The organism is Neptuniibacter sp. CAU 1671 (assembly GCF_029222905.1).
GTDB lineage: Bacteria > Pseudomonadota > Gammaproteobacteria > Pseudomonadales > Balneatricaceae > Neptuniibacter.
On sequence record NZ_JARHUE010000002.1, the window covers coordinates 114,156 to 171,826 of the forward strand.

The following is a 57,671-nucleotide window of genomic DNA, read 5'->3' on the forward strand; positions in this document are numbered from 1 at the left end:
TATCTGGGTGCCTGGCGTGCCCTGCAACAGAATGGGCAGGTGAATTATCTGTTTCTGGCCAGCCTTCCTGTGTTTTTGTTTTGCATCATTTTCCTGTTGGTGAATCTGCTCCGGCTGACTGGGTGTTTCAGGTACTTTGCGGCGCTACTGGTGTTGGTTTCAGGTGGGTTGTTTTATGCCACGTTTAACTATGGTGTGGTGTTTAACTACGACATGATCGTCAATATTGCCGAAACCGATGTCAGAGAGGGTGCCTCCTACCTGAATGGGCAGCTATTGGTCTATCTGGCGCTGTTTGCTGTGTTGCCCGCCCTGCTGGTGCTCCGACTTGGCGCCGGGCGTGGCTCTTATTTGCGTGAGCTTAAACAGCTGTCGCTGAATGCAGTTGCGCTGGTAGCAGTATTACTTGTTGTGGCGATGAGTTTTTATTCTAACTATGCCTCTCTGGGACGTAATCATCGCCACTTGCAGAAGATGATTGTGCCGACTCAGTTTGTCTGGAGCAGTGGCAAACTGATTAAGCAGCGTTTTTTCAGTCAGCCTCACCCGTTTACCGAGTTGGTGGATACAGCGACACATACGGATCACCCGACAGAGCCTTATCTGGTGGTGATGGTGTTGGGAGAAACCGCCCGAGCCCAGAACTTCTCGCTGAATGGTTACGATCGTCCGACCAATGCGTTTACCAGCGCCTATCCGGTGGTGTCTTACCGGCATATGTCTTCGTGCGGTACCGCCACCGCGTACTCAGTGCCCTGTATGTTTTCGTTTCTGAATGAAGCTAATTACCGGCCTGAGCGTGCCAGTCAGCAGGAAAACGTACTGGATGTGATCCAGAAGGCGGGGTTTGATGTTTTCTGGCTGGATAATGACAGTGGTTGCAAAGGGGTGTGCAAGCGGGTGCTCAATACCGAAATAGAAACCACCGCCCGCGAAGGTTTTTGTGATGGTGAGTATTGTTATGACGAGGCGTTGATCTCAGGGTTGGATCAGTTGCTGGCGCAGCCATTGAAGCGTGACACGCTGGTCATTTTACACACCATAGGCAGTCATGGACCCACTTATTACCGGCGTTATCCAAAAAGCTTCGCGCACTTTATGCCGGACTGTCAGCGCAGTGATATTCAAAACTGCTCGCAGGATGCGCTGGTGAATACCTATGACAATACCCTGTTATACACCGATGCTGTGATTGCCGAAGTGATTGAGCGTCTGAGTGACCGCCCCAATACTTCTTCTGTGTTTTATGTGTCGGATCATGGCGAATCACTTGGTGAATCCGGACTCTATCTGCATGGCACACCCAAGCTTTTTGCGCCGGATGAGCAAACGCAGGTTGCCAACCTGCTGTGGTTATCCGATGCCTTTAAGGCAGAGAGCCATATCGATCTGGGGTGTCTGGAAAAACAGGCAGAAGAGGGGCAGTTCAGTCATGATTACATCGTACATACCCTGCTGGACCTGACAGCGGTGCGGGCATCGGTTTATGACCCCAGTCTGAGCCTCCTGCAGAGCTGTGTAAGACCGCAGTTGCAGGTCAGCCAGAACGTGCCTAAGTCAAAAAATGTCTAAGGGATAGTTTACAATACCGTTTAACTGACTTAGTTTCCCTACAACGTCAATGGTTGTAAGGCGCATCAGTTTGTTCATCAGTGTGGGTCGCAGGTCTACTGCAAAAAAACTTTCTATCATCGCCTGCGCCTTCGGACTGTACGTGATTCTGGCTGCTGTTTGGGTGGGCAGTTATCTGCAGCAACAACAGGATGCGCATGAAGCGCAACTGCAACAATTGACCGATCGTGCCCTGATCAACACCCAGGCCGGACTTGAAACCCGGTTGCTTGAACTCTCCCGCAGCATTGATCTATTTGCCCGCACTAATCTGACGATCATCAACGAACTGCTGCAGAATCCGGATGTTGAAAGTCCCAGCTATGGCCAGCTGTTGCAGCTCTTAAGATCGGTTTACCCTGATGTGGTTTCTTTTACCCTGGCAACCGCTGCAGGTGATCCGATACTTGAAGTGTTTCCGGGCCTGATTGGTCCACCCTGCAAAGCAGATATCAAACTGTTCGCCAAAAATCCGGACGGTAATATCAAGCGGCTGCATCCCAATATGAAACTCAGCCATTTTGATGTGATGACCCATCTGGATACCGGTGCGGCATCCATTGTTTTCTTTGCCAGTTTTCTCACGCCTATCATCACCAGTTCATTGAAAAAATTCAGTGGCGATGATGTTGATATGATGCTGCTCCATCGTGAAGTTGCAGAGTTGATTGAATTCACAGAAGCGGGTGCCCGGGGGGACTACCGGCGTAACTGGCGTTTGCAGGCAGAAGAAAAGTCCAGCATCAAGAGTCAGGTTGATATTGAAGGTTCTCGCTGGACCTTGGTGGCGATGCCTAATCCGGTACTGACGACCGAAGCCGAGCATCTGGCCGCAAAAACCGAGCGGCGCATCATGCTGGTGGTAGTCATTACCGGCATACTCTGGTTGGTGCTGACTACTCTGTTGGTTAACTTTATCTGGTACCAATTCAACAGAATACACACCCGTGATCAGAACCTCGATAACCGGTTGCATCATGACAGCCTGACGGGGCTGCCAAACCGACTGTTACTGATGGCGCGAATGAAACTGGTGCTGGAACATGTGCAGCGCTCTGGCGGCAGGGCTGCCATTCTGTTTATTGATCTGGATGGCTTCAGACGGGTTAATGTTGAAATGGGGCCTGCCATTGGTGACAGGGTATTAGAGCGGGCTGCGGCGTCTCTGACTCAGCTTGGCAGTACTGATACCGTATCCAGACTGGCAGGGGACAAATTCGTAGTGGTGCTGACTGATCTGAAAACCCAGGCATCCACTGAGCAGATTGCGCAACAGTTGCTGGATGCTATCAGCGATATTCAGACAAGCCTGGCACTGCCGGTGCCAATCACGGCCAGTATTGGTGTGGCATTTTACCCTGAAGACGGACTGGACACGGCGCTTCTGCTGGAGGCTGCTGAAGAAGCGATGCGCCGGGCCAAGGTAAAAGGCGGTAACTGCTACGGATTTTACCAGCCGCAAGCTGTTTGACAGGGGCTTCAGGCCTCCGGCAGTGTCTGCGCCATTGAGATAGCGTCGGCCAGGGTGGCGGTAAAGAGGAGGCGCTCTGGCTCCGGTTTTAATCCGGCCCGTGCTACCGTCCGTAGCGGTTGGAACTGAAGGTCTGCGATTATCAGTAATTTCCCCTTTAAACCGCACTCCTGCAAAAAGGCTTTCATAGCGGACAGGCCGCCAGCATCAAGCAAAGTGACCCCATCCATATAGAGCACGATCTGCTGTTTCTGCTCGGTCAAAACTCTCAATTCACTGAAGATACGATCCGCGGCGGCAAAAAACAGGGGTCCGCTGATTTTGTAGACTCCCCAGCTTGTGGCGAGCGGTTGCGGCACATGTTTGCGATTGTCGTTGATCTCGCTGACACGGGTCATGCTGGCCATATCCCGCATAAACAGCAACGCAGCCAACACCACGCCAACAGAGATAGCGACCACCATGTCGATAAACACCGTCAGCGAGAAACAGACCAGCAACACTGCGATATCGCCATAAGGAGCCTTCCGCAGAATCTCCATGACCTTGTGGGCTTCGCTCATGTTCCAGGCCACCATCAGCAGCAAGGCAGCCATTGATGCCATGGGGATGTAGGACAACCACTGCGCCAGATAAATCAGACTCAACAGTACAAGCAGGGCATGAATCATGGCGGCCAGTGGGCTTTGCGCACCCGCCCGCAGGTTGGCGGCTGAACGTGCCAGCGCGGCCGTTGCAGTAATGCCACCAAACCAGGGGGCCACCAGATTGCCGATGCCCTGACCCAGCAGTTCACCATTGGAATGGTGGCGTTTGCCGCTCATGCCATCCAGTACGACAGCACAGAGCAGTGATTCGATTGCCCCGAGCATGGCGATGGAAAAAGCCACCGGAATCAATTGCATAATCATGCTGATATTCCACTCCAGCGGCGTACCATTGGGTCCCGGCAACAGCCAGGGCCATTCAAATCCCGGCAGAATAGGTGGAATGCCACTGCCACTGGTGCCGTCATCAAGCAGATAGTGAAAGCGCGAGCCAATGGTGGCTACCGGCTGATCCCAGAGCGCCAGTAGCAGCGAAACCCCGATACCAACGCAGACGGCTGGCAGATGGCCAGGCACTGCAGCCTTGAGTCGTGGCCACCCAATCAGCACCAGCATCGTCATCCCGCCAACGGTCAGTTCGGCCGGGGAAAATTCCGGTAGCGAATGCACCAGTAACATGGCTTTACCCAGATAGTGTTCAGGCATTTCACTGATGGGCAGGCCAAAGAAATCCTTGATCTGTAGTGTTGCGATCACCACCGCAATCCCTGAGGTGAAACCCAGTGTGACCGGTTCAGGAATATATTCGATCAGTCGTCCCAGCCGGGCGAGCGACATGATGACTAGTATCACGCCAGCCATCAGGGTGGCGACTAACAGACCACTCAGACCGTAACTCTGTGCAACCGGGTAGAGAATCACAATAAAGGCCGCAGTCGGGCCAGAGACGCTGTAACGTGAGCCGCCACAGAACGGGATCAGAAAACCAGCAATAATGGCGGTGTAAAGACCATACTGGGGTGCCACACCGCTGGCAATTGCCAGTGCCATCGACAGCGGGATGGCGATGATACCAACAGTCAGACCGGCCAGCAGATCCGAGCGCAACTGACTCAATCGATAGCCCTCGGCCAGCACCTCTCTCAGGGCGCTGAACAGGCGAAGCTGGGTGGTGCGTCTGTATGGCATAGCAAGTCCCTGTGATTGGTCATGTAACGGCTGCCTGCTGTGGCGGTTGCGATTTTCAGAGGGCTGGGGGGTTCAGCGCGAACAGGCAAGCAGTGGCTGGGAGTGAACTATTCTGATGTGCAGTAAAAGCTAAATCAATGTTAATATGATTAACATATACTTTGATATAAGAGCCTCACTATGGAACAACGAACTGCCCGCCTGACATTACTGATTGATCCGAAAAAAAAAGCCACGTTCGAGCAGTTGTGTAAACAGGATGATGTCACGCCCTCGCAGATGGTGCGTAAACTGATTCGTGACTATATTGAACTGAAACTCGGGGATAACTGGCGCGACGAGGTTTTTACCGATCCGGGTCAGGAGTGAGTTTGGTGATCTAGCTCATACGGGGTTATCCAATTTGAGCTGTTTAAATCAAGCTTCCGCTTTTTCCTGAAAGCGAGATGCTGCGAGGGGTGAGGCAGCCGTATATTCTTACGAACGTTTTAATTCTGCATTAATTCACATACCTTTTATAAGGTAAAATGCCCCTTTACCCGCTTCCCTAGGGAATTATGCGCACACTAGTTTGCCGTAATATGAGCCTGACTGACCGCTTATCAAGAATCCTGCTGGGTCTTGTTTTGGTAGGCATCAGTCCGGCCGGATTTGATATCTTCTCCAGCCCGATTGCGGGCTGGTTCTGTTTTGTCTTCGGTATTACCAATATTATTTCTGCCTTTGTCGGCTGGTGTTTTATGTATTCACTGGTGGGCATGCGGAGCAGTTCAGCGGAAGTGACCGAGGATGAGTCGGATGCGCAACCACTGGAAAATTTGGACACCCTGCGGCGCAAAGTCTTCTTTGGTTTTGGCCTGGTGACAGTCGGTGTCAGCCTGCTTTTTATTCTTGAGGGCTACAGCTCTGCGGGCCACACCAGTTATCAGGTTGAACTGCGGCAACAGTATGAAAACCTGGCTTTGGTCGGTCGGGAGCTTGACGAGCACGCCAATGAACAAGGTTATTCTGCAGCAGATGAAACGCTGCCCAGCCAGACTATGCTGGCTCATATTCTGAAACATTTTGATGCCTCAATGTTGCTGGTTGTCGGGAATGAAACTGACAGTGTCGCACTTTCAAAAGCCATGTCGGCTGAAGCAGCGTTTTACCTGCAATCCCTTGTGATACAGAAAAAACAGCATCTGGACGTATCGCTTCTGCCCGAGTTAAAGGACGTTGATGGTGTTGTCAGAGAAGACAGTGAAAAGTATCTGGTGCAGTTTGCCGGTAATGACTACATGTGGGCTATCAGCCAGCTGGAGAGTCTTGGGTTTTGGTACGCTCTGGTGGAGCAAAGTCACAGTAAAAGCATCGCCTTCCGAGAGGTAGCGCTGCGATTGGGTTCATCCGCTCTGGTGGTGATCTGGCTTGGGCTATGGGGGGCTTATGCGGTGGCGCTGTTTGTCTGGACCCGGATGGAGCGCTCAAACCGACAATTGATGCATGCTGCAGAAACGGATGCGCTGACGGGGTTGATGAATGAGCGTGCGCTTAAGCAGGCATGTGAAGAACTGTCGGCCTCAGCTTCCAGTTATTATGTTGCAGCCGTCAGGTTCCGTAATCTGCATCATATTATCGCGGACCATGGTTCGGAGATGACCAACCGGCTACTGGCAATGCTGGGGCAGCGCCTTAGAGATGATGCTCCGGCGACCTGTGTTCTGGGCCGGCTGAATGATGGCTCAATTGTGCTCATCACCCCCGAGGGCTCGGATGAGTGTCTGGCCCGGTTCCGCCAGTGTGTGAATGAAGTGCAGACAATCGATCAGTTTCAGTTTGCTCTGGAACCCACTGAGGTAGGTATTCTTTATCCTGATGAGGCTGAAGATTTTGATCTGCTCTTGAAAGACATTTCTACGCTCATGCTGCGTGCCAACAATGAGAAGGTCAGATTGTTGCGATATGACAGTGAGCTGATCGAGAGCAATAAAGTCCGGCTGCGTTATGCAACCCAGCTGAAACAGGCGATCGAGACAAAAGCGTTTGAATTGTTTTTGCAGCCTAAAGTGGATCTGAGTACAGGCCAATGCATGGGTGCCGAGGCGTTAATTCGCTGGCAACACCCGGTTGATGGGTTACTGTTTCCGGCTCAGTTTCTGGATGTGATCGAGAACAGCAATATTCGCAGTGAGTTTGCCAAATATGTGGCAACGCAGGCGGTGTTGATGTTGAAACGACTCGAAGAGCAGGGGTATCAGATCAAAATTGCCTTCAATCTGACCGCCTATGATCTCAGTGACGAGATTGTGATGCGTCATCTTAAACAGATAATGTCGGATCATGATATCGAACCCAAAAGGCTGGAGGTTGAACTTACCGAACAACAGACTTCCGTTAACTTCGAGAAGATCAAAGGGGCACTGGCAGAGCTGTCAGCCTGCGGTTATGCGATTTCGCTTGATGACTTTGGTACCGGCATGAACTCTCTGGCGTATTGTCAGCAGTTACCCATCGATACCATAAAGATCGACCGGTGTTTTGTGAATGAAGTCACTGCCGAGCCGGAAAGCCAGCGTATCGTGAAGACAATCCTCGACCTGGCGGATAACTTTGGTTACAGCGTCGTGGCTGAAGGGATCGAAACAGAGACCTCTGCAGATGTCCTGACGCGTCTGAAATGCAATATTGGGCAGGGGTATTACTACGGTAAACCGGTCCCCTTTGCAGAATTTTTGGCCTATATCAACCAAACTAATCCCATTAATTTAAGCAGTACAACCCTCTAAAGACTTATCTCGTCACTATGTTTTGAGCATCGTTTGAAGTGCTTAAATCAAAGAATCTTTTTTTAACACTCTCTTCTTGAGGGTTTCCTATGGCTTTTAATTTCTTATGGGTAGCTAAATCTGCCAGAAACGCTTAAGTCAGAATGGACTCTGGTCGGTTAGTTAGTTTGAGAAATTGCGAAAGCAGACCAAAAAACTACCAGGTCCGCTAGAAACCCTGAAAAAAGGCTTAACCGAGGATGGTACCAGCGGCCGGACTCGAACCGGCACACCTGTTAGGGCGGGGGATTTTGAATCCCCTGTGTCTACCAATTTCACCACGCTGGCACAGTGTGAGCTGCGTATTATAGAAAGCTTGTTGGCCGCGTCAATCAATCAATGAGCAGATCGCCTAAAAAATATTAAATGCTTAAAATTTGATCTATCTCTTTCTGGTCTGCGTAGTGAGCAGTGGACATAGTTGTAATAAGTGTCCCCAGTTAACAGGACGAGGATCAGATCATGCAATTCAAAGGATTAAAGAATAAAAAGCGATCAGCCTGGGGTATTTTTGCAGTACTGATGGGTGCAGCAACACTGGCCCATGCAGGTCATACCAATACCGTTTTGACCACTGATTTATGGGGTGGCGAACAGGTCAGCAGTGACGCAACCGATGAAAGAATTTTGGGTGACCCTAACGGCAAGGGTGAAGCCTATGTGTTTGGCATTGATGGCGACCCTGAAACCCTCTGCTATGTGCTGACGGTGGATAAGATTCAGTTAGTACCCGTGGGTGAAGGCATGGCCGCACATATTCATATGGGTGCCAGAGGTGAAAACGGCCCGGTGGTTGCCAAGCTGGCAGGGCCGGAAGATGGCAATGCGGCGGATTGTCTTAGCGAGTATGAAGCCGGTGATAAGTTTAATGGCTCTGCTCCCGGGATTGTGCAGATGATTCTGGAAAACCCGGAGATGTTCTACATCAACGTGCACAACCCAGAGTATCCGGGCGGTGCGATTCGGGGGCAGTTACGTTATCAGGATCCACACGATCATTAATTAACCTTTCTGGCCGGGCTCAATCGGGTGCCATGGACACCTGAGTCCGGCTTTTTTGTGGTGTTTTCACTTCATTTCATCGCACCAGAGAAACTGAAATAAACCCCTGCTTGCGGTACAATGCGCGCCCTGATTCCAAGTGAGAGCGTTTTACCCCCATGCAGGTGTCCGATTTTGATTTTGACTTGCCGGAAGAGCTGATTGCCAGTTTTCCGCTGGCGCAGCGCAGTGCCAGTCGTCTGTTATGTCTGGAGGGGCCGACTGGCGAGATCTCTCATGGTCAGTTTACGGACATTCTGGAAAAGGTAGAGCCGGGTGATCTGATGATCTTTAACGATACCCGCGTGATTCCTGCCCGCTTGTTTGGCCAGAAAGAGAGCGGCGGCAAAATCGAGCTTTTGATTGAACGTGTGCTGGGCGAGCACCGTGCTCTGGCACATATCCGTTCCAGTCGTTCACCCAAACCGGGTGCGACTCTGTTACTTGAAGGTGGTCTGCGCGCTGAGGTTGTGGCGCGGCATGATGCCTTATTTGAGCTGACCTTTGCTGGCAACGACAATCTGATCACTCTGCTGGAAGCACACGGCCATATGCCGCTGCCGCCCTACATGAAACGTGAAGATCAGGATTCAGATCGTGAGCGTTATCAGACCGTCTACAACAGCAAGCCAGGTGCCGTAGCTGCCCCCACCGCTGGTCTGCATTTTGATGAACCTCTGCTGCAGGCGCTGGATAAAAAAGGTGTAAAACGGGCCTTTGTGACGCTGCATGTTGGCGCGGGCACCTTCCAGCCGGTCAAGGTGGATCAGATTGATGAGCACCGCATGCACGCAGAGTATATTGAAGTCAGCCCTGAAGTCTGCGCAGAGGTGCGGGCAACCCAGGCCGCGGGCAAACGCGTGATTGCAGTCGGTACCACCAGTGTGCGTTGTCTGGAAACCGCCAGTCAGTCAGGTCAGATCGAACCCTATTTTGGTGATACCGACATCTTTATCTACCCCGGTTATCAGTTCCGTACTGTGGAAGCGTTGATTACAAATTTCCACCTGCCCCAGTCGACTTTGCTCATGCTGGTCAGTGCGTTTGCCGGCATGCTGCCCGTTAAAGAGGCGTATGCGGCTGCAGTGGCCGAACGTTACCGTTTTTTCAGTTATGGCGATGCCATGTTTATTACCCGCAATGACGCTGTACCGGCAAGTTATCGCAAAGAGAGTGCCCAATGAGCAGAACCTGTTTTATGCAGTTTGAGAAAAAGGCTGAAGACGGCAAAGCTCGCCGCGGACGGCTGACCTTTCCCCGTGGCAGTGTTGAAACCCCGGCTTTTATGCCGGTGGGTACTTACGGCACGGTGAAAGGCATGCTGCCCAGGGATATTGAGGCCACCGGCGCCCAGATTATTCTGGGTAATACCTTTCATCTGATGTTGCGTCCGGGAACCGAGATTGTCCGCCAGCACGGTGATCTGCATGATTTTATGCAATGGAAAGGCCCTATTCTGACCGATTCCGGCGGTTTTCAGGTATTCAGCCTGGGCAAGATGCGCAAAATTACGGAAGAGGGTGTCTCGTTCCAGTCGCCGGTGGATGGCAGCAAAGTCTTCCTCAGTCCTGAACGGTCGATGGAGGTTCAGCGTGAGCTGGGGTCCGATATCGTCATGATTTTTGACGAGTGTACCCCATACCCGGCGACAGAGCAGGAAGCGGCTGATTCGATGCGTCTTTCCCTGCGTTGGGCTGAACGTTCCAAGCAGGCCCATGGTGATAATCCTTCAGCGCTGTTTGGCATTGTGCAGGGCGGGATGTACCCCACTTTGCGTGATGAATCACTCAAAGGTCTCACGGCCATTGAATTTGATGGTTATGCCATTGGTGGCCTGTCTGTGGGTGAACCGAAGGATGAGATGATCAAGGTTCTGGATCATCTGGCCTGGAAAATGCCCGAGGATAAGCCACGTTACCTGATGGGTGTGGGCAAGCCGGAAGATATTGTTGAAGCGGTCCGCCGTGGCGTGGATATGTTCGATTGTGTCATGCCGACCCGCAACGCCCGCAACGGTTTTCTGTTTACCCGTAACGGCGTGGTGAAAATCCGTAATTCAGTGCATAAAACCGATCCTGCACCGCTCGACAGTGAATGCAGTTGTTACACCTGTCAGAACTTCAGTCGCAGCTATCTGCATCACCTTGATAAGTGTAAGGAAATTCTCGGTGCGCAGCTCAACACCATCCATAACCTGCATTATTATCAGGAGCTTATGGCTGGTTTGCGTCAGGCAATTGAACAGGGTAAATTGAGCGCCTTTGTGGATGAGTTTTATCAGCGCCGGGGGCTTGAAACCCCGTCACTTGACGCCATATAACATGCAGCTTTTTTAATATCTTTCAGGAGTAGCCAATGAGCTTCTTTATCTCTCCAGCCTTCGCTGAAGGTGCAGCAACCGCCCCGGACACGGGCATGTTCAACCTGCTTTTCCTTGTTGGTTTTGGTCTGATCTTTTACTTCTTCATGTGGCGTCCACAGGCTAAACGTGCCAAAGAGCATAAAAACCTGCTGGCCGGTCTGAACAAAGGTGACGAAGTGATCACTGCCGGCGGTGTGCTGGGTAAAGTGGTTAACCTGAATGATGACTACGTTGTGCTGGAAGTTTGTGAAGGTACTCAGCTGACCTTCCAGAAAACCCATGTTTCTGCAGCGGTGCCTAAAGGTACGCTGAAAAGCATCTAAGTTCCTCTGTAACGCCACTGTGTAAACCGTGGCGTTTTTTGTTTCTGACAGGGATTGGCGTCATGCTCAATAAATACCCCTTGTGGAAAAACCTGCTGATCGTTGCGGTACTGTTGATCGGTGCGCTCTATGCTGCGCCGAATATCTACCCTGAAGATTATGCCATCCAGATCACCGGCAGCCGTGAAGTGCATGCAGTTGATGCATCTTTGATGGAGCAGGTGACCAATGCATTGTCCGAACAGGGCATCAGTGTTAAAGCAACCGAAATTGAAAACGGCAGCGGTCTGATTCGCTTTGCTGACAGTGATACCCAACTGACGGCAAAGGACACCGTGCATAAGGTGGTGGGTGACAACTATGTGGTGGCGCTCAACCTGGCGCCGACGACCCCTGAGTGGCTGACCTCTCTGGGGGCTGGCCCAATGAAACTCGGTCTGGACCTGCGTGGTGGTGTGCACTTTCTGCTGGAAGTCGATCTGCCAAAAGCGGTGGGCCAGAAGCTTGAAAACTATGCTTCCGAGATCAAAGGCAAGTTGCGGGAAGAAAAACTTCGCTACCGCACACTGGATATCGAAAACAGTGTCATGGTGGTTAAGTTCAGCGATGCCGCTGTGCGTGATCAGGCACTGGAAGTACTGAAAAAAGAGTATCCCAACTTTCTGATAAACAGCGAAGAACAGGGCGGGGACTACTTCGTCACCGTTGCGCTGTCTGAGCAGGCGATTCGGGATATTGAAACCTATGCCATCAAGCAGAACCTGACCACGCTGCGTAACCGTGTCAACGAACTGGGTGTGGCTGAACCACTGGTACAGCGTCAGGGACGCAACCGAATTGTGGTGCAGTTGCCGGGCATTCAGGATACGGCAGCGGCCAAGCGGATCATTGGTAAGACGGCAACCCTTGAGTTCAGACTGGAAGCCAAACCGGGCACCAGTGCTGCACGTAACGAAATCCATAGTTTCCGTGATGATCCGGAACGTAAGGCCACGCTGGAAAACGATATCATCATCAAGGGCGACAATGTTGCCAATGCGCAGGCCTCGTTTGATGAAAACGGCCAGCCGCAGGTGAATATCACCCTGGATTCCAAGGGTGGTGAGCTGATGGCCCGTACCACCAAAGGCGCTGTGCAGCGTCGCATGGCGGTACTGTTTGTTGAAGATAAAGAGCGCACAGTCTACAAGACTGTGGATGGTGAGCAGGTAGCGGAAAAAATCCGTTATCAGGAAAAAGGCATTATCTCTCTGGCAACCATTCAGTCTGTGCTGGGTAGTTCGTTCCGTATTACCGGCCTGGATGGGGCAGGTGAGTCATCTGAGCTGGCGTTGCTGTTACGTGCCGGTGCCCTGGCAGCACCGATCTATTTCGTAGAGGAACGGACAGTTGGTCCAAGTCTGGGTGCGCAGAACATCGAAACGGGCCTGCTCTCGGTGCAGATCGGTTTTGCGCTGGTACTGGTCTTTATGCTGGTCTATTACCGGGTCTTCGGTCTGCTGGCCAATATTGCACTGACCCTTAACCTGGTCTTGCTGGTGGCAGTCATGTCGCTGTTGTCTGCCACGCTGACGTTGCCAGGTATCGCCGGTATCGTCCTGACAGTGGGGATGGCGGTGGATGCCAACGTGCTGATCTTCTCGCGTATTCGGGAAGAACTGAAAAACGGTCTGCCGCCACAGTCGGCAATCAATGCCGGTTTTGGTCGTGCATTTACCACCATTTTTGACGCTAACATTACCACCCTGATTGCTGCGGTGATTCTGTTTGCCATGGGCACCGGACCGGTGAAAGGTTTTGCAGTCACCCTGTCTGTAGGTATTTTGACGTCTATGTTCACCGCCATCATGGTGACCCGCGCACTGGTAAATCTGGTGTACGGTGGTCGTCAGATCAAGAAGCTGTCAATCTGAGGAGCTGATGATGTCTACATCTAAGATTTACAACTTCATGGGTCTGCGTAAGCTGGCAACGGCCTTTTCTGCGCTGTTGCTGGTGATCTCTATCGCTTCGCTGGCAATCAACGGCCTTAAGTTTGGCCTGGATTTCACCGGCGGAAGTCTGGTGGAGCTTGGTTATGAAAAAGCCCCTGACCTTAACCTGATCAGGGATCAGCTCAAAGGTGCCGGTTACGATGATGCCGTGGTGCAGACCTTTGGCACGCCAACCGATATTTTGATCCGTCTGGGTCAGGACCACGATCCTAAGCTGGGTGACAAAGTACTGTCTGCCCTGCAGGAAGGTCAGGATCAAACGATCGAGCTGCGTCGAAATGAGTTTGTGGGTGCTCAGGTAGGTGAAGAGCTGCGTGAACAGGGCGGCCTCGGTATGCTGCTCGCGCTGTTTATGATCATGGTGTACGTAGCGTTCCGTTTCCAGATCAAGTTCTCGGTGGGTGCAGTGGCTGCGCTGATCCACGACGTATTGATTGTACTGGGCTTTTTCTCGGTGTTTCAGCAGGACTTCGATCTGACAGTACTGGCAGCGGTGCTGGCGGTAATCGGTTACTCACTGAACGACACGATTGTGGTGTCAGATCGTATTCGTGAAAACTTCCGCATGATGCGTAAAGCGACCGCGACTGAGATCATGAATGCTTCCCTGACTCAGACCCTGGATCGTACCCTGGTAACCTCTCTGACCACTTTGCTGGTACTGGTTGCACTGGCACTGGTTGGTGGGGAGATGATCCATGGCTTTGCTATGGCGCTGCTGGTGGGTGTGGTAATCGGTACCTATTCTTCTATCTATGTCGCGGCTAACGTGCTGCTGATGATGGGTATCTGTAAAGAAGACCTGATGCCTCCGGAAGAGAAAGAGGAAGTGGTCGACGAGCTGCCCTGATCGTTTGTAGTGAGGATGAGGGTGGGCCAGAGTGCCTGCCTCTCATTCTAAAGTGTCAAAAGCGTTGGCTTTGCCTCGTTAATTAGTTCCTGAGCGAAACTCTTGGCTCGACCCCGTCTCCCTAAAAACCGATAATTACGCGTCTTTTTTCCCGGATTCCTGTAGGAGTTGCCAATGCATTTGCTGTTGCTGGGCCTGATACTGCTGGCATTTCTGTTGATAGTGCTTGAGGACGTTATCCACCTCAATAAAGCCAAATCGACCCTGTTCATCGGTACGCTGGTATGGATTCTGGCCTTTGTGTTCCCTGAGCAGAGCGTGGAGCATATCAAGGAGGGTTTGAATGAAAACCTGCTTGATATCGCGACGCTATGGTTGTTCCTGATGGCAGCCATGACCTTTGTGGCGTACCTGAACCAACAGGGCCTGATCACCCAGTTGGTCTACCGGTTGTTGCCGGGACGGTTAACGCTGCGCAAGTTGATGATCCTGATGTCGCTGCTGGCACTGATGTTCTCTTCGCTGGCGGATAACATCACGGCATCCCTGATCATGCTTTCGCTGCTCTCTTCCCTGAAACTTGATACCAAGACAGTACTGAAATTCGCCACGCTGATTGTATTTGCGGTCAACTCTGGTGGTGTTTCCCTGATTACGGGTGATGTCACCACCCTGATGATTTTCCTCTCGGGCAAGGTCAGCATCACAGACCTGTTCCTGCTGATTGGTCCGGCTGTGGTGGGAGTGCTGACACTGGCTATGCTGTTGATGTGGGGTACCAATGAAGAGGTGCAACTGCCAAAATTCAAGCGTCCGATAGCGACCGGCGATAAATTTATCGCTTTGCTGTTTCTGCTGACCATTCTGAGCACCCTGTTCATGAGTGTCATGTTCTCGGTACCGCCGGTACTGACCTTCCTGTTTGGTTTGTCAGTCATGTTCCTGGTACACCGCGTGATCTACCGCAGTGAGAAAAAGCCAAACGTACTGGAATATGTGCGTGAGATTGAGTTTGATACCCTGCTGTTCTTCCTCGGCGTGTTGCTGCTGGTAGGTATGCTCAAAGAGTTGTCAGTGCTGGATTACCTGCCGCAGCTTTACAGTCATATGCCGGTTTACATGGCTAACTTTGTGGTGGGTATTCTGTCAGCGCTGGTGGATAACGTACCTCTGACGGCGGCGATCCTGAAGTCGGGTATCGAGATGTCGACGGCTGACTGGCTGGGTCTGACCTATGCCGTAGGTGTGGGTGGCTCCATTCTGGTAATTGGCTCTGCGGCAGGTGTCATTGCGCTGAGTAAACTGGAACAGCTGACCTTTATCACCTACCTGCGGTTTGTTCACTGGCTGCTGGTGGCATACACCCTGGGCTATGCGACTGTGATGCTGTTTAGCCGACTCTGATCAAATCCCGTAAATTAAATTACCCCTCGCCCTGGTATTGGCTTATCATCAATTGATAAGTGACTGAAACAGAAAGGGCGAGGGTATTCTGCTTGCCCATCCCGCGCGAGGAAAACGCCGCACGTTATGAGCAAAGACTGGCAGGAAAACGATCCTCAGGCTTCCCAGGAAGCTGAAAAATACGACAACCCTGTGCCAAGCCGCGACTATATCCTGCGATTTATGCAGGATTGGGGCAGGCCAATCAGCCATGGTCAACTCTGTCATGAGCTGGGTATCCATGCCGAAGTCAGCCAGGAAGCGGTCTCCTTTCGTCTGCGGGCCATGTGCCGTGACGGCCAGCTGATCAGCAATCGTAATAATGAGTTTGGCCTGGTCAACAAAATGTCCCTGATCCGGGGGCGCGTTATCGGTCATCGGGACGGCTACGGTTTTATTCAGCCGGATGATGGCAGTAATGATCTCAAGCTCAGCCCCCGCCAGATGCGTCAGGTGTTTGATGGTGACCGGGTGGTGGCGCAGGAGATCCATGTTGATCCCAAAGGCCGTCGCGAAGCCAAAATCATCGAAGTGCTGGAACGCAAGACGACCAAGCTGGTGGGCCGATTTCAGGGCGAAAATGGTTTTGGTTATCTGCGCCCGGAAAATCAGCGGATCACGCAAGAGATCATTATATCCCCTAATCCTGATCAGCCTTTGACCTATAAAGATGGTCAGTTGGTGGTGGCCGAACTGACCCTGCAGCCGGGTAAACGTCAGCTGCCACAGGCGCGAGTGGTTGAGGTGCTGGGTGACCATATGGCACCGGGCATGGAAATCACGGTCGCGATTCATAACTACGGCATCCCCAACGAGTGGCCTGATGCGGTTCGGCAGGAGATTGGTGATCTCAGTGCTGAAGTGGAGGAGAGTGCCAAACTCAACCGGGTGGATCTGCGTCAGCTGCCTTTGGTGACCATCGATGGTGAAGATGCCAAAGACTTTGATGACGCTGTTTATGCTGAGAAAAAGCGCACCGGTGGCTGGCGGCTATGGGTCGCTATTGCGGATGTCTCCTGGTATGTGAAGCCGGACAGCGCGCTTGATCATGAGGCGATGAACCGCGCCAATTCGACCTATTTCCCAGAGTTTGTGGTGCCGATGCTACCCGAACTGCTGTCTAACGGTCTTTGCTCCCTGAACCCTCAGGTGGATCGTCTGGCGATGGTTTGTGAGATGACCATCAGTGCCTCCGGTAATCTGTCCGGTTATCAGTTTTATGAAGCGGTGATCAGCTCTCATGCCCGTCTGACCTACACCAAGGTTGGCAAGATGTTGATGGAGCCTGAGAGTGAAGAGGGTGCTCAGCTGCGTGCAGAATATGCGCCGCTGGTTAAACATCTGGAAGATCTCTACAGCCTCTATTTTGCCCTGCGTGAAGCGCGTGAAACCCGTGGCGCAATTGATTTTGAAACCACTGAAACCCGGATTCTGTTCAGTGATGAACGCAAGATTGAACAGATCGTGCCGGTTCATCGCAATGATGCCCATAAGCTGATTGAAGAGTGCATGCTCTGCGCCAACGTCGCGACGGCGCGTTTTCTGGCGAAGCTGAAGCAGCCAGCGCTCTATCGCGTGCATGAAGGACCCAAAGCCCAGAAACTCGAAAACCTGCGGGCCTATCTGGGTGAGCTGGGTCTGAACCTATCCGGTGGTGAAAAGCCTGAGCCTCAGCATTATCAAGAGCTGGCTGAGCAGATTAACGATCGGCCAGACCACCATCTGATTCAAACCATGATGCTGCGTTCAATGCAGCAAGCTGTTTATTCGCCTGATAATCAGGGTCATTTTGGTCTGGCCTATCCGGCCTATACCCATTTCACCTCACCTATCCGGCGTTATCCCGACCTGATTGTGCATCGGTTGATTCGCAGTGCGCTGCATAACAATGTGCAGGACAGTGCACTGTTGCGCCCTGATGGTTTCACGGCCAACCCGGCGTTTCGCTGTAACTACAGCATGGAGCAGATGCTGCAACTGGGTGAACACTGCTCCATGACAGAACGGCGCTCGGATGAAGCGACCCGTGATGTTGTGGCCTGGCTCAAATGCGAATATATGCAGGATCATGTCGGGGATGAGTTTGAAGGCGTCATCTCCGCCGTCACCGGTTTTGGCGTGTTTGTTGAGCTGAACGAACTCTTTGTTGAAGGCCTTATCCATATCTCTGCACTGCCCGGTGATTATTATGTGTTTGATCAGGCGAAGCAGCGGCTGGTGGGAGAGCGAACCCGCAAGGTCTTCAAACTGGGTGACAGTCTTAAGGTGAAGGTCCTCCGGGTGGATCTGGATGATCGGAAAATCGATTTCGAGTTGGTTGAAGTCACTGCCGTTCGTAAAAAGAGTACCCGTCAATTACTCGCAGAAGGCAAATTGACCGGCGCTGACCGCAGCAGCAAAAAACTGGCGGGCGCAGTTCAAGAGCGGGGTAATCGGCCGCCGAAAAAAGAGCAAAAATCGACGCGTGCAAAACCCGGCTCTCAGCGGGAAGCACTGCTGAACCCGCGAAAAAAAAAAGACAGCACTGAGCTGGGTGATGGATCAACTGCGAAAAATCCGAAAGGACTGAAAAAAACCGCTGGTAAAGCAACCCGTAAGAAAAATCTGTCGAACGCTGAAATGGAACAGATTAAGTACAGTGGCAAGGTCCCGGGTAAAAGCAAAAAATCGAAACAGCGCAAACCTAAAAGCGCTAAATAATCAGTATCTGGGCAGTGGCATAACCCGCTGTCCAGATCATCAGGACAATGCCCTTGGCATAGCCTAAATCATGGTGCACACCCGTTGGTTCTGGCTGTAGCCAGCGATAGAGTGCAGTACCGGTTGTCCCTACCAGCACCCCGGCGACGACGTCCAGCGGCCAGTGAAAGCCCAAAGCAATTCTGCTTAATCCAATCAAACCAATCAGGCTCAGACTCGCCCAGGTGATCAATCTGCGTATAGATCCGGAGCGTCCACGGGAAATGTTTAGTGAGATTACACCCCAGAGATAGGCGGCTGCAGCGGAATGTGAGCTGGGGAAGCTGAAGCTTTCTAGTTCACTGATAGGTGGTCTGGGTTCAGCAAGCGTCCACTTGAGCAACTGACTCAGTAGTAAAACACCGACCAGCAAAACAGCAATAAGCAGACTGTTCCGCCAGCATGCGGTACCTGAAAAGATGCCCAGTATCAGCACAGTCAGTAATGCAAACAGCGGATCGCCCAGATGGGTAAGCCACTGCCAATAGACGCCGAAGTGGCTTATGTCGCTTAACAGAACCTCTCTGAGAGTTTCATTCCATTGGTTTGCCAGTGGGTGACCGAGCATAAAAACACAGACAAGAAACCCCAGCAGGTAGAGTACACAATGGTCTCGCGGATCAGGTTGTGCCGGGGCATGGTGAGCTGAGAGCCAGCGGCTCAGCCAGTTCCCTGTCGGCAACCCATGGTGGCTGAAGAGAAAGATCAGCACCAGGAAAAGTACAAGGCTGAACAGTGTCGTCAGTTCTGATTGCAGCTCCGGCAGCCAGTGACTGCCATAGCCGAGTAGATAACCGGGCAGCAGATAAAAAGGCGCCCAGGCCAATCCAGCGAGCAGACTGATGCCAATATATACAGCGCGTGGCATGCCGGACATGCCGGCAATAAAGGGCAGGACCGGACGTATCGGGCCGACAAAACGGGCCATAAATACACTGAGCCAGCCATAACGCTGAAAGAAGTGCTGGCTGTGTTCCATCCACTGCGCGTGTCTCTGAAGCAGAGCGGTTTGCATCAGTCGGGTAGCTGCGTGGCGGCCAAGAAAATAACTGCTCAGATCGCCTGCGCTGGCACCCAGAAAACCAGCCAAAAGTAACCACTGGACAGCGATCTGCTGTTGTCCGGCCAGTGCTGCAGCGGCTAGCAGAAGCGCAATACCCGGAACCAGCAGACCAATAAAGGCCAGCGATTCCAACAGACTGATCAGCAATACAAGGCTGAGCAATAACAGGGGCGTAGTTGCAAAGTTTTGTAAGGCTTCCGTCACGTTAAAGTATCCATCAGTGGCGAGTTCAGCTGTGCTGCTTTTGGCTCTGTCTTAGAGGATTAAACATGCTGATAAGGATTGGCTTTGTTATAATCGCCGCCGTTACCTGCCTGCGGGAATCCTAAATGAAAGAGATTATTCTGCTTACCATCTCCGGTGAAGATAAACCGGGTGTTACCTCTGCTATGACGCAAATTCTGGCGGAGTATCATCTGAATATTCTGGATATCGGCCAGGCGGTTATTCATAACACACTTTCACTGGGCATTCTGGTTGAAGTGACCCATCAGGCTGAATCCTCGCCGATGCTGCGTGACGTGCTGTTCAAGGCGCATGAGCTGAACATGAATATCCGTTTTCAGCCGATTGAGGCCGCCAGCTATGCCCATTGGGTTGAGGGGCAGGGTAAGTCACGTCACATCATCACACTGTTATCCCGCAAACTCAGCGCCCATCATATTGCGGCAGTCACGCGGATTGCGGCTGATCATGGCTTGAATATTGATAATATTAGCCGTCTTTCCGGTCGTATCAGTCTGGATGATCAGCCGAGTCGCAGTAAAGCCTGCGTTGAATTTTCCGTGCGTGGTGCGCCACGGGATACGGCGGCACTGCGGGCAGAGTTTCTGAAAGTCGCCAGCGATCTGGATATTGATATCGCCTTCCAGGAGGACAATATCTATCGCCGTAACCGCCGACTGGTGGTATTTGATATGGACTCTACCCTGATCGAAGCTGAGGTGATTGATGAGCTTGCCAAGGAAGCGGGCGTAGGTGAGCAGGTGGCTGAAATTACTGAAGCGGCGATGCGTGGCGAGATCGATTTCAACGAAAGCTTCCGTCGCCGTATGGCGTTGTTAAAAGGGCTGGATGTGAGCGTACTGGAATCGATTGCAGAGCGTCTGCCGATGACAGAAGGTGCAGAGCAACTGGTGGCCAACCTTAAAGCGCTGGGCTTTAAAACAGCGATCCTGTCTGGCGGCTTTAACTACTTTGCCGAACGCCTGCAGAAACGTCTGGGCTTTGATTATGTCTATGCCAATGACCTGGATGTTGTGGATGGAAAGGTCACCGGTGAAGTCAAAGGTGCCATCGTTAACGGCGAGCGCAAAGCCGAGCTATTACGCAGCATTGCGGAAAAAGAAGGCATTCGTCTGGAGCAGACCATTGCGGTTGGCGACGGGGCCAATGACCTGCCGATGTTGTCGATTGCGGGTTTGGGCATTGCCTTCAGAGCTAAACCGTTGGTGCGGCAGAGTGCCAAACAATCCATCAGCACCCTGGGGTTGGATGGCATCCTTTACCTTATCGGCTTCCGGGACAGAGATACGCTGGAAGGCGAACAGTAAGCCTTTTTAGCGCCCTTCAAAGAAGTCATAGTCCATGGCATCTTTGGGGGGCTGCAGGTAATACCCCTGAATAAAGTCGACCCCGGCTTTCCAGAGTTTACACATCACCTGTGTGTCTTCGACCATGGGCGCAATCACCTGTTTTTCCAGTGCTTTCAGTTTATTCACGGTAGTGCGGAAGCTGGTATCAAAGCTTGAGTTGTCATGCAGATCGCGGATGTATGAGCCATCCAGCTTCACGAAATTGGATTTAACCCGTTTAAGGATGTCGTTGGAGTTGGGGGCGCTGCCAAAGTGTTTGATACACACCTGGCAATTCATATTGGCCAGTTCCTGCGTGAAAATCCGGATCGATTCAAGATCCAGTCCGATGTCGGTTTCGCTAATCTGAAAAATCAAACTGCTGGCACTGAGCTTGTGTTCGCGAAGGCGATCAGCCAGCCAGACCAGTGTTTCCGGATGCAGCATGGTTCGATGCGTCAGGCTTATTGCCAGACGTTGCTGGCTGCTGGTGCCGGTTGCCTTGAGTGCCAGTAGGCTGTGTTCAATGACCCAGCGGTCGATGGCAATTTTCAGTTCCGGATCGGTAATGCGCTGCATCAGTCCGCTGGGGGAGAGCGCTTTGTTGCGTCCATCTATAAACCGAAGCAGCACTTCGTAATATTGCATGCCGCTGGAAGTGGGGTTCATCTCCACAATTGGCTGGAACATCAGTTGCAGACTGCTTTCATTCACCAGAATCCACAGCTTGCGGGTCAGCGTATCATTGTCCTGATTGGCCTTTTCCAGGCGCTGCGACACCAGACCAACGGCATCGCCTTTTTTCGTCTGACTGAGCTGGCGGGCATGTTCAGCCGCCTGCTGCAGCATTTCATCCCGCCCAGGGGTGTTGTCGTTGATCGGTGAGACACTGATAGAGCAGCTTGTATTGATAGTGCCGTCGGCGGTTTCAACTTCAACACGCCGGATTTCGCGGCGCAGTTTTTTTGCCAGTTGCAGTGATTTTTCAGTGCTGGAATCAAAGTAGATCAGTGCAAACGCATCTGACTCGGCTCTGGCGATAAGGTGTACCCGGTTGATCTGGCTCTGGAGCAGTTGCGCGACGTTGCGCACCAGTTGCTCCACCGTCTCTTCACCTTGCTGTTTTTCTACATCCTGATAGTTATCCAGACAGATATAGAGCAGATTGCAGTCATGGCCGCCATCCAATGCTTTGTGGATGACATAACTGAGCTCTTTATTCAGGTAGCTGCGGTTATACAGCCCGGATAGATAATCGATGCCCTCCAGCAGAATATTTTCAGTAATGATATTTTTAGCATAGAGGGTGGCCTGAAGGGTGAGCTGGTCTTGCAGCCGTAACTTTCGCAGTACAATGCGGCTGTTCAGCTCAGACTGGTCTGCCCTTACCACCGGTAAATTGATGCAGTATTCAAAGCCATCACTGTTTTCGAAATTGCGCAGCAGGGTAGAGAAGTCGCGTCGATTGCCCTTGGCGATGATGCTGTTGAAGTTCTGCCCTTCCAGTTCATCGGTTTCTGCAAAGCCTAAAAAATCCAGCAGGCTGTTATTTACATTGCAGATGCGCCCATCCCGACACAGCAGCATTGGCAGGGAGGCTTCACTGATCAGCTGTCGGATATGTTCTTCACAGTCACTCAGGTCTGCCTGTGCCTTACGCAACTGTTTTCGGGTTTGCAGGTATTGCAGTTCGCGCTGAATAAGATTGAGTGCCAGGCAATCATTATCATCCGGAATGACGCAATCGGCGTCCTGGCCAAGGGCATTGGCCAGTGCGTCAGGCTCCATGCTGGCAATCGTTTTGATAATTGGAATGTCACGGTTGCGTTGGCTTAGGGTGTTTTTCAGTTCTTCAAAACCAACACCGGAGAGTGTTTCATCCAGCAGCAGCAGGTCCCATGACCGTTCGCTCAGCGCACTATTCAGTTCCTCAATGCTGGTGATATCACGGCCGCGAGGCGAGAGCCGAACGGAGCGCAGCAGATTCAAAAGATGCGCTGAGCGCTCCGTGGGAATGCCCAGAAACAGGATCTGGATATCTTTGTTCAGCCGTTGGCCGCGACGGGCATAGGCGCTGAACTGCTCCAGTTGTTGATTGGCTTCAAACAGTGCAGATGACATGTACAGCGAGCTCCTGCAGTCAGTTTGGCACAACAGTAACCCTGTTATGCAGCTTTTTTAGAATTGTTCTTCTACAGAGTGTTGTTCCTTTATATCAGTATATCTGCTTTGACGTAACTGTCCTTCATAAGTAAAAAAATCGGCTATTCGTCTAAATTCAAATAGTTATGCGTGATTCTTTGCTGTGCTGAAGGGATTAAACAGTTAGGGATTCAGGTGAGCCGAGACGTTGGCTGGGGTAGGAGGATGGATCCGTACCACCTTTGGGCGTTACGTCCCCTGCGGGCTGCGCAGCAGAGCTGCTTGTTGCACATTGCGTTGTAATGTGTCGAACCTTTAACGGTTCTCATCCAGGCATACGGTGGAGCTTTATCAGGTATTAGGGTGTGTGAGTGTGAGAGAAGTTGGCTGGGGTGGGAGGATGGATCCGTACCGCCTTTGGGCGTTACGTCCCCTGCGGGCTGCGCAGCAGAGCTGCTTGTCGCACACTACGTTGTAATGTGTTGAACCTCTAACGGTTCTCATCCAGGCATACGGCGTAGCTTTATCAGGTATTGCGGTGTGTGAGTGTGCAGAGAAGTTGGCTGGGGTAGGAGGATTCGAACCTCCGCATGCTGGAATCAGAATCCAGTGCCTTACCGCTTGGCGATACCCCAGTAACCGGGTGTGTCTGATATGACACAAGAATGGTGGCAATAGCGGGACTCGAACCTGCGACCCACGCATTATGAATGCGTTGCTCTAACCAACTGAGCTATATTGCCACGCAGGAAAGTGGCTGGGGTAGGAGGATTCGAACCTCCGCATGACGGGATCAAAACCCGTTGCCTTACCGCTTGGCTATACCCCAGCAACGCCCGAAACATGGTGGCAATAGCGGGACTCGAACCTGCGACCCACGCATTATGAATGCGTTGCTCTAACCAACTGAGCTATATTGCCATGTTTCAGAGGCGCGAATTATTCCCTTTTGGGCGTTTTATGTCAACCGTTTAGCCAGCGAAAAACCGGTTGCTATGCCGACAAAAAAGGCCCGCATTTGCGCGGGCCTTTTTTTGATCAACGGCTGCTTAAAAAAGCATCAGACATTGAAGCGGAAGTGGATTACATCGCCGTCTTTTACGATATATTCCTTGCCTTCCAGACGCCATTTACCGGCATCTTTAGCACCCTGCTCGCCCTTAAAACCGACAAAGTCGTTATAGGCGATGGTTTCGGCACGGATAAAACCTTTTTCAAAGTCGGTGTGGATGACGCCAGCGGCCTGAGGTGCGGTAGCGCCAATTTTAACGGTCCAGGCACGCACTTCTTTTACACCGGCAGTGAAGTAGGTCTGCAGTCCCAGCAGGCTGTAACCGGCACGGATAACGCGATCAAGACCCGCTTCATTCATACCCAGCTCCTCCAGGAACATATCGCGCTCTTCATCATCCAGTTCGGCAATCTCTGCTTCCAGTTTGTTGCAGATAGTCACAACCTCTGCGCCTTCAGACTCGGCCAGTTTGACTACCGCATCAAGGTGCGGATTGTTTTCGAAGCCATTTTCGTCCACGTTCGCGATGTACATGGTGGGTTTGATGGTCAGCAGGTGAAAGCCTTTAACAATCTTCAGTTCGTTGCTGTCCATTGCCAGCGAGCGCACGGGTTTGCCCTCTTCCAGATGAGGGATGAGTCGCTCAAGCATCGCTTTCTGGGCAACGGCTTCCTTGTCACCGCCTTTTGCAGCGCGCTGGATACGTTGCAGCTGTTTTTCTGCTGACTCAAGATCCGCCATCGCCAGTTCCAGGTTGATGGTTTCAATATCATCAATCGGATCGATTTTGTTGGCGACATGGATCACATTGCTGTCTTCAAAACAGCGCACGACATGCGCAATGGCGTCGGTTTCGCGGATATTGGCCAGAAACTTGTTGCCCAGGCCTTCGCCCTTGGATGCGCCTGCTACCAGGCCAGCAATATCCACAAACTCCATGGTGGTGGGGACGACACGCTCAGGTTTGACAATCTTGGCCAGTGTATCCAGTCGTGGATCAGGCATGGCCACTGTGCCGGCGTTCGGCTCAATGGTACAGAATGGAAAGTTTTCAGCGGCGATGCCGTTTTTGGTCAGCGCATTAAAAAGTGTGGATTTGCCGACATTTGGCAGACCTACGATACCGCATTTGAATCCCATCTGATCTGTCCTCTGCGAATAGTTTAAGAAGCGGAAAATGTGTGCAGCTGGTTCATGGCCTGGCCCCAAGCGCCTTTAATGGCCAGGTCGATGTAGCGTTCAGCTTCATCACTGGCGGCCTGAGTTGCTTCACGTTCCTGCACGGGTGCTTTACCCAGTACAAAGTTACTCACCTGACTGCTGTGGCCCGGATGACCGATGCCTAGCCGCAGGCGATAAAAATTCTTGTTGTTACCCAGTTTGCTGATAATGTCCCGCAGGCCATTATGCCCGCCATGTCCACCGCCCTGTTTAAAGCGGGCCACGCCCGGCGGCAGGTCTAGCTCATCATGAGCGACCAGAATCGATTCAGGCGGAATCTTGTAGAACCCGGCTAAGGCAGCAACGGCCTGACCGCTGAGGTTCATAAAGGTGGTGGGGACTAACAGGTGGACCGGTTGGCCCGAGAGTAAAATCTTGGCATACAGGCCGTGGTAACGGGATTCGGCCTTGAGAGGAGAGTTATGTCGAGCAGCAAGCTGCTCGACAAACTCAGCACCGGCATTGTGACGGGTCTGGGCGTATCGGGCCCCGGGGTTGCCGAGGCCAACGATCAGCTCAATCTTGTCATTCATGCCGGCCGCAATCGGTCACGATTACTTAGCAGCGCGAGCGCCACGTGGAGCGTATACGTAGCCGATACCCTGGTCGTGGTCTTCACCGCGGCGCAGAGCAACAATTTCAACACCTGCTGGCAGAGAGATGTCAGACAGGTGAAGAACCTGGTCGTTCTGGCAAACAGACAGGTTAACTTCAACAAATTCTGGCAGATCTGTTGGCAGACACAGAATTTCTGCAGTGTTTTTCTCAGCTGCAAATTTGCAGGCTGCTTTGGAAGCAGGTGACTTTTCGAAGCCAACAAATTTGATCGGTACAGTGATCTTGATTTTGTTGGTTTTGGTCACGCGCTGAAAGTCAGCGTGCAGTACAACAGGCTTGGATGGGTGACGCTGCAGATCTTTGATGATCACCTGCTCTTCTTTGTCGTCCAGTTTCAGAGTCAGAAGAGAGGAGAAGAAAGTCTGGTCTTCCAGCATTTTAACCAGTTCGTTGTTCTGCAGGGAGATGGCAGAAGGCTTTTTGCGCTTGTCACCACCGTACACAATACCAGGAACCAGACCAGCACGACGCAGGCGGCGGCTCGCACCTTTCCCTTCGTCTTCACGTGCTACAGCGTTTACTACAAAGTTAGACATTTTTACTTACCTTTAAAAAACAATCTGCAACACCTTGCGACCAGGTCTTGCAGATCTTGTTACCCCGAGGGGCGATAGTCTGATCCGTAGATCAGCGTAATTTCAGGCGATCTTCTTAACGGAACATCGCGCTGATGGATTCTTCATTGCAGACACGGCGCACGGCTTCAGCCAGCAGAGGTGCCAGTGTCAGCTGACGGATCTTGGCGCTTTTCTTCGCCTCATCCGACAGCGGAATGGTATCGGTGACAACCAGTTCATCCAGTTCAGAGCCATTTACATTGTTGATGGCCGGGCCGGAGAGTACGGCGTGGGTGGCATAGGCGATAACCCGCGCAGCACCGTTGTCTTTCAGTGCTTTGGCAGCCTTGCACAGGGTGCCGGCGGTATCACACATGTCGTCAACCAGTACGCAGGTACGACCTTTAACGTCACCGATGATGTTCATTACCTGAGACTCGTTGGCACGTTCACGACGCTTGTCGATGATCGCCAGATCGCAGTCCAGCTGTTTGGCAACGGCACGTGCACGTACTACACCGCCTACGTCAGGAGAAACAACCATGATGTTGTCGTATTCCTGATCGGAAATATCGTCCAGCAGTACCGGAGAGCCGTAAACGTTATCTACCGGGATGCTGAAAAAACCCTGAATCTGGTCGGCGTGCAGGTCAACGGTCAGCACGCGGTCAATACCTACGGTCGACATCATGTCTGCAACCACCTTGGCGCTGATCGGTACACGCGCTGAACGCGGGCGGCGATCCTGACGGGCATAGCCGAAGTACGGCACCACTGCAGTGATACGACCGGCGGAGGCACGACGCAGGGCGTCAGCCATCACGATCAGTTCCATCAGGTTGTCGTTAGTTGGGGCACAGGTGGACTGGATGATAAACACATCCTTACCACGGACGTTTTCCTGGATTTCAACGCTGACTTCGCCATCGCTGAAGCGACCTACGTTCGCCTGTCCCATTGGGACATCCAGGCGTTCTACCACCTTGATGCCAAGTTCAGGGTTGGCATTTCCGGTGAAAACCATCATCTGTGACACGGTGTGCACCTTCTCGACAGTAGTTGATTCGGGGTTAGTTTGGAAACCGTTCATGGGTTATTGGCTGGGGTAGGAGGATTCGAACCTCCGCATGCTGGAATCAGAATCCAGTGCCTTACCGCTTGGCGATACCCCAACGTTGCTCCTATGGAGGACGGCCTCCGTTTAAAGAGGCGCAGATTATCCAAGATCAGTTTGGCAAAGTCAAACCAGAAACGGCCTAGACATCAGGCGCGACGCCGGTTGTCCAGTCATGTATGACGATCAGTATGGTCAGCTTGCCATAGTGCAGTTTGAGTTTGCGCGGCAGGTTTGGGTTGCCGTTGTGATAGTCCAGATATTCAACCTTCCAGCCCGCCTGACTGAGCTGGCTGAGACGGTTCTGATCCAGCAGCAGGGTTTCGCTGGGTCCAGGGGCGGGCAAGCCGCGTATCCACCAGTAAAACTGACTGACGGGCAGTTCCCAGCCGAGGTGTTCAGCCAGCAGAGCGTCGGGTGATTCACCTCTGAAAATGCCTTCGCCAGACGCATCTACGGTGACTGCACCGGGTTCACCGTAGATAGAGGCACCACCCTGACCCCAGGGGCCGCGTATGTCTATCTGATAGCGTTGCTGGTGTTGGATCCATTTCAGGTTCGCTGACTGGCTGTCTGATGGCGTTCTGAATCCGATCTTGCCGCTCAGGGTCCAGTCCTGCATTTGCCGCAGTGCCTGTTGCTGTTGTTCCCAGCTATCAGCTGGAGCAGATAATTTCGGCGAGCTACTACAACCGGCCAGAATCAGACCGGTCAGCAGAATAACAATCCATTGTTTCATTGTGTTGGCTCTTGCTCCAGCAGTGCCTTGGTTTTGATCAGATGTGGGTTGTCCGGTGCTTTGTTCAGAGCTGTTTGCAGCAGGTCCAGCGCTTTTCTTTGCTGTTTGGCATACCAGTATGCCTGCACCAGATGGGCGGCGACTTCCGGATCCGGATGACGCTCATAGGCCAGTTCAAGATAAGGAATAGATTCGCTGACGGCGCCACGCAAAAAGAGAATCCAGCCCATGGAATCGAGAATCGCCGCATCGTCGGGCTTGAGGCGCAGGGCGGCGCTGATCAGGTCATAGGCTTCTTCATAACGTTTCGTATGCAGGGTCAGGGTGTAACCCAGCGCATTCAGGGTCATCGCATTTTGCGGGTCCTGTTTAAGAATCTTGCGCAGATCTTTTTCCGCCTGTCTGAAATCAGTTGCTTCAATCAGCATGGCGCGACTGTAGAGCAGATCAGGGTTATCCCCCAGTTCTTTCAATGCAGTGTTCAGAACCTCAATGCCCTCAGCCCGCATGCCATGTGCATCCAGCCATTCAGACTGCAGCATGTAGAGATCAGTCGTCAGTTCCGGATAAGCCTCCCTGGCGTTTTCCAGAATGGCGAAGACTTCGTGCTTGTCATCGGGCTGATCCAGCAGCGCGACCGCCCGCGAGCGGGATTGCAGCAGGTTATTGCCGGAGGTGACCTGGAGGTAATGCTCCAGAGCCAGTGCGGTTTCTTTTTTCTGCTGGGCGATATAGCCAAGATAATAGTGGGGTGAGCTGTCGTCCGGTTTGAGTGTCAGCAGGTCGTGCAAAGCGATCCGGGCGGCATCAAACTGGCGGTTTTCTAGCATCAGCAGTGCCAGATAGTAGGCCAGTTTGCTGTCTTCCGGGTTGTTATTACGCAGATCAACGGCTTGTTTTACAGCCGCTTGATATTGATTGTTGCCGAACAAAAGTTGCACATAGAGCAAGTGGATCTGGCGATTGTCCGGTTGTTTTTCAAAAGCCTGGCGCACCAGCTCCAGTGAGCGAACGGTTTCGCCGTGATCGTGCAGTAATTCCGCTTTTTGGATCAGGATGTCCAGATTGTCAGGCTCAATCGCCAGCGCCTGGTCATAGGTGATTTCTGCTTTCAGTGCATAACCGGCCTGGCTATAGAGCAACGCAAGCGTGGTAAGCAGCTCCGGATCATCACGGTTATCTGCGACCTGACGTTCAAGCATTGCGATGTATTGTATGCGCTGAGGTTCACTTAGCTTGCTGCTTTGCCGTCTGATCAGCGCCAGAATAGAGGTGCTGTCTTCCTGCATTGCTGTCTGCAGCAGAGGCAGGGCCTGATCAAACCTGCCCTGGTGCAGGTGAACCGTGGCCTCGAGCTGATAGGGTTCGGCGTTTGACGGATCTACTTCGCGCCAGATCTTGCTGGCGCTGAGCACGCCCTCACTGTTGTTAAGGAACTGGGCAATGTAAGCGGCCCGTTCGGCGACTCTTGGGTCACGGGTTTTTTCCGCTTGATCCAGGTAGTTTTGCAGCGCCAGTGGGAACAGACGTCGCTGGCCCGCCAGCTCTGCAACCAGCAGGGAGTATAAGGATTCCTGATTAAATTCGCCCGGTGTATAGATGACTTCACCGGCGGCGGGGATCGGAGTCGCTACAGTGGGTTGGGGATCAGTGGATTGGGTGGCCGCCTGACTGGATATCTCTGTTACCGTACTGCAGCCAGATAAAATGAGGGGCAGCATAAAACAGGATCTGAACAGTTTTTTCATTCGTAACCGGGCACCAAGAAAATCATCGAAAGAACCACTATAGAGCAATCGTTTACGCTTTGTAAGACACCCTTTCTTTACGTCGGTTCGCTCAGGTTGGATGTGTTTTGGGCGGATTCTGCAGTACTGTGCTACAGCTTTACACAGCGTAGTGTGGAAGGAGATTGATATGCCCAATTCTAGCCCGGATGGATTCTTCGCCTCTCTGAGGCGCAACAGTGTTGCGCTGATGAGTCTTTGTATCGCGATTGTCGCGCTCACCCAGAACACAATCCGTGCCGAGCGCACGGAAGATAATCGTAATACGCGGTATGCCGCATTTGAGATACTACGTGAAGCAACCAAGCTGCAGCTGCTGATTGACCATGCCCATTATGATGTGGGTAGTCGGGAGGGTAATCCGATTGTCGGCTGGGGGCATGTGCAGTACATGCAGGATCTGAGTCTGCTGCTGCCGACGGACATTGGCGAGCAGACGGGCCGGCTAAAGGGGATCTGGCATGACCGCTTCAGCGATCTGGGTTCAGATGACAGAGACAGCAGTCTGTCTGCCAATGAGGCGCTGACGGCGGAGATTCATGCCCTGCGCCAGGATCTTAAACAAACGCTGCTCGCCCTTGAGTAAACTCTCACGTCAGTCGCATGGCCGGGCAGCCAGCATGTTTCGGGGCTGACTGAGTGCCGATCAGCGGGACGGATTTGAGTTAAATCAGTCAATACGTGTATTTCGCGCACCGGTTTTAATCTTTGCCCCAAAGCGTTGTATCATAGCGCGCTTGTTTGTACTGGATTCACTTAAGATGGCATTACTGGCGCTTGGCATAAATCACAAGACGGCAACCGTTGCGGTGCGAGAGAAAGTCGCATTTGCACCGGAACGTCTGATGGATGCCCTGTCTGCAGCCACGGAGTATGCCGATCTGCATGAACTGGTGATCCTCTCAACCTGTAACCGGACTGAGTTGTATTGCGCCGCAGAACACCAGACGCCTGAACGCTTGCTGGACTGGCTGAGTGACTATCATGGTGTTAGTCGTGATGAGTTGCGCCAATGCGCCTACTGTCATACCGATGAAGATGCTGTTCGCCATATGATGCGGGTTGCCAGTGGCCTTGATTCGCTGGTGTTGGGTGAACCTCAGATCCTCGGGCAGCTTAAATCTGCACACAGTCTCTCTCAGGAAAATGGCCGTTTGGGCGGAGAGCTGGGTCGCCTGTTTCAGCACACCTTTTCCATCGCTAAACGTGTTCGCACCGACACCGCTATTGGTGAAAACCCGGTCTCTGTTGCGTATGCCGCTGTCAGTCTGGCGCAGCACATTTTTGCCGATCTCAGTCGCAGCAAGGCGCTGTTGATTGGCGCTGGTGAAACCATTGAGCTGGTTGCCAGGCATCTGGCCCAGGCCGGGGTTAAAGATATGACGGTCGCCAACCGCACGCTGGGACGAGCGATTGATCTGGCCAAAGAGTTTGATGGCAAGGCCATTCTGCTGGGGGATATTCCTCAAGCACTGGTGGATGCCGATATTGTGATTGCTTCCACCGCCAGTCAGCTGCCAATTCTGGGTAAAGGTGCGGTTGAGGCGGCGCTGAAAAAACGCAAACATCGTCCGATCTTTATGGTGGATATTGCAGTACCCAGAGATATTGAAGAGCAGGTCTCTGAGCTGGACGATGTCTACCTCTATACCGTTGATGATCTGCGTGAGGTGATCGAAGAAAACCAGCGCAGTCGTGAAAATGCGGCGATGGAAGCTGAAGAGATCATCGAGGCCGGTACCCACGCCTTTATGCGTCAGCTACGGGCGCTGAATGCAGTTGATCTGCTGACGGCATTTCGCAGCAAGACTGAACAGATGCGGGATCAGGAGCTGGATAAAGCGCTGCGTCAACTGGAAAACGGCAAGCCGGCGGAAGAGGTGTTGCGCCTGTTCGCCCGCGGCCTGACCAATAAATTTTTGCATCAACCGACCATACAATTGCGTCAGGCCAGTGCTGATGGCCGTACAGATCTGCTGGATCTGCTGCAGGAACTGCATCAGCTGGATGACCCTAAGAATCTCTCTGAATGAAAACCTCCATCCTTGATAAGCTCGAAAAGCTCAGTGATCGATATGAAGAGCTTGCCGTGCTGCTGTCTGAACCTGATGTGATTTCGAATCAGTCGCGTTTTCGTGATTTTTCGGTTGAATACGCTGAGCTGGAACCGGTGGTGAAAACCTTTGCCCTCTACCGTCAGTCGCAAGAGGATCTGGCTGAGGCGCAGCTAATGCTGGAGGATGATGATCCTGACCTGCGGGAGATGGCCCGTGAAGAGTTACAGGAAGCGAAAACCCGGCTTGAAGCGCTGACAGATACCCTGCAGATTCAACTGCTGCCAAAAGACCCGAACGATGGCCGTAACGTGTTTCTGGAAGTGCGTGCCGGTACCGGCGGCGATGAAGCGGCAATTTTTGCCGGTGATCTGTTTCGCATGTATTCACGCTTTGCTGAAACTCAGGGCTGGCGGGTTGAAGTGATCAGTGCCAATGAAGGCGAGCATGGCGGTTATAAAGAGATTATCAGCCGGGTGGCTGGCACGGATGTTTATTCACGGCTGAAGTTTGAGTCAGGGGCGCACCGGGTACAGCGTGTACCGGAAACCGAGTCCCAGGGCCGTATCCATACCTCCGCCTGTACTGTGGCGGTGATGCCTGAGCTGGATGAGTCTGCTGAAGTCGAAGTCAACAAAGCCGACCTGCGGGTTGATACCTTCCGCGCCTCCGGTGCGGGCGGTCAGCATGTTAACAAAACCGATTCTGCAATTCGTATCACCCACCTGCCGACCGGGCTGGTGGTTGAATGTCAGGAAGAGCGTTCGCAGCATAAAAACCGCGCCAAGGCGATGTCATTACTGGTCTCCCGCCTGAAAGCGGCAGAGCAAGAGAAACAGGCAGCGACCATGGCCAGTACCCGTAAAAGCCTGGTGGGCAGTGGTGATCGTTCAGAACGTATTCGCACCTACAACTATCCGCAGGGACGGGTAACCGATCATCGTATCAACCTGACCCTCTATAAGCTGCCTGAAATTATTGGCGGTGAATTGCAGCATGTGATCGAACCGTTGCGCCATGAATACCAGCTGGAGCAGTTGAGCGCGCTGTCAGAGGAAAGCTGATGCGGTTGGATCAGGTGTTGTTGCGCAATCGTGATCTGGCACGGGTCAGTGACACGCCTGATGTTGATCTGGAGCTTTTGCTCTGTCATCTGCTGCAAAAGCCCCGCAGTTTTTTGTTTACCTGGCCAGAATTTGAACTGTCCGAAGCGCAACTGACAGAGCTTGAAAAGATGCTGTCCCGTCGTCTGCAGGGTGAACCGGTGGCGCATATCATTGGTCATCGTGGGTTCTGGACCTTTGAGCTGGAGGTGTCACCCGATACCCTGATCCCGCGATCTGATACAGAGCGTTTGGTTGAGGTGGCTTTGGAATTGGGGCCATCAGGCCCGGCCCGGGTAGCTGATCTGGGCACTGGCACCGGCGCTATTGCATTGGCGCTGGCGACAGAACGACCCGACTGGCAGCTGGTGGCATCAGACTTTAAACCCGAAGCGGTGGCGCTGGCGCAGCGTAACTGTCAAAAGCTCGGTCTGCCGAATGTTCGTGTTGTAAAGGGCAGTTGGTTTGAGCCGCATCAGGGTCAGTATGATCTGGTGGTGAGCAATCCCCCTTACATCGCCCCGGATGACCCGCATCTGGTGAGCGGTGATCTTCGGTTTGAACCCGCCACTGCGTTGGTCGCTGCTGAACAGGGACTGGCTGATATACGCATGATAAGTACAGCCGCGCGCGACTATCTGGTGTCGGGTGGCTGGTTGCTGTTCGAACATGGTTTTGAGCAGGCAGAGTCTGTCAGGGACATCCTCAGTGAGCTGGGTTACAGTGATGTGATGACCCGACAGGACCTGGCAGGACTGGATAGGGTCACCGGTGGGCGCTGGACAAAAAACGAGGTAGATCATGCTGAGTGATGAGCAGTTATTGCGTTATAGCCGCCAGATAATGTTGCCTGAGGTGGATATCAACGGTCAGGAAACCTGGCTGAATTCCACCGTGCTGATTGTTGGTCTGGGTGGACTTGGCAGTCCGGTGGCCATGTATCTGGCCGCGGCCGGTATTGGTCAGCTGGTGCTGGTGGATGGCGATGAAGTTGATCTCAGTAATCTGCAGCGGCAGATTGCCCATACCACTAAACGTATTGGTGAACCCAAGGTAGATTCGGCGCGCAAGGCCCTGTCGGCCCTGAATCCAGAGGTACGCATCAAAACCCTCTATGAAACCCTGGATGAGCAGGCGCTGTTCCGACTGGTGGCAACTGTCGACCTAGTGGTGGATTGCAGCGATAACTTTGCTACCCGCTTTGCCCTGAACCGGGCCTGTTTTGCCCACAAAAAACCGCTGGTATCCGGTGCGGCGATTCGTCTTGAAGGACAGGTGGCGGTGTATGATCCATTGCAGGTTGATTCACCCTGTTATCGCTGTCTGTATACCGAAGGTGATGAAGAGTCACTGACCTGTTCCGAGTCCGGTGTGCTGTCTCCGCTGGTGGGTATCATCGGCAGTGTGCAGGCGCTGGAAGCACTCAAAGTACTGGCCTCTGTGGGGCGAACGCTAGCAGGCAGATTGCTGCTGCTGGATGCATCAACCATGGAGTGGCGGGATATGAAACTGCGTAAAGACCCGGCCTGTCCGGTCTGTTCCGGCCATCAGGATCAGCACAGTTAGATAATCACACCCCACAAACGCATCAGATAGATACCCGTGCTCAACGTCAGCACTGAGCCCAGTGTGGTTGCAAGGATGATATTTGCGGCCAGCTCGGCGTTGCCTTTCATGGTTTTGGCCATCACAAAACTCGCGGCGGCTGTCGGGCAGCCAAACAACACCATCAGCAAGGTCAGATCCTGTCCCCGGAAACCCACGGCATAAGCTGCGATGGTGAGTCCAATCGGCATCAGTATCAGCTTATTGAATGTTGCCCAGAACGCCTGTCCCGAGGTGGACTTCAGGCTATCCATATTCAGTGAAGCACCGATGGTTAACAGTGCCAGTGGCAGGGTCATATTGGCAAAGTACTTGCCGGAACTCTGCACTATGCCTGGCAATTCGATATTCAGATAGGACACGGGCAGCGCCAGCAGCACGGCAATAATCAGCGGATTGCGGATCACTTCACGCAGGGCACCGCTCAGGCGGCGTCCGTCGGTGCTCTGATGCGGCAGGGTTAAGGCCAGTATCGATAATACATTGAACAGCGGAATGACGATGGCCAGCAACAGGGAGGCCTGCGCCAGCCCTGAATCAGCGTAGAGGTTATAGCTGATCGCCAGACCAATAATGCCGTAATTGCTGCGAAAACTGCCCTGAATAAACACGCCTATATCTTCAGGTCGCTGAATAAACCGGCGGGCAAAAAACCACAGTGCTGCAAAAAAGATCAGCGTCCCAAACAGCACAAACAGCAACTGGTCCGGATTGAAAACAGCGTGAAAATCGGTGCGGGCGATCGACATGAACACCAGTGTTGGCAGGGTTACCACAAACACCAGCTTGGAGGCTGTCAGAACAAAGGCATCATCAATGATGGAGGCACGGCGCAGGATGAAACCCAGCATCACAATTACAAAAATGGGGGCAACAATATTGGCGGTGAAAAACACCGAATCCAGATAAAGATTCAAAATGGTGGCTCGTGTGAAGAAAAGCGGTGAGAAAAATTAGCGCTGCATTGAAACATAGCATAGGCCGGTAAAGAAGGGGCTTTTGTGCAACAGTCTGATCTGGGGCGGCATTAAAAAGCCGCCCGCGAGACCGGAGCTGAACACGCTGCTGACGGGCGCGGGCAGTGCTTTCACATACCAGGCTAGCAGGGACCCGGCGGGATGTGAGACACTGCCCTGGCATCACGGTATGCCCGGGCATGCATGTGGCTCCGGCCTCTCCCGTGGTTAACAGCCAATGCACAACAACGCCGCACACGCGTTGATTCAGAGGGGTGGCTGTTGTCCACGGTGGACGGAAAAGGGCAGGGCGCCTTGTTGCAAGGTCTAACCCTGCCGGGGTTGCGAATCGTTCTCCTCAAGGTTTTTACCGTTAGTGCATTCGGTTCGCAGCACTGCATCATCGCTAACGGCTGGAATGTGTGGCTTGTTGCAAAACATCGGTTCATCCCTGAATAATTGTGCATCCATTTCTGCCAGCTCCGGGCTTATCAGCGGTTCAAACTCCATCTGGTCAAGAATGTCCCGCTGCAGTGAAACGCCGGGTGCAATTTCGGTCAGCATTAATCCATCAGAGGTCAGCCTGAAAACGGCACGCTCAGTAATAAAGGTGACGCGTTGTCCGCGTTGCATGGCGTAGCGACCGTTAAACGTGATCTGTTGTACTTGCGTTCTGAATTTCTTCATTGGCCCGCTTTGGGTAATGCGAAGTGCGCCATCACTGACCTCAAGCAGTTGATTGCCCGAAGTGAAGGTGCCCAGAAAATAGAGATCGCGGGTGTTCTGGGTGATGTTGATAAAGCCGCCGGCGCCAGCCAGTTTGTTACCAAATCGGCTGACGTTGACATGACCCTCGGGGCAGGTTTCTGCCAGTCCAAGAAAGGCCTGATCCAGTCCGCCGCCATCATAAAAATCAAACTGTGCCGGTTGATCAATAATCGAGACAGGGTTACTGACTGCGCCAAAACTCAAGCCGCTGGCTGGTTGGCCGCCAATGCCACCCGGTTCAACGGTTAAGGTGATCTCCGACAGGCGGTTTTCTTCGCCGGCAACAATGGCCACCATCTCTGGCATACCGATACCCAGATTCACCGTGGCACCTGATTTAAGCTCCAGCAAGGCACGGCGACCGATAATCTTACGTGCATCCAGTGGGGCTTTCAGGCTGTCACCGGGTGAGCTGCGCAGTTCGCCGGTGTAGGTAGGGTTGTATTGTTCCGCGAAGGTTTGCGGGTGATCTTCAGGTGCTGAGAGAATCACATGATCTACCAGAATGCCCGGGATACGGATGCGGTCAGGTGTGAGTGAATGCGATTCTGTTCTGCGTTCTACCTGGACAAATACTTTGCCGCCACTGTTGTGGACCGCCTGGGCAATCGACAGAGCTTCCAGCGGCAGAGCTTCCCGTTCCATGGATATATTGCCGTGCTCATCTGCGGTAGTGCCTCTGAGCAGGGCGACCTGCAGCGGCAGTGCCGGGTAAAACAGATAGTCTTTGCCGGCGACCTGCAGTAGTTCTACCCGGGGTTCTGTTGAGCGTTCATTGATGCGCCCGCCTTCGACACGGGGATCGACAAAGGTATGTAGCCCGACATGGGTCAGTGTTCCCGGCTTGCCCGCTGCAATATCGCGAAACATATGACAGATGACCCCCTGTGGCAGATTGTATGCCTCAATCTGGTTACTTATGGCGAGCTCGCCCAGCTTGGGGGCCAGGCCCCAGTGGCCACCTATAACCCGTTTAACCATGCCTGCGTGGCCAAAGTGGTTCAGGCCGCGGGTTTTGGCATCGCCCTGTCCGGCGGCATAAAACAGCGTCAGGTTATTTGGAGAGCCGGTCTCAAGAAAGCGCTGCTCAATCGCCTTCGCCAGAGCCTCAGCAAAACCAATGCCAATAAAACCGCCGGTGGCGAGTGTAATGTTGTCTGGAATCAGCGCTGCCGCTTCTGCAGCACTGATAAATTTGTCTGCCATGTAGTAATCCTGCCGGGGACGTTTTTCTTGTTCTGTTAATCAATACAGCAAAGCTGAGGCCATTGTTAAAATATCTAGATAAATCAATAAGATTTATTTAATAACGGCATAGCTTATGCTGCTGTAATGTCTTGTTTATAAGACATCTTGATGAGAAGTGTCTATTTTTCAAGACGGCTAGGGCGGCAGCTTTTCAACCTGAGGTAAAGGGTTGCGCGTGAGATCCCTAGTAATTCAGCGGCTTCCGTTTTGTTGCCATGACAACGGCGGATGGCGCTATGTAAAGCTCGGCATTCCGCCTGTTGTCGGGTTGTACGTAAGCTGTCATCGGGTTGTGGGCCAGCATCTGGCAGGTCATCCAGTGCGCCAAGGTCGGCCGGTTCAATGGTTTTTCCCTCGGCCAGAACGCAGCCCCGCTCTAGTCGGTTGTAGAGCTCACGAATATTGCCCGGCCAGTGATATTGCTGCAGCCACTCAATCGCTGGGGCAGAGAGTGCGATGACTGGTAGCTGCGTGGCCTGCTGAATCTTTTCCAGAATATGTTGTGAAAGCTCAGGAATGTCCTCTTTGCGCTCCCGAAGCGGTGGCAACTGAATGGGTAACACATTCAGACGGTAGTAAAGATCTGCACGGAACTGGTTGTTGTCTACCATCTGTTTCAGGTCGGTGGAGGTTGCAGCAATAACACGAACATCAACTTTTTCAAGCCGGTTTGAGCCTAATGCCTCGACCTCTCTTTCCTGAAGAACGCGCAGCAGTTTGGCTTGCATAGCCAGAGGCATATCGGCAATTTCATCCAGAAACAGAGTGCCGCCATGGGCTAGTTGGATTTTGCCTTTTCGGCCTTTTTTGTCGGCGCCGGTGTAGGCGCCGGGGGCAGTGCCAAACAGCTCTGCCTCGGCTAAGGACTCTGGAAGCGCAGCCATATTGATGCCAACAAAGGGCCCGTGATGCCGCGGAGAGGCATGGTGAATCGCCTGGGCCAGCAGCTCTTTACCGGTGCCGGTTTCGCCCAGTAACAACAGGGTCGTGTCCAGTTGGGCCGCGCGCAGCGCTTGTCGTTTTATCTGTTTGATTGCTGCAGACTGGCCAATCATATCTTCAAGGGCATAGCGGCTGGAGCGGAGAATATTGTCCTGCTCCAGTCGCTGACGCAGTAAGGCAAACTTGTCGAAAAGTGGCTGTAAATCGTCAATATCGTCGTAGAAAACAAAACCGACTGCACCGATGATCTGCTGGTCCTGATTGCGTATCGGCAGGCGGGTCACAACACACCACAGGTCATTAATTTGCATCAGATCGACAAAACTGGGTTTGCCGCTTTGCACAACACGGGGGAGTTGGCTGTTGGGGAGCACTTCCTCGACGTGTTTGCCGGTGTAATCGGTATCGATATCCAGCCCGATCAGTGTGCGATAGGCCGGACTTAACCAGGTGATATTGCTGTTTTCATCCACAGCAATCGAGACCTGGCAGAGCTGGGTCAGCAGGTCAAAAAGTTCGTTCTGTTTGGGCAGGTTGGCAAGGGAGTTCATAATCTGTTATTGCAGTTGCACACAGATTAAACCTACGCCTAAATCATTCAAAGCGCCAAGAAATTATGGCTTTTTCTGAATATCCTGGGTTTGTTGATACGCTTTTATGCTGCGTCCGCTGTGTTTTAGCTTGCTGGATTTTTCCTGCAAGGCACGGCGGGCTTCACTAAACAGCGCAACCAGAGCATCATGGTCTTGCCTCAACTGGTTGATAGCGGTTTGTAAAGCGGTGACATCGTCTGCGTTGAGCAGGTGAAAAGGCAGTGCGCGCACCGCCTGATCCTGTTGGCGAACCAGATTTTCCAGTTCAGGCAGCAGGTCAGGGTCCTGTGTTTCCAGCTTGGTGATGATCGTTTGCTGGATCTGGCTGACAACCTTGTATTGGGTCAGCCATTGCTCGCGGGCAGAGAGGGTGTCAGGCATTCGGCGACTGAGTGTTGTGATGCTCTGCCGGGATCTGTTCCCAGCCGGTTTTGATCTCAATCAGCAGTTTGGCCACTTCGTCGAGCTTCTCGAGTGAGGACTCGATATTGGCCTTCATCAGTGTCTCGTACATGTAGGTGTAGAGACGGTCCAGGTTCTGCGCGACTTCGTTGTTTTCAATATCTACAAGGGATGCCTGCAGGCCGCCGATAATGGTGATCGCTTTGCTGATGCAGTTACCTTTCAGCTCCGCATCCTTATTGTTGATTGCACCTTTAGCGGTGGCAATCCTTTCCAGCGCGCCGTTAAGCAGCATGGCAATCTGCTGGTGAGGCGTGGCATTGGCCAGCGCGGAATTTAAACCAACAGATTTATATTGGTTGAGAGCTCGGTTTGGGTTCATGTGAAGGCCTATAAATTAGTCTTTTCTGCTGTAAGAGCCGGGCAATGTGGCGAGTGTTGACTCAAGCCAGTTACCGGTCTGATTAAGGCTGTATACAAGCGAATCCATTGCGTTGTATTGAGCGTAAAGGCGTGTTTCGAGTTTCTCCATTCGGAAAGCGATTTTGTCTCTTTCGTCCTGAATGTTGCTCAGTTTTGCATTAATGGATTCTGTTCGCCCATCAAAGGTTCCATTAAATGATAGATAATTATCGATTAATGTATCCAGTGCCTTGGCAATACCTTTATCTTCATCTGAGAACAGGGTGGTAATGCCAGCGTAATCTTTAGTCAGAGCGTCGCTGAGCTTGGTATCGTCGACCGTTAACGTACCGTCGTTCTTGGTGGTGATACCTAAAGAGGCTAATGACGTGTAGCTGCTATCGCTGTTGTTTATAGGGCTGGTCAGCATGCTACGGATCTGTCGCTCCAGTCCATTCACCAGCGAATCACCAAACAAAGCCGCAGACGATTTGGTCTCTGAGTTGTACGCGGTTTGCTGATTGATCATGGAAATCAGCTCGTTGTACCCGCTGACAAGGGTGGTAATCTGGTTTTTGATACTGCTGCTGCTTTGGCTAACGGTCAGCGTAATTGGTTCGCCAGGATTGCTGTCACGGAGAGTGATCGTGGCGCCGGGAATCACATCCTCAATGGTATTGGTGGCGCTGTACATAAGCTGACCATCGACCATGAATTCGGCATCTACCGCGGCGGTGACCTGATCATAAAAGCCAGCAACATCGCCATTGCCATCAGGTATGGCGGTGCCAGAATTGTAATCGTAAATATCAAGGTCGCCGGTGGTTGTGGTGCCGGTAATGGTCAGAGCGCTGTCGGCACCAGTATCATCAGTGGTAAAAACCAGGCGCTCACTGCCATTAACATTGATGATGGTCGCGGTAACGCCGATGTTGTCCTCGGCATTATTGATCGCGTCCCGCAAATCCTGAATGGTGGCGTTGTTATCTGATGTAAGCGTGACGGTAAAGCTGCCGCTTGCATTGGCAAATTCCAGTGTGCCTTCACTGACAACATAATCCTGTTGGGTGACCAGTTTTTGCGAAGTGGCAAGGTTGTTAACTTCAAGCGAATAACTGCCAGCCGCTGTGTCATTTTCCGCGCTGAAGGAAGCGATGGTGGCGTCGGAAGATTTAGCGGTGCGGTTACTGAATGTTTCAGCATCCATTAAACCGCCCAGCTTCGATTGGAAATCGGATAAGGCGCTTTTAAGCAGTCCAATCGCAGAGAGTTCAGCCTGGAGATTGGCTTCTTTGGTTGAGAGCCTGGACAGTGCTGGCTGACTTTCAGCCTGAACAAGTCCTGACACCAGACTGTTGATGTCAATGCCGGAGCCTAAGCCCGTTGAAGATACGCCTGCCATGATGATTTACCTTTTTGGCTGTGGCGAGTACTACGCTTTCTCGCTGAACAGCAGGTTTTGCATTTGTTCAATATGTTGCGTGATTTTCAGAAAATCCGCACTTGGGATTTGCCGTATTAGCTGATCATTTGATTTATCAATCACGCGAATAACGGTTTCGCCTGCATCGTCATCAACAGAAAAGTTCAGCGTGCGCTGGAACTGTCCCATAAAGTCGTTAATAGCAGCAACGGTTTCCTGAATGGCTTCAGCCGTTTGCTGATTAATCTCTTTTACGGCTTCGGTGTCAACTTTAACAGGTTCAGGTTGTTGGGCCTTAGTTTCGGTTTTTTGCGTATCCAGGGCAGGTTGTTGCTGTGGTTGAACAGGTTTTAAGGATGCCTGGCTGGAAACGGCTTGAATCTCACTGGACATCGTTTTGCTCCTTTATGACTAAAAAGGGCGGGCAAAGCCCGCCCTTTTTATTGGTCATGCTGCTCTATTACTGTAGCAGAGACAGTACGCTCTGAGGCAGAGTGTTAGCCTGTGCCAGCATTGCAGTACCCGCCTGCTGCAGAATCTGGTTACGAGTCAGGTTGGCAGTTTCAGCTGCGAAGTCTGCATCCTGAATTCGTGACCGTGCAGCAGAGATGTTCTCAGATACGTTGGCCAGGTTGGCAATGGTGGATTCGAAACGGTTCTGAATCGCACCCAGTTCTGCACGAGTGTCAGCGATCTGAGACAGTGCAGAGTCGATACGTTTGATTGCAGTCAGAGAGCTGGATGCAGTCAGTACGCTAACATCATCGATACCGTTAGTGTCGATTGCAACGTCACCAGTGAAACCGATGTTGGCAATGGTGCCACCCAGGGCGATGGTATCGGTTGCGCTCAGGGTCAGAGATCCGCGCAGAGTGCCATCAAAGTCTCCGCCAGTTACAGTCAGACCGTCGGTGCCAGCGGTGAAGCCGGTGCCGCTCTCAGTGACAGCAATATTACTACCATCCGCTGCTGTCAGAGTCATGTCGCCACCGCTCAGGGAAGCTACAACGCCTGTTTCGTCAGATTTGGCGTTGATCGCGTCACGCAGATCACTGTTGGTCAGTGCAGTTGCTACGTCGGTGCCGGAATAAATGGATACACCGTTAATGCTCAGGGTGTATGTATCACCTGCGGTACCACCGATAGGGCCAACAGTCTGAGTGCCGGAAGTAGAAGCAGACGCTGATAGGCCGCTGATGTTGGCATCATTGATGGCAGCCGCTTTAGCGTAAGCAGAAGTGGCATCCTGGTAGGCGTCACCAGTGAAGTCTGCGCTGGAAGCAATGCTGGTTGCGCTGCCGCTACCGATTGCGATGGTGATGTCAGAAGCTGTTGCCGCTGCAACTTCAGTACCAGAACCTTCTGCAATACCACCCAGTGAGGACGCTTTAGCGCTGGTAATAGAGAACGTAATAGAGTCAGAAGCAGTTGCGTTGGCGCCTACCTGGAACTGAGCGTTGGTGTATGAACCGTCCAGAATACGCTGGCCGTTAAAGGTGGTGCTCTGTGCAATACGGTCCAGTTCCTGCTGCAGCTGAGTTACCTCTTTCTGCAGGTTGGCACGGTCAGAAGCGCTGTTAGTGTCGTTGGCAGACTGGATGGCCAGTTCACGCATACGCTGCAGAATGTTGGTAGATTCCTGCATCGCACCTTCAGCAGTTTGTGCCAGGGAGATACCGTCGTTCGCGTTACGTACAGCCTGGTTCAGACCGCGGATCTGAGAGGTCATGCGGTCAGCAATTGCCAGACCCGCTGCGTCGTCTTTAGCGCTGTTGATACGCAGACCTGAAGACAGGCGCTGCAGGGAAGTTTGTAGGTCGCCCTCAGAGCGCATCAGGTTACGCTGAGCGTTAAGAGAGGCAATGTTAGTATTGATGACAGCCATTTTCTTATCTCCTCAACCTGGTCGGATTTCTGCACCCTGACCGGTCTTGATAGTTGGGTTACTCTAAGCAACCCGTTGCATATTGTTTCGCGTAAAACAGTTAGCGGCGCTGCGTTTCGATACTTTAGAAAATATTTTGTAGCCTTAGCTTGACTCGGATAAACGTTTGTTTTAACGCAGCTATATATAGGATTTTTGACGTTTTTTTTCTGTCTTGTTTTATTGAGGCACATAAAAGAATTTTAATACGGCTTAAAATGCCAAAAAATTGGCGTTAATTTGTTTTGTGTGCTTGTTTAGCTTGAATGTCCTGTTAATATGTCAAAAAAATGGCATTCAGAACTATGTTGATATGAACACCACTTCGCAGCCATCGCTTCTATTGGTCACGGATGATAAGGCCCAGCAGTCGCTGCAGGCTATCTTTGCATTTCTTAATCTGTCCACCCGGACGATCACTTACTCCGCCTTTGCTGAGAACTATCCGCAGGGCGCAAGCTGTCCCGCACTGATTCTTTTGGGATGTGCCAGTGATCGCAGAGCTTTCGAAACCTGTCTGGCCGATAAACCGCGGGCGTTAAACGGTTTGTTTTGTGTGCTTGAGATGGGTGCTGAGGCTCCGGCGGACTCTCCTGTCAATGTGCGTTACCTGTCTGATCCGTTAAATGAAGGGCTGTTGCTGGACCTGCTGCATGAAGCGCAGGTGATGCAATGGTTATCTGTGGATGGGCTGGAAGCCAGTGTGTTCCCGTTGCTGGTGGGAAGCAGTCCGGCCATGGTTCAGCTCAAACGCATGATGGCCCGGGTGGCGGATCGGGATGTAAACGTACTGATTACGGGTGAGTCCGGAACCGGTAAAGAGCTGGTCGCGCGCAGTTTACATGATTACTCAAGACGAGCTCCGGGACCGTTTGTGCCAGTAAATTGTGGTGCGATTCCTGAAGACCTGCTTGAGAGTGAGTTGTTTGGTCATGAAAAAGGTGCCTTTACCGGTGCGGTGAATGGGCGGCCGGGGCGATTTGAAATGGCCGATGGTGGCACCCTGTTTCTTGATGAAATTGGCGATATGCCCTTGGCGATGCAGGTCAAGCTGTTAAGGGTGCTGCAGGAACGCAGTTTTGAACGGGTGGGTGGCCATAAGACCATCGATGTGAACGTACGCATTATTGCAGCGACCCATAAAAATCTGGAGCAACTCATTGAAGAGGGTCGCTTCAGGGAAGACCTTTATTACCGGATCAATGTGTATCCGGTTGAAACGCCGTCCCTGCGTGAGCGCAAGGAAGACCTTGAAATGCTTGTTAAAAAGCTGGTAGATCGGGCCCGTGAACAGGGCCTTGGTCATGTCAGACTGCATCCGGCTGCACTGGAATCACTGAAATGTCATGACTGGCCGGGGAATGTCCGGGAGCTGGCGAATCTGATCGAACGCCTGACGATTATGTACCCTGACGGCGTGGTAGGGGTTTCTGAGTTACCGGCGCGCTTTCGATATGCGCCAGAGCCAAATCCAGAGCGTTATGCGTCTGAAGCGCTGGCTACAAATGAACCCGCAGCACATGCGCTCGACGCCGATGGACTGGATCTTAAAGCCTATCTTGAAGAGATAGAGCGGGCGTTGATTGAACAGGCACTGGAGCAAAATGATGGTGTGGTGGCCAGAGCCGCAGATCAGTTGCAGATTCGCAGAACAACGCTGGTAGAAAAAATGCGTAAATTTGGTTTGCAGCGTAAATAAACATGAACGATATGAAGGAACTTGAGCGCCTCAAGCAGCAGGTGGCCGCGCTGGAGTCTGAGCTTTCGGAAACACAGTCAAAGCTGGCGCGGGAAACTCAGCGCCGGGAAGATGTGGGTTCGGAAAATGCCGGTTTGCTGGATCGGATGGGGCATCTTTTAAGTCTGCTGCCGGCGGGTGTAATTCTGCTGAATGGCCGGGGCGTGGTCAGTGAGGCTAACCCTGCCGCGGAAGCGTTATTGGGGCTGCCGCTTAAAGGAGAGTCCTGGGTAAACATTATTCAGCGTAGTTTTGCCCCGCGCGGCGATGATGGGCATGAGGTGTCGCTCCGGGATGGGCGTCGGGTGAGTCTGCAGACCCGCGCTATGGACCTTGAGCCGGGGCAGTTGATTTTGCTGACCGATCAGACTGAGACCCGTCTGTTGCAGGGGCGTTTGGCGCATTATCAGCGATTGTCAGAGATGGGGCGGATGGTGGCATCACTGGCCCATCAGATTCGTACTCCGCTTTCTGCGGCGCTTCTTTATATTGATCATCTGAACCGGCCCGATCTCGCGGTAGCGCAACGCCAGAAGTTTGCTGGCAAGATTAAGTCCCGACTGGTTAATCTGGAGCAGCAAGTGCGGGATATGCTGATTTTTGCCCGGGGCGAGATGCGTCTGGACGATACGGTCAGCTCAGCTGCGCTGATGGAAGCATTAGAAGACCAGCTGGATCTGCCGCTGGTGAACTACGATGCTGACTGTGAATGCATTAATCATGTGCCGGATCTGCTGATTCACTGTAATCAGGAAGCCTTGCTGGGTGTCTGCATGAATCTGGTGGAGAATGCGTTGCAGGCCAGTGGGCAGGGGTGTGAATTGCAGATTTCGGTATCGCAGCAGGCGGATATGCTGCGGCTGGATATTATCGATCATGGCCCCGGGATGGACAGTGAAACCGTGAAACAGGCGCTGCAGCCCTTTTTTACCACCAAATCCCATGGTACCGGTCTGGGGTTGGCGGTGGCGCAGGTGGTGGCACATGCGCATCATGGTCGGTTTGAAATATGTTCCGAGCTGGGAGTGGGCACCACTGCAACACTGTGGCTGCCCTGCCAGTCTGATTCTTCACGCACCTCTGCCAAGGCTGAATAGGTTAAGTTATGTCGCAACGGATACTGATAGTTGAGGATGATCACCAGTTAAGGGAAGCGCTTTGCGACACGCTCGAACTCGCAGGCTTTGATTTTATGGAGGCGCCTGATGCAGAGGCGGCGCTGAAGATTCTGCAGACTGAGGCCTTCAGCCTTGTGGTCAGCGATGTGAATATGCCGGGCATGGATGGACATCAGTTGCTGGGGCAGATCAGGCAGACCTATCCGGGGTTGCCAGTGGTGCTGATCACGGCGTTTGGTCAGGTCAGTAGAGCGGTTGAAGCCATTAAAGCGGGTGCCGTTGATTATCTGATGAAACCCTTTGATTCAGATACCTTAATTGCGACGGTCAAGCGTTTCGCCGGCGGTGAAATTACCGAGCAGGTTACAGAAGAACCGGTGGCTGAAGAGGTCAGCAGCCAACAGCTGTTGCAACTGGCGCGTCGGGTGGCAGCCAGCGATTCAACCGTACTGATCTCCGGTGAGTCAGGTACCGGTAAAGAGGTATTGGCACAGTATATTCATCAGCACTCTTCCCGTGCCAAGCAGCCTTTTATAGCGATCAACTGTGCCGCTATTCCTGAAAATATGCTGGAAGCAACCTTGTTTGGCCATGAAAAGGGCGCGTTTACCGGTGCCTACGCCAGTGTGCCGGGTAAGTTTGAACAGGCCAATGGCGGCACGCTGTTGCTGGATGAGATTTCTGAAATGGATCTTGGGCTGCAGGCGAAGCTGTTGCGCGTATTGCAGGAGAGCGAGGTTGAACGTGTGGGCGGGCGTAAAATGATCCCGTTGGATGTACGTGTTTTGGCCACCACAAACCGGCAGTTGGAGCAGTATGTGGCAGAAGGGCGATTCCGCGAAGATCTGTATTATCGACTGAATGTATTCCCGTTGCAGTGGAAGCCGCTACGTGAGCGTGCCGGTGATGTTGTATCCCTGGCAGAGCGTCTGTTTCATAAACATTGTCAGAAAATGCGCCGTCCTCCAGTGGCATTGAGTCCTGAGGTTAAGGTAGCTCTGCAGCAGCATGCCTGGCCGGGTAACGTGCGTGAACTGGATAATGTGGTACAGCGTGCTTTGATCCTGCAACAGGGAAATGAGATCGGAGTTGGCGATCTTATGTTGCAGCCGGGCGAGATACCCACTAGCCTTGGGGCTGCCACTGAAGTCGTAGTACCAAACGCAGGTGAGGAAAACAGCGTTTTAGGTGCAGGTGTGCGTCAGCATGAATATCAGCTGATTATTGAAGCATTACAGGCAACACGCGGGAGCCGCAAGGATGCAGCGGAAAAATTGGGTATCAGTCCCCGAACTCTACGCTATAAGCTCGCTAAAATGCGGGAAGAGGGCATTATGTTAGAGGGTTTCAAAGGGTTCTAGACTGCACCTGCCGGGACTAAGGTCTAAGTTCGGATATACCAATGTCTAATTCAGGCGTTTGTGGCCCGTTCTGTATAAACTTAGTTCGTATTTCAACACACCCCCTGCTGCTTCATATAATAAGTACATCTAATCGACAGACAGGGCATTTTGCTAACTACAACAACTAAGCTAAGGGCATCACGATGAGTGAAAAGGTATATCCAGTTAACCCGGAGTTTGCGGCACAGGCCCATATCGATAATGCTAAGTACGAAGCAATGTATGAGCAGTCTATCAATGATCCGGATGCATTCTGGGGCGAAGCAGGAAAGCGCCTGGATTGGTTCAAGCCATACACCAAAGTAAAAAACACTTCATTTGATCCACATAACGTTGACATCCGTTGGTTTGAAGATGGCACTCTCAACGTTTCTCACAACTGTCTGGACCGTCACCTGGAAACCCGTGGTGATCAGGTTGCCATCATCTGGGAAGGTGATGACCCAAGCGAAGACGAAAAAATTACCTACCGCGACCTGCATGAGCGTGTGTGCCGTTTTGCGAACGCACTGAAAGCGCAGGGCGTTAACAAGGGTGACGTGGTCACTCTGTATTTGCCAATGATTCCGGAAGCCGCTGTTGCGATGCTGGCATGTTCCCGCATTGGTGCGGTTCACTCTATCGTGTTCGGTGGTTTCTCGCCTGAAGCACTGGCTGCCCGTATTGAAGGCGCCAACTCCAAAGTGGTTGTGACTTCCAACTACTCACTGCGTGGCGGTAAAGTCGTTCCTCTGAAAGAGAACGTAGACAAAGCGCTGAAACAGCCGGGTGCGGCTAAGTACGTAGAAAGCGTGATCGTTGTTAAGCGCGTTGACAAAGATGTTATCTGGGATGATTCCCGTGACAAGTGGTACGAAGAAATTACCGCTGCTGCATCTGCTGACTGCCCTGCAGAAGAGATGAACGCTGAGGATCCGCTGTTCATCCTGTACACCTCCGGTTCTACCGGTGCACCAAAAGGTCTGAAGCACACTACCGGTGGTTATCTGGTATATGCGTCCATGACCCACGAATACGTATTCGACTACCACGAAGGTGACATCTACTGGTGTACCGCTGACGTGGGTTGGGTAACCGGTCACAGCTACATCGTCTACGGACCACTGGCGAACGGTGCGACCACACTGATGTTCGAAGGTGTGCCAAGCTATCCTGATAACAGCCGTTTTGGTCGTGTTATCGAAAAACACAAAGTTAACCAGTTCTACACTGCGCCAACTGCAATCCGTGCACTGATGCAGCAGGGTGAAGATGTACTGGGTGACTCTGATCTGTCTACCCTGAAACTGCTGGGTTCTGTGGGTGAGCCAATCAACCCGGAAGCCTGGGAGTGGTACAACCGCATTATGGGTAAAGGCAAGTGCCCAATCGTAGACACTTGGTGGCAGACTGAGACTGGCGGCATCATGATTGTGCCTCTGCCAGGTGCGACCGATGCTAAACCGGGTTCTGCATCCCGTCCGTTCTTCGGCGTTCAGCCAGCTCTGCTGGATGCTGACGGTAAAGCGCTGGAAGGCGCCGCTGAAGGTAACCTGGTTCTGACCGATGCATGGCCATCCATGGCGCGTTCTATCTGGGGTGATCACGAGCGTTTCGTTCAGACTTACTTCACCACCTACAAGGGTGTGTACACCACCGGTGACGGTGCCCGTCGTGATGAAGACGGTTACTACTGGATCACTGGCCGTGTGGATGACGTAATCAACGTTTCCGGTCACCGTATGGGTACTGCAGAAGTTGAGTCTGCACTGGTAGCACACCCTGCGGTTGCTGAAGCGGCTGTAGTGGGTTACCCGCACGATTTGAAAGGTCAGGGTATCTACGTTTACGTAACCCTGCAGGCTGGTTTTGAGCCGACTGACGAACTGATGAAAGAACTGCGTAACCACGTACGTGCTGAAATCGGTCCAATCGCATCTCCAGACCTGATTCAGTTCGCGCCGGGCATGCCTAAGACCCGTTCTGGTAAGATCATGCGTCGTATTCTGCGTAAGATCGCTGAAGATGATTTCGGCGCGCTGGGTGATACCTCTACCCTGGCTGATCCATCTGTGGTTGATGATCTGATCGAAAACCGTATGAACCGCAAAGGCTAAGCCTTTTCGGTGAAAAAACTCCCGCTAGATGGAAGAAAACCTTCTATCTTGTGGGAGTTTTTTTTTATAGGGTATATGATTAGTTCAAAGAAACCGCCGAAGAGCGGTACTCTGTAGGCTGACAGGGGGAGTAGAGCACATGCAGTTAGCCCAAAAAATTATTATTGCAGATGACCATCCGCTGTTTCGTGCAGCACTCAAACAAGCCGTTTCCCAGGCCGTGCCTGGTGTACAAATGATCGAAGCTGATTCTCTGGCGGGTGTTCAGGAGTCGGTTGATAAACATTCTGATGCTGATCTTATCCTGTTGGATATCCATATGCCGGGTACCAATGGTTTTTCAGGCCTGATTTTTCTTCGCGGTCAAAGTCCGGGTATTCCCGTGGTTGTTGTATCGGGCAGTGAAGAAGCGCATGTGATGCAGCGTGCGATGGATTACGGTGCATCTGGTTTTATTCCCAAATCGGCGCCTTTGGAAACGATTTCTGAAGCGATCAAAGCAGTGCTTGAGGGTGAAGAGTGGCTGCCGCAGGAGCTGTCCGAGCAGACGCTCGATGTCAGCGAGGATGATCAGAAATTTGCGGCTGCGCTGGCTTCACTGACTCCGCAGCAGTTTCGTGTGCTGACCATGCTCACCGAAGGGTTGCTGAACAAGCAGATCGCCTATGAACTGAACGTTTCGGAAGCGACCATCAAAGCGCATGTCACTGCAATTCTCCGCAAACTGGGTGTACACAGTCGAACGCAGGCGGTGATTGCGGCTCAGCGACTCGGTGTTGAGCCTCCCAAAACTGAAATGCACTGAGTATGTCACAAGAAGCCAGCTAATCAGCTGGCTTCTGTTATTTTGGCCTGGCTCAGCAGTTTGCTGATCATTGCCCGTAACGCTGCCGGTTTCACCGGTTTGGTTAGCAACAGGGCACCACCTGCTTCTATCTCTGCCCGAATCGCATCTGTGCGGTCAGCTGTAATCACAATAGACGGAATCTCTCTTTCCCAGTGTTTTGCCATTGCAGCAAGCACCATCATGCCGGTTTCTTTTTCCGACAGGTGGTAGTCTGCCAGAATAATATCGGGTGGCGACTCCAGTGTTTCGGTTAATGCCTGCGCGCCCTGCAGTGAACTTGCTGTACTGACTTCACAGGACCAGCCCTGCAGTAAAGCCGACATGCCCTGCAGAATCTTGGTTTCATTGTCTACCACCAGAACGTGCACGCCATTCAGGCCTTTACTGCGTATCCAGCCACGTTTTTCGGCTCTGGGTTTGCTGGCTTTAGCAGGATCACCCAATGGAATCTCTATGCTGAACACAGTGCCTTTGCCGGGCCATGAGCGGACATTCAGCTTGTGGTTGAGCATGCGTGCAATACGCTCGGTGATGGCCAGGCCCAGACCAAGTCCCTTCACCTCAGAGTGTTTGGGGTTGTCGATGCGACGGAACTCTTCAAACACCTCTTTCAGTTTGTTTTTCGGAATACCAACACCGGTATCCCATACCTCAATCCTGAGACGGTTCTTACGGTAGCGGCAGCCCAGCAGAATACGGCCATGCTGGGTGTAGCGAATCGCGTTGGATAGGAAGTTCTGCAGCACACGTCTTAATAGCTGCTGATCTGACCGAACCACCCGGTTGCAGGTTACGCTGCGGAAATTCAGATATTTCTTGGCGGCGAGGGCCTTGTAGTCCTGACACAGGCTGAGTAACAGGTCATTCAGGCAGAAGTCAGTGATGGTCGGCTCAAGAGCGCCAGCATCCAATTTGGAGATATCCAGCAAGGTGGTAATCAGTTCCTCGGCGGCTTTAAGTGAACCGTCCAGATTGTTCACCAGCTCCTGAGTCTCTTTGCTGTGGGTCTGCTGGGTCAGGGCGGCGGTAAACAGACGTGCGGCATTCAGCGGTTGCAAAAGGTCATGACTGGCGGCCGCAAGGAAGCGGGTTTTCCCGAGGTTGGCTTCATCGGCATCAGTTTTGGCCTGACGCAGTTCGTCTTCCATCAGTGAGCGAATGGTGTTTTCTTTGCGCAGCTCCTTGTTAACCACAGACAGCGCATGAGTACGTTCGCGGACGCGTTGTTCCAGGTTTTCGTTGGTCTCCTGCAGCGCGAGCTCGGCTTCGCGGCGCTCAGTAATATCCTGATAGAGGGTAAAGTAACCGAGCACATCGCCGTATTCGCCCATATGAGGAATATAGGTGACTTCCACATGGCGCATGCTGCCATCCAGCTTATACAGTGTGGTCTCAAACCGCTGTCGTTTGCCTTCCAGTGCCGCGGTAATGTAGGGGCTGCGTAATGCATATTCATCGGGCGGTATCACCTGATTACACTGTTTGCCGATGATTTCATGCCGCTCCATGCCAAAGGCGTGGGCGTAGGCCCGGTTCACAAACAGGTAGCGACGTTCAGGATCGAGATAGGCGATCAGTACCGGCACGTTGTCGGTATAGATCCGGATATTCTGCTCACTTTCGCGCAGAGCATCGGCAATGTTTTTGTGCTCGGTGATATCCATATAGGTATTCACATAGCCGCCGTTTGGCATGGGGTTGCCGCGCACTTCCAGCACTGTGCCGTCCGGACGGAAGCGTTCATAGCTGTGGCGTTTGCCGGATTTAAGCAACTGCAAACGTTTACGCACCTGCTCATCCGGATTGCCGGGGCCGTACTCGCCTTTAATCGCGTTATATCGAAAAATCTCTTCTATGGGACGTCCGACACAGACCAGACCGTCGGGGTAGCCGAAAATATCGATATAGACCCGGTTCCAGGCCACTAGGCGCATCTGTTGGTCTACCACGCTGATGCCGAGACTGATGTTCTCAATGGTGGATTGCAGCAGCGAACGGTTAAAGCGCAGGGCTTCTGAGGCCTCATCAACAATGGTGACCACGTCGCCCAGCTGCATCTCTTTGCCCCGCAGGGTTGAGGCCAGCACGATCTTGGCGGAAGAGGAACCGATAACACCCGCCAGCAGACGTTCACAGAACTGCACCAGCTCAGGCGAGGCTTTATCGCCGGTCAGAGGGGATTCTTCGCCGCGTTGCAGGAAAAAACCGGTAAAGGCGTGTTGGGTGCGGCTGATGCCCAAAAACCGTTCTGCGACCAGTTGCAGATCGCCTACTGTCACCTGGCCAAACTGATGAGGTGCTTCCAGCAGGTCCTTGTTGTACACATCCACAAACGCACTGGCCTGCATGCGCTCCTCAAGGCGCAGCGTGCTGCGCCGGGAGATCAGCACATAGAGCGCGGTATTGAGTGTCAGGCTCCAGAAGACCCCGTGTGCCAGTACATCAATGCCCTCAAACCCAAACAGGGCTGTTGGCTTGAGCCAGTCGATGCCCAGAATGCCGCTTTGCATAAATTGTGGCCCGATCAGTCCCGCTTCACTGAAGGCGGGCAGTACCAGCGTATAGAGCCAGAGAGTGAAGCCGCCTGCCAGTCCGGCAAAAACCCCGTAGCGTGAGCCGCCTTTCCAGTAGATGCCGCCAATGATGGCTGGCAGGAACTGAGTGGTGGCGACAAAGGCCAGCCAGCCGAGAGAAGCCAGCGGGAACTGCTCGCCCAGAATGCGATAGTAGAAATAGGCGAGCAGCATCAGGCAGAGGATGGTGATACGTCGCACTTTCAGCAGTAACGCCCCAAGATCCTGGTTTTTTGACAGGTGCAGCCAGGAGATACGCAGCAGCAAGGGCATAATAATGTCGTTGCAGACCATAATCGCCAGCGCAATGCTGGCCACAATGACCATGCTGGTCGATGCCGATAGTCCGCCGATGAAAGCAAAGGTGGCCAGGTCATTGGCACCCAGATTCAGCGGTAACATCAATACATAGGTATCCGCATCGATGCCGCTATTGCCGAGCTGTTGCATGCCAGCAACGGCAATCGGCAGCACAAACACGGCAAGTGCTATCAGGTAAAGCGGGAACAGCCAGCGAGCAATCCGAAGATGGTTGGGGTGGGTGTTTTCCACGATGGTGACGTGAAACTGTCGCGGCAGACAGATTACGGCGGCACAGGCGAGCAGTGATTGCGTCAAAAAACTGTCCTGCAGGATGCCGGAATGGTGCAGATGGCTGTTGAGTTGCCGGCTGATTTCAATGGCCGCGTTTTCTACACCACCAAAGACATTAAAAACAGCAAACAGGCCTACTGCAATAAAGGCCGTCAGTTTGACAATGGATTCGAATGCCACGGCCAGAACCAGGCCCTGATGGTGTTCCGTTGCATCGATATGGCGTGTGCCGAATAAAATGGCAAACAGCGCCATGATAATGGCGATAAACAGTGCTGTGTCACTGCCCTTGCTCAGAGCGGCATCGGTGGCGGGGGTCAGAGCGTTAAAACTGATGGCTACTGCCTTGAGCTGAAGTGCCAGATAGGGCAGGGTGCCGATCACGGCAATCACGGTAACCAGTACCGCCAGCGCCTGACTTTTGCCGTAACGTGATGAGATAAAGTCAGCAATACTGGTGATGTTCTGCTCTTTGCTGATCAGAATCATCTTTTCAATCAGGCGCCAGCCAAGGGTAAACACCAGTACCGGGCCCAGATAGGTGGCGAGGAACTCCCAGCCATGGGTGGTGGCCCGTCCGACCGCGCCATAGAAGGTCCAGGATGAGCAGTACACGGCGAGTGACAGCGAATAGATCATGGGTGAACTGATCAGGCGGTTATCCTGAAGGGATTTTTTGTCGCCATAGTAGGCGATGCCAAAGAGCAGGCCGAGGTATGCCAGTGAAATAAGAATAATCGACCAGCCCGAAAGCATAGTTCTCACCTGTCAGATGGCCGTGGCGGATGTCCGGCCAGTAGTAGTTATCAAAAAGGGTAGCTTCTCAGGTTTTACGGCAGAAAGCTGTTTAAGTACAAGGGCTTTAGACCTTTGTATAGCTTGTTACTCGGCGCCAGCTTCCCTAATGTCTGAAATCTCGCCTCAAATTTGGGGTGAAAGAGTGGTTTAGGCAGTGCATATATCATCCATTAGTCGTTGAATCGACTAAAGTTGTGCTCTGTTTGGACTATGCGTTTGATACGCTCTCCATGTCTTCTCAAAATTCATCTAAGTTCGATAAAAAAAATAAGGATGGTGTCATGTCAATCAGTAATGAACAGGCGCAAGCCTACTGGCGCGAAAACCTGCGCATCATTGTGACTCACCTCGTGATTTGGTTCGCAGTCTCTTACGGCTGTGCAATCCTGTTTGTTGACCAGCTCAATGAGATTCCGTTCTTCGGTTTCCCACTGGGTTTCTGGTTCGGCCAGCAGGGGTCTATCTTCGTTTTCGTCATCTTGATCTGGACCTATGTGTACAGCATGAACAAGCTTGACGAGAAGTATGACGTTCACGAATAACAATAAAAGTTCAATAGGACGGCATTGCTATGAGTCTTGATGTATTAACATTTTTGTTCGTCGGTGGTTCCTTCGCTCTCTATATCGCAATCGCGATCTGGGCTCGTGCTGGATCCACTAAAGAATTCTACGTTGCAGGCGGCGGTGTACCACCAATTGCTAACGGTATGGCGACTGCTGCTGACTGGATGTCCGCTGCATCGTTTATCTCCCTGGCCGGTCTGGTGTCTTTCATCGGCCGCGACGGTTCTGCTTACCTGATGGGCTGGACCGGTGGTTACGTGCTTCTGGCACTGCTGCTGGCGCCTTACCTGCGTAAGTTTGGTAAGTTCACTGTGCCTGACTTTATCGGTGACCGTTACTACTCCACTACAGCGCGTACCATTGCGGTTGTATGTACCATCGTCATCTCCTTCACCTACGTGGCGGGTCAGATGCGTGGTGTAGGTATCGTGTTCTCCCGTTACCTGCACGTTGACATCAATACCGGCGTTATCATCGGTATGGCGATCGTATTCTTCTACGCCGTACTGGGTGGTATGAAAGGTATTACCTACACTCAGGTTGCTCAGTACGTAGTACTGATTCTGGCGTTCACTGTTCCTGCGTTCTTCCTGTCTTCTCAGGTGACTGGTCATATCCTGCCTCAGCTGGGTCTGGGCGCAACCCTGGATAGCGGCATGTCAGTTCTGGCGACGCTGGATAAACTGTCCATGGAACTTGGTTTTGCACAATATACTGCGGGTACCAAGTCGACTCTGGATATCTTCTGTCTGACGGTTGCGCTGATGTGCGGTACTGCGGGTCTGCCACACGTAATCGTACGTTTCTTCACTGTGCCACGTGTTAAAGATGCGCGTATCTCTGCAGGTTATGCGCTGGTGTTCATTGCGCTGCTGTACACTGCGGTTCCAGGTGTAGCTGGTTTTGGTCGTGTAAACCTGATCCAGACTCTGAACGGCGCCGACAACACCGGTACGGCTTACACTGAAATGCCATCCTGGTTCAAGAACTGGGAAGAAACCGGTCTGCTGGGCTGGCAGGATCGTAACGGTGACGGCAAAGTACAGTACGCTGCGGGTAAAGCATTCGACGGTAAAGGCAAACCTAACTTCATCGAAGGTCGTGGTGTCAACGGCGAGCGTCTGACTGACAACGCCCTGACTGATCCAAGTTTTGATGCAGCTAAACAGCCGTTTGCTAACGAAGTGTATGTTGACCGTGACATCATGGTACTGGCTAACCCGGACATCGCTCAGCTGCCAAACTGGGTAATTGCTCTGGTTGCGGCGGGTGCGGTTGCTGCAGCACTGTCTACTGCGGCGGGTCTGCTGCTGGTTATCTCTACAGCTGTCTCTCACGACATGATGAAGAAAACCATCAATCCTAATCTGACCGATAAGCAGGAACTGATGTATGCCCGTCTGGCAGCCATCGTTGCGATTATCATTGCAGGTTACTTCGGTATTAACCCTCCAGGCTTCGTGGCTCAGGTAGTGGCGTTGGCATTCGGTCTGGCATGTGCCTCCGTATTCCCAGCCATCATCATGGGTATCTTCTGGAAGCGTCACAACTCTGCAGGCGCTATCTCAGGCATGCTGATTGGTCTGGTTTCTACCATGGCTTACATGTACTACTTCGCTTTCGCTGGCGGTACTCCTGCTGAATACTTCATGGGTATCTCTCCAGGCGGCTTCGGTACTGTAGGTGCTATCCTGCACATCGTAGTAGGTGTTGTGGTTTCTCTGGCAACTGCTGAGCCACCACAGGAAATCCAGGATATTGTTGAAGACCTGCGTATCCCTCGCGGTGCTGGTTCGGCTCACGCCCACTAAGCACTGAGATTAGATATGCCTGATAAGGGCGCCCAGCGTAGGTTGGTGCGCCCTTTTTTAATCTTGATTGGGAGGTCGAATGGCTGATTCTTTCAAAATGACAAACCTGCCTTTTAGTTTGCTGGATGAGTCTGAGCAGCAACTACTCGGCAGCAGCATGGATATCTGCTATTTCCAGAAGGGCGAAACCCTGTTGGCGGCGGGAGCAGAGCCTGAAGGGGTGTTTGTTATTCTGAAAGGACGGGTTCGCGAAAGTGAAGTGTTTCAGCCGGGTGAAGAGGCTACCCAGCATGTATTTGTGCACTACACCAACGAAGACTATTTTGGCGCCTGGTCTGCGATTCGCGGCCGCGCGATCCATAACTTTATTGCGGAAGAGGAGACTATCTGTCACCTGATTCCGACCAAAACGCTGCTGGATCTGATGTCCAGTAACAGTCTGTTTGCGGATTATTTTCAGCAGAACCTCAGTGCTAAATCTGAGATTGTGGCGCAGCATGGCG

Annotated in this window: 44 protein-coding genes and 6 tRNA genes (2 of these 50 cut by a window edge); 26 read left to right on the top strand and 24 right to left on the bottom strand. The window is 52.4% G+C overall.

Going from position 1 to position 57,671, the window contains the following annotated elements; all coding sequences use genetic code 11:
• Both P2G53_RS04490 and P2G53_RS04495 read left to right on the top strand, forming a co-directional pair.
• Positions 1-1,572, top strand: partial view of a phosphoethanolamine--lipid A transferase gene (locus P2G53_RS04490; RefSeq protein WP_275814431.1) — the 3' portion only. 84 nt of this gene lie to the left of the window's left edge; 1,572 of the gene's 1,656 nt are visible here — the last part of the coding sequence; its start codon lies off the left edge, out of view; its stop codon occupies positions 1,570-1,572.
• Positions 1,573-1,714: 142 nt separating this feature from the next.
• On the top strand, positions 1,715-3,082 hold the full coding sequence (locus P2G53_RS04495; protein ID WP_275814434.1) for a GGDEF domain-containing protein: 1,368 nt from the start codon (positions 1,715-1,717) through the stop codon (positions 3,080-3,082).
• Between the two features lie 8 nt (positions 3,083-3,090).
• On the opposite strand, the gene dauA is transcribed toward P2G53_RS04495, so the two are convergent.
• Positions 3,091-4,818 (bottom strand): C4-dicarboxylic acid transporter DauA, encoded by a 1,728-nt coding sequence (gene dauA / locus P2G53_RS04500; protein ID WP_275814438.1) that lies wholly within the window; start codon positions 4,816-4,818, stop codon positions 3,091-3,093.
• Positions 4,819-4,998: 180 nt separating this feature from the next.
• Between dauA and P2G53_RS04505 the strand changes: the two genes are divergently transcribed.
• On the top strand, positions 4,999-5,187 hold the full coding sequence (locus tag P2G53_RS04505; RefSeq protein ID WP_275814441.1) for a CopG family transcriptional regulator: 189 nt from the start codon (positions 4,999-5,001) through the stop codon (positions 5,185-5,187).
• A 188-nt stretch (positions 5,188-5,375) separates the two neighbouring features.
• Complete coding sequence (locus P2G53_RS04510) at positions 5,376-7,586, top strand: EAL domain-containing protein (protein WP_275814444.1); 2,211 nt, start codon at positions 5,376-5,378, stop codon at positions 7,584-7,586.
• Positions 7,587-7,826: 240 nt separating this feature from the next.
• On the opposite strand, the gene P2G53_RS04515 is transcribed toward P2G53_RS04510, so the two are convergent.
• Positions 7,827-7,913, bottom strand: a tRNA-Leu gene (locus tag P2G53_RS04515).
• Between the two features lie 174 nt (positions 7,914-8,087).
• Between P2G53_RS04515 and P2G53_RS04520 the strand changes: the two genes are divergently transcribed.
• From P2G53_RS04520 to rnr, 8 genes are all read left to right on the top strand, one after another.
• The gene (locus P2G53_RS04520) at positions 8,088-8,627 is read left to right on the top strand and encodes a CHRD domain-containing protein (protein WP_275814446.1); all 540 of its coding nucleotides are present in this window, start codon (positions 8,088-8,090) and stop codon (positions 8,625-8,627) included.
• Positions 8,628-8,785: 158 nt separating this feature from the next.
• The gene (gene queA, locus P2G53_RS04525) at positions 8,786-9,850 is read left to right on the top strand and encodes a tRNA preQ1(34) S-adenosylmethionine ribosyltransferase-isomerase QueA (protein WP_275814448.1); all 1,065 of its coding nucleotides are present in this window, start codon (positions 8,786-8,788) and stop codon (positions 9,848-9,850) included.
• Complete coding sequence (gene tgt / locus P2G53_RS04530; RefSeq protein WP_275814451.1) at positions 9,847-10,986, top strand: tRNA guanosine(34) transglycosylase Tgt; 1,140 nt, start codon at positions 9,847-9,849, stop codon at positions 10,984-10,986. The genes queA and tgt overlap by 4 nt, the downstream gene beginning before the upstream one ends.
• Positions 10,987-11,021: 35 nt before the next feature.
• The gene (yajC, locus tag P2G53_RS04535; RefSeq protein ID WP_275814454.1) at positions 11,022-11,351 is read left to right on the top strand and encodes a preprotein translocase subunit YajC; all 330 of its coding nucleotides are present in this window, start codon (positions 11,022-11,024) and stop codon (positions 11,349-11,351) included.
• A 62-nt stretch (positions 11,352-11,413) separates the two neighbouring features.
• The gene (secD, locus tag P2G53_RS04540; RefSeq protein WP_275814457.1) at positions 11,414-13,264 is read left to right on the top strand and encodes a protein translocase subunit SecD; all 1,851 of its coding nucleotides are present in this window, start codon (positions 11,414-11,416) and stop codon (positions 13,262-13,264) included.
• A gap of 10 nt (positions 13,265-13,274) precedes the next feature.
• Positions 13,275-14,195: a protein translocase subunit SecF gene (gene secF / locus P2G53_RS04545; RefSeq protein ID WP_275814460.1), complete on the top strand. Its 921-nt coding sequence runs from the start codon at positions 13,275-13,277 to the stop codon at positions 14,193-14,195.
• 174 nt (positions 14,196-14,369) lie between these two features.
• Positions 14,370-15,599: a sodium:proton antiporter NhaD gene (nhaD, locus tag P2G53_RS04550; protein WP_275814463.1), complete on the top strand. Its 1,230-nt coding sequence runs from the start codon at positions 14,370-14,372 to the stop codon at positions 15,597-15,599.
• Between the two features lie 126 nt (positions 15,600-15,725).
• Entirely contained in the window at positions 15,726-18,338 is a 2,613-nt protein-coding gene (rnr, locus tag P2G53_RS04555) for a ribonuclease R (protein ID WP_275814466.1), read from the top strand.
• Here rnr and P2G53_RS04560 read toward each other — a convergent pair.
• Entirely contained in the window at positions 18,331-19,644 is a 1,314-nt protein-coding gene (locus P2G53_RS04560; RefSeq protein WP_275814469.1) for a VTT domain-containing protein, read from the bottom strand. The two genes, rnr and P2G53_RS04560, sit on opposite strands and share 8 nt — an antisense overlap.
• A 125-nt stretch (positions 19,645-19,769) precedes the next feature.
• Here P2G53_RS04560 and serB point away from each other — a divergent pair, with 125 nt between their 5' ends.
• Entirely contained in the window at positions 19,770-20,993 is a 1,224-nt protein-coding gene (serB, locus tag P2G53_RS04565; RefSeq protein WP_275814472.1) for a phosphoserine phosphatase SerB, read from the top strand.
• Positions 20,994-20,999: 6 nt separating this feature from the next.
• Here serB and P2G53_RS04570 read toward each other — a convergent pair whose 3' ends face one another.
• From P2G53_RS04570 to P2G53_RS04625, 12 genes are all read right to left on the bottom strand, one after another.
• The gene (locus tag P2G53_RS04570; protein WP_275814474.1) at positions 21,000-23,135 is read right to left on the bottom strand and encodes an EAL domain-containing protein; all 2,136 of its coding nucleotides are present in this window, start codon (positions 23,133-23,135) and stop codon (positions 21,000-21,002) included.
• Between the two features lie 581 nt (positions 23,136-23,716).
• Positions 23,717-23,791: transfer RNA gene (locus tag P2G53_RS04575), tRNA-Gln, on the bottom strand.
• Positions 23,792-23,822: 31 nt separating this feature from the next.
• Positions 23,823-23,899 (bottom strand) — tRNA-Met (locus P2G53_RS04580).
• Between the two features lie 11 nt (positions 23,900-23,910).
• A tRNA-Gln gene (locus P2G53_RS04585) sits at positions 23,911-23,985 on the bottom strand.
• A 15-nt stretch (positions 23,986-24,000) separates the two neighbouring features.
• Positions 24,001-24,077: transfer RNA gene (locus tag P2G53_RS04590), tRNA-Met, on the bottom strand.
• 139 nt (positions 24,078-24,216) lie between these two features.
• Complete coding sequence (ychF, locus tag P2G53_RS04595) at positions 24,217-25,308, bottom strand: redox-regulated ATPase YchF (protein ID WP_275814477.1); 1,092 nt, start codon at positions 25,306-25,308, stop codon at positions 24,217-24,219.
• A 23-nt stretch (positions 25,309-25,331) separates the two neighbouring features.
• Positions 25,332-25,922, bottom strand: coding sequence for an aminoacyl-tRNA hydrolase (gene pth, locus P2G53_RS04600; RefSeq protein WP_275814480.1), 591 nt, complete (start codon positions 25,920-25,922; stop codon positions 25,332-25,334).
• Positions 25,923-25,943: 21 nt separating this feature from the next.
• Positions 25,944-26,543, bottom strand: coding sequence for a 50S ribosomal protein L25/general stress protein Ctc (locus tag P2G53_RS04605; RefSeq protein WP_275814483.1), 600 nt, complete (start codon positions 26,541-26,543; stop codon positions 25,944-25,946).
• A 115-nt stretch (positions 26,544-26,658) separates the two neighbouring features.
• Positions 26,659-27,600: a ribose-phosphate pyrophosphokinase gene (locus P2G53_RS04610; protein ID WP_275814485.1), complete on the bottom strand. Its 942-nt coding sequence runs from the start codon at positions 27,598-27,600 to the stop codon at positions 26,659-26,661.
• A 61-nt stretch (positions 27,601-27,661) separates the two neighbouring features.
• Positions 27,662-27,736: transfer RNA gene (locus P2G53_RS04615), tRNA-Gln, on the bottom strand.
• Positions 27,737-27,820: 84 nt separating this feature from the next.
• On the bottom strand, positions 27,821-28,417 hold the full coding sequence (gene lolB, locus P2G53_RS04620) for a lipoprotein insertase outer membrane protein LolB (RefSeq protein WP_275814488.1): 597 nt from the start codon (positions 28,415-28,417) through the stop codon (positions 27,821-27,823).
• The gene (locus tag P2G53_RS04625) at positions 28,414-30,138 is read right to left on the bottom strand and encodes a tetratricopeptide repeat protein (RefSeq protein ID WP_275814491.1); all 1,725 of its coding nucleotides are present in this window, start codon (positions 30,136-30,138) and stop codon (positions 28,414-28,416) included. Before P2G53_RS04625 ends, lolB begins: the two co-directional genes overlap by 4 nt.
• Positions 30,139-30,334: 196 nt before the next feature.
• Between P2G53_RS04625 and P2G53_RS04630 the strand changes: the two genes are divergently transcribed.
• From P2G53_RS04630 to P2G53_RS04650, 5 genes are all read left to right on the top strand, one after another.
• A complete protein-coding gene (locus P2G53_RS04630) occupies positions 30,335-30,790 on the top strand; it encodes a hypothetical protein (protein ID WP_275814493.1) in 456 nt (151 codons plus the stop codon).
• Positions 30,791-30,965: 175 nt separating this feature from the next.
• Positions 30,966-32,237 (top strand): glutamyl-tRNA reductase, encoded by a 1,272-nt coding sequence (hemA, locus tag P2G53_RS04635; RefSeq protein WP_275814496.1) that lies wholly within the window; start codon positions 30,966-30,968, stop codon positions 32,235-32,237.
• Positions 32,234-33,322: a peptide chain release factor 1 gene (gene prfA, locus P2G53_RS04640; RefSeq protein ID WP_275814498.1), complete on the top strand. Its 1,089-nt coding sequence runs from the start codon at positions 32,234-32,236 to the stop codon at positions 33,320-33,322. Before hemA ends, prfA begins: the two co-directional genes overlap by 4 nt.
• Positions 33,322-34,173: a peptide chain release factor N(5)-glutamine methyltransferase gene (gene prmC, locus P2G53_RS04645; RefSeq protein WP_275814501.1), complete on the top strand. Its 852-nt coding sequence runs from the start codon at positions 33,322-33,324 to the stop codon at positions 34,171-34,173. Before prfA ends, prmC begins: the two co-directional genes overlap by 1 nt.
• Positions 34,163-34,927 carry a molybdopterin-synthase adenylyltransferase MoeB gene (locus P2G53_RS04650; RefSeq protein WP_275814504.1) on the top strand — a complete coding sequence of 255 codons (765 nt, stop codon included), beginning with the start codon at positions 34,163-34,165 and terminating at the stop codon, positions 34,925-34,927. The genes prmC and P2G53_RS04650 overlap by 11 nt, the downstream gene beginning before the upstream one ends.
• On the opposite strand, the gene P2G53_RS04655 is transcribed toward P2G53_RS04650, so the two are convergent.
• The 8 genes from P2G53_RS04655 to P2G53_RS04690 form a co-directional block, all read right to left on the bottom strand.
• Positions 34,924-35,883 carry an AEC family transporter gene (locus P2G53_RS04655; RefSeq protein WP_275814507.1) on the bottom strand — a complete coding sequence of 320 codons (960 nt, stop codon included), beginning with the start codon at positions 35,881-35,883 and terminating at the stop codon, positions 34,924-34,926. The two genes, P2G53_RS04650 and P2G53_RS04655, sit on opposite strands and share 4 nt — an antisense overlap.
• 366 nt (positions 35,884-36,249) lie before the next feature.
• Positions 36,250-37,896, bottom strand: coding sequence for an acyl CoA:acetate/3-ketoacid CoA transferase (locus P2G53_RS04660; protein ID WP_275814510.1), 1,647 nt, complete (start codon positions 37,894-37,896; stop codon positions 36,250-36,252).
• Positions 37,897-38,057: 161 nt separating this feature from the next.
• Positions 38,058-39,431, bottom strand: coding sequence for a sigma 54-interacting transcriptional regulator (locus P2G53_RS04665; RefSeq protein WP_275814513.1), 1,374 nt, complete (start codon positions 39,429-39,431; stop codon positions 38,058-38,060).
• 63 nt (positions 39,432-39,494) lie between these two features.
• A complete protein-coding gene (locus P2G53_RS04670) occupies positions 39,495-39,854 on the bottom strand; it encodes a hypothetical protein (protein ID WP_275814517.1) in 360 nt (119 codons plus the stop codon).
• Complete coding sequence (gene fliS, locus P2G53_RS04675) at positions 39,847-40,257, bottom strand: flagellar export chaperone FliS (RefSeq protein WP_275814520.1); 411 nt, start codon at positions 40,255-40,257, stop codon at positions 39,847-39,849. The genes P2G53_RS04670 and fliS overlap by 8 nt, the downstream gene beginning before the upstream one ends.
• A gap of 15 nt (positions 40,258-40,272) precedes the next feature.
• A complete protein-coding gene (gene fliD / locus P2G53_RS04680; protein WP_275814523.1) occupies positions 40,273-41,679 on the bottom strand; it encodes a flagellar filament capping protein FliD in 1,407 nt (468 codons plus the stop codon).
• A gap of 30 nt (positions 41,680-41,709) precedes the next feature.
• Positions 41,710-42,093, bottom strand: a complete 384-nt coding sequence (locus P2G53_RS04685; RefSeq protein ID WP_275814526.1) for a flagellar protein FlaG — start codon at positions 42,091-42,093, stop codon at positions 41,710-41,712.
• 67 nt (positions 42,094-42,160) lie between these two features.
• Entirely contained in the window at positions 42,161-43,585 is a 1,425-nt protein-coding gene (locus P2G53_RS04690) for a flagellin (RefSeq protein WP_275814529.1), read from the bottom strand.
• Positions 43,586-43,937: 352 nt separating this feature from the next.
• Between P2G53_RS04690 and P2G53_RS04695 the strand changes: the two genes are divergently transcribed.
• The 5 genes from P2G53_RS04695 (at position 43,938) to P2G53_RS04715 (ending at position 50,784) form a co-directional block, all read left to right on the top strand.
• Positions 43,938-45,323 carry a sigma-54 dependent transcriptional regulator gene (locus P2G53_RS04695; RefSeq protein ID WP_275814532.1) on the top strand — a complete coding sequence of 462 codons (1,386 nt, stop codon included), beginning with the start codon at positions 43,938-43,940 and terminating at the stop codon, positions 45,321-45,323.
• A gap of 2 nt (positions 45,324-45,325) precedes the next feature.
• Complete coding sequence (locus tag P2G53_RS04700) at positions 45,326-46,459, top strand: ATP-binding protein (RefSeq protein WP_275814535.1); 1,134 nt, start codon at positions 45,326-45,328, stop codon at positions 46,457-46,459.
• An 8-nt stretch (positions 46,460-46,467) separates the two neighbouring features.
• Entirely contained in the window at positions 46,468-47,841 is a 1,374-nt protein-coding gene (locus P2G53_RS04705; protein WP_275814537.1) for a sigma-54 dependent transcriptional regulator, read from the top strand.
• Positions 47,842-48,026: 185 nt separating this feature from the next.
• A complete protein-coding gene (gene acs / locus P2G53_RS04710) occupies positions 48,027-49,979 on the top strand; it encodes an acetate--CoA ligase (protein WP_275814540.1) in 1,953 nt (650 codons plus the stop codon).
• Between the two features lie 139 nt (positions 49,980-50,118).
• Positions 50,119-50,784 (top strand): response regulator transcription factor, encoded by a 666-nt coding sequence (locus tag P2G53_RS04715; protein ID WP_275814543.1) that lies wholly within the window; start codon positions 50,119-50,121, stop codon positions 50,782-50,784.
• Between the two features lie 23 nt (positions 50,785-50,807).
• Here the strand turns inward: P2G53_RS04715 and P2G53_RS04720 are convergent, their stop codons facing one another.
• On the bottom strand, positions 50,808-54,749 hold the full coding sequence (locus P2G53_RS04720; protein ID WP_275814546.1) for a NahK/ErcS family hybrid sensor histidine kinase/response regulator: 3,942 nt from the start codon (positions 54,747-54,749) through the stop codon (positions 50,808-50,810).
• Between the two features lie 323 nt (positions 54,750-55,072).
• Between P2G53_RS04720 and P2G53_RS04725 the strand changes: the two genes are divergently transcribed.
• From P2G53_RS04725 to P2G53_RS04735, 3 genes are all read left to right on the top strand, one after another.
• The gene (locus P2G53_RS04725) at positions 55,073-55,333 is read left to right on the top strand and encodes a DUF4212 domain-containing protein (protein ID WP_275814549.1); all 261 of its coding nucleotides are present in this window, start codon (positions 55,073-55,075) and stop codon (positions 55,331-55,333) included.
• A gap of 29 nt (positions 55,334-55,362) precedes the next feature.
• Positions 55,363-57,168 carry a sodium:solute symporter family protein gene (locus tag P2G53_RS04730; RefSeq protein ID WP_275814552.1) on the top strand — a complete coding sequence of 602 codons (1,806 nt, stop codon included), beginning with the start codon at positions 55,363-55,365 and terminating at the stop codon, positions 57,166-57,168.
• Positions 57,169-57,247: 79 nt separating this feature from the next.
• A protein-coding gene (locus P2G53_RS04735) for a putative nucleotidyltransferase substrate binding domain-containing protein (protein WP_275814555.1) crosses the window boundary here: on the top strand, positions 57,248-57,671 show its beginning. Its footprint extends 1,406 nt past the window's final position; only the first 424 of its 1,830 coding nucleotides appear in the window; the start codon lies at positions 57,248-57,250; the stop codon falls past the right edge of the window.

What these genes read in the sequence shown, in the direction of transcription:
- dauA (WP_275814438.1), bottom strand. Translation starts at nt 4,818, where the DNA reads ATGCCATACAGACGCACCACCCAGCTTCGCCTGTTCAGCGCCCTGAGA.
- P2G53_RS04505 (WP_275814441.1), top strand. Translation starts at nt 4,999, where the DNA reads ATGGAACAACGAACTGCCCGCCTGACATTACTGATTGATCCGAAAAAA.
- P2G53_RS04510 (WP_275814444.1), top strand. Translation starts at nt 5,376, where the DNA reads ATGCGCACACTAGTTTGCCGTAATATGAGCCTGACTGACCGCTTATCA.
- P2G53_RS04520 (WP_275814446.1), top strand. Translation starts at nt 8,088, where the DNA reads ATGCAATTCAAAGGATTAAAGAATAAAAAGCGATCAGCCTGGGGTATT.
- queA (WP_275814448.1), top strand. Translation starts at nt 8,786, where the DNA reads ATGCAGGTGTCCGATTTTGATTTTGACTTGCCGGAAGAGCTGATTGCC.
- tgt (WP_275814451.1), top strand. Translation starts at nt 9,847, where the DNA reads ATGAGCAGAACCTGTTTTATGCAGTTTGAGAAAAAGGCTGAAGACGGC.
- yajC (WP_275814454.1), top strand. Translation starts at nt 11,022, where the DNA reads ATGAGCTTCTTTATCTCTCCAGCCTTCGCTGAAGGTGCAGCAACCGCC.
- secD (WP_275814457.1), top strand. Translation starts at nt 11,414, where the DNA reads ATGCTCAATAAATACCCCTTGTGGAAAAACCTGCTGATCGTTGCGGTA.
- secF (WP_275814460.1), top strand. Translation starts at nt 13,275, where the DNA reads ATGTCTACATCTAAGATTTACAACTTCATGGGTCTGCGTAAGCTGGCA.
- nhaD (WP_275814463.1), top strand. Translation starts at nt 14,370, where the DNA reads ATGCATTTGCTGTTGCTGGGCCTGATACTGCTGGCATTTCTGTTGATA.
- rnr (WP_275814466.1), top strand. Translation starts at nt 15,726, where the DNA reads ATGAGCAAAGACTGGCAGGAAAACGATCCTCAGGCTTCCCAGGAAGCT.
- serB (WP_275814472.1), top strand. Translation starts at nt 19,770, where the DNA reads ATGAAAGAGATTATTCTGCTTACCATCTCCGGTGAAGATAAACCGGGT.
- P2G53_RS04570 (WP_275814474.1), bottom strand. Translation starts at nt 23,135, where the DNA reads ATGTCATCTGCACTGTTTGAAGCCAATCAACAACTGGAGCAGTTCAGC.
- ychF (WP_275814477.1), bottom strand. Translation starts at nt 25,308, where the DNA reads ATGGGATTCAAATGCGGTATCGTAGGTCTGCCAAATGTCGGCAAATCC.
- pth (WP_275814480.1), bottom strand. Translation starts at nt 25,922, where the DNA reads ATGAATGACAAGATTGAGCTGATCGTTGGCCTCGGCAACCCCGGGGCC.
- P2G53_RS04605 (WP_275814483.1), bottom strand. Translation starts at nt 26,543, where the DNA reads ATGTCTAACTTTGTAGTAAACGCTGTAGCACGTGAAGACGAAGGGAAA.
- lolB (WP_275814488.1), bottom strand. Translation starts at nt 28,417, where the DNA reads ATGAAACAATGGATTGTTATTCTGCTGACCGGTCTGATTCTGGCCGGT.
- P2G53_RS04625 (WP_275814491.1), bottom strand. Translation starts at nt 30,138, where the DNA reads ATGCTGCCCCTCATTTTATCTGGCTGCAGTACGGTAACAGAGATATCC.
- P2G53_RS04630 (WP_275814493.1), top strand. Translation starts at nt 30,335, where the DNA reads ATGCCCAATTCTAGCCCGGATGGATTCTTCGCCTCTCTGAGGCGCAAC.
- hemA (WP_275814496.1), top strand. Translation starts at nt 30,966, where the DNA reads ATGGCATTACTGGCGCTTGGCATAAATCACAAGACGGCAACCGTTGCG.
- prfA (WP_275814498.1), top strand. Translation starts at nt 32,234, where the DNA reads ATGAAAACCTCCATCCTTGATAAGCTCGAAAAGCTCAGTGATCGATAT.
- prmC (WP_275814501.1), top strand. Translation starts at nt 33,322, where the DNA reads ATGCGGTTGGATCAGGTGTTGTTGCGCAATCGTGATCTGGCACGGGTC.
- P2G53_RS04650 (WP_275814504.1), top strand. Translation starts at nt 34,163, where the DNA reads ATGCTGAGTGATGAGCAGTTATTGCGTTATAGCCGCCAGATAATGTTG.
- P2G53_RS04660 (WP_275814510.1), bottom strand. Translation starts at nt 37,896, where the DNA reads ATGGCAGACAAATTTATCAGTGCTGCAGAAGCGGCAGCGCTGATTCCA.
- P2G53_RS04665 (WP_275814513.1), bottom strand. Translation starts at nt 39,431, where the DNA reads ATGAACTCCCTTGCCAACCTGCCCAAACAGAACGAACTTTTTGACCTG.
- P2G53_RS04670 (WP_275814517.1), bottom strand. Translation starts at nt 39,854, where the DNA reads ATGCCTGACACCCTCTCTGCCCGCGAGCAATGGCTGACCCAATACAAG.
- fliS (WP_275814520.1), bottom strand. Translation starts at nt 40,257, where the DNA reads ATGAACCCAAACCGAGCTCTCAACCAATATAAATCTGTTGGTTTAAAT.
- fliD (WP_275814523.1), bottom strand. Translation starts at nt 41,679, where the DNA reads ATGGCAGGCGTATCTTCAACGGGCTTAGGCTCCGGCATTGACATCAAC.
- P2G53_RS04685 (WP_275814526.1), bottom strand. Translation starts at nt 42,093, where the DNA reads ATGTCCAGTGAGATTCAAGCCGTTTCCAGCCAGGCATCCTTAAAACCT.
- P2G53_RS04690 (WP_275814529.1), bottom strand. Translation starts at nt 43,585, where the DNA reads ATGGCTGTCATCAATACTAACATTGCCTCTCTTAACGCTCAGCGTAAC.
- P2G53_RS04695 (WP_275814532.1), top strand. Translation starts at nt 43,938, where the DNA reads ATGAACACCACTTCGCAGCCATCGCTTCTATTGGTCACGGATGATAAG.
- P2G53_RS04700 (WP_275814535.1), top strand. Translation starts at nt 45,326, where the DNA reads ATGAACGATATGAAGGAACTTGAGCGCCTCAAGCAGCAGGTGGCCGCG.
- P2G53_RS04705 (WP_275814537.1), top strand. Translation starts at nt 46,468, where the DNA reads ATGTCGCAACGGATACTGATAGTTGAGGATGATCACCAGTTAAGGGAA.
- acs (WP_275814540.1), top strand. Translation starts at nt 48,027, where the DNA reads ATGAGTGAAAAGGTATATCCAGTTAACCCGGAGTTTGCGGCACAGGCC.
- P2G53_RS04715 (WP_275814543.1), top strand. Translation starts at nt 50,119, where the DNA reads ATGCAGTTAGCCCAAAAAATTATTATTGCAGATGACCATCCGCTGTTT.
- P2G53_RS04720 (WP_275814546.1), bottom strand. Translation starts at nt 54,749, where the DNA reads ATGCTTTCGGGCTGGTCGATTATTCTTATTTCACTGGCATACCTCGGC.
- P2G53_RS04725 (WP_275814549.1), top strand. Translation starts at nt 55,073, where the DNA reads ATGTCAATCAGTAATGAACAGGCGCAAGCCTACTGGCGCGAAAACCTG.
- P2G53_RS04730 (WP_275814552.1), top strand. Translation starts at nt 55,363, where the DNA reads ATGAGTCTTGATGTATTAACATTTTTGTTCGTCGGTGGTTCCTTCGCT.